Genomic DNA, 57,347 nt, shown 5'->3' with positions numbered 1-57,347 from the left:
AACCGGGATTGACGAATTCATGCGTGAGCTGCACGTCGCGGATGCCGATGTCGTAGGCGATCGCATCGATCAGATCGTCCGGTTCGGCGAAACGATTGACCAGCGGGTTGGTGTTGAGGGACAGCGTAAAGGCCATCAGCCTGCCTTCGCCAGCCGGCTCGAGCACCAGTCTTCGAAGGCGGTTCTTTCTGCGGCGGACAGATGCAGTCCGTGTTTGGTGCGCCGTTCGAGAATATCGGCGGCCGTCTCGGCCCATTCATGCTCGAACAGGTAATTGGCTTCGCGCTCGAACAAATCCTTGCCGAAGCGCCGCCCCAGTTCAGCGAGCGAACCGGCCGCGCCGACCAGATCACGCGTCCTTGTGCCGTAGAGCCGGCCATAATGCTTGACCAGCGAGGCCGGCATCCAGGGATATTCGTGGCCGAGGTCACCGAGGAACTGCTCGAAATCGGCATTGGCGATATCGCCGCCTGGCAGATGTCCTTTCGAGGTCCACGGCTTGCCCATCTTCGGGAAGAACGGGGCGATGCGGTCGAGCGCGTGCTCGGCCAGCTTGCGGAAGGTGGTGATCTTGCCACCGAAGACGGAAAGCAGCGGCGCCTGTCCCGCCGCCACGTCGAGCTCGAAAATATAGTCGCGGGTGACCGCGCTCGGATTGTCGGCATTGTCGTCATAAAGCGGCCTGACGCCGGAAAACGAGTAGACGACGTCGCTGCGCGCAAGCTGGCGCTTGAAGTAGCGGTTGACCACCTTAATCAGGTAGTCGACCTCGCTGGCGTCGGCGGTCACGTCTTCCGGCCGCCCGTCATAAGGAATGTCGGTGGTGCCGATCAGCGCCAGATCGTTCTGGTAGGGATTGATGAAGATCACGCGCTTGTCGCTGTTCTGGACGAGATAGGCTTGCCGGCCTTCCCAGAATTTCGGCACGACGATGTGGCTGCCCTTGACCAGGCGCACGTTGCGCCTGGAATTCTGGCCAGCGACGCGATTGATGATGTCATTGACCCAGGGGCCGGCGGCGTTGACCAGCGCCCGTGCCCGAACCGTGGTCCTGACGCCGGTTCGACCGTCGCGCATCTCCACCGACCACAGGCCGTTTTCGCGGCGGGCGGCGGTGCAGGCAGTGCGGGTGAATATCCTGGTCCCACGCTCCGCGGCGTCGAGCGCGTTGATGACGACCAGGCGGGCGTCGTCGACCCAGCAGTCGGAATATTCGAAGCCGCGTTTGAAGCTGTCCTTGATCGGCGCGCCCTCGGGTGCGGTGCGCAGGTCAAGCGTGCGAGTGGCCGGCAGCCGCTTGCGGCCGCCAAGATGGTCGTAGAGGAACAGGCCGAGCCGGACCAGCCAGGCCGGCCGATCATCCGGGCTGTGCGGCAGCACGAAGCGCATCGGCCAGATGATGTGCGGCGCGGATTCCAGCAGCACCTCGCGCTCGATAAGCGCCTCCCGCACTAGGCGGAACTCGTAGTATTCGAGATAGCGCAAACCGCCATGGACGAGCTTTCCCGATCGCGAACTGGTGCCTTCGGCGAGATCGTCTTTTTCGCAGAGGATGACCGACAGCCCCCGGCCTGCTGCATCGCGCGCAATGCCGGCGCCATTGACGCCGCCGCCAATGACGAAGAGATCGACGATTTCGCTGTCACCGCTCATCTCGCTCTATGCCCTGTCGTCAGCATGGATTGACCGGCGGCAGGCCGGCGATGAAGCGGCGCACTTCCTCGGCCGCCTGCTCGGCAGCATAAGTCACCGTGCGTACCGACGCGCCGGCGATATGCGGCGTCAGCGTCACATTCGGCAGCTGCAGCAGCGGCCAGTCGGCCGGCACCGGCTCGACGGCGAACGTCTCCAGCATGGCACTGCCGATCTGCCCCGAGACGAGCCCCTCGTAGAGCGCATCGTAGTCGACCAGCGGTCCGCGCGCGGTATTGACGAAGATCACGCCGGGCTTCATCCGGGCAATGGCGTCCTTGCCGATCAGGCCGCGCGTCTCCTCGGTGACCCGGGAATGCAGCGTGACCACATCGGAGCGCGACAGGAGATCGTCCAGCGCAACCAGCTCGACGCCGGCATTGCGGTCCTCGACGCTCAATTGCACATAGGGATCGGAGACCAGGATGCGGCAGCCGAATGCGCGCAGCAGCCGAACCAGCCTGGTGCCGATATTGCCATAGCCGATGACGCCAACGGTCATTTCGTTGAGCTCGCGGCCGGTGCGGTCGGCGCGGTAGAGATCGCCGCGCCACTCGCCCTTGCGCAAGGCTTCGTGGCCGACGCGGATCAGCCGCGTCTCGGCGAGAATGGCGCCGATGGTGAACTCGGCCACCGCGCTGGCGTTGCGGCCGGGCACATTGACCACGGTGATGCCATGGGCGTTGGCGGCAGCCATGTCGATGTTGATCGGCCCGCCGCGCGACACCGCAACCAGCCTGAGCGCCGGCAAGCGCTGCATCATGGTTTCGGAAAGCGGCGCAAGCTGGGTGACGAAGATTTCGGCATCGCCGATAAAATCGACCACCTCGTCCGGATCACCGAAATATTCCTTGACCTTGTCGAGGCCGAGCGCCGCATTGCCGAATTCCATCGGCTCGTCGGGCCATGCGGTCTCAATGGTGCGGATGTCGAGATTATCGCCGCAGGCCGCTTCGATTTTCTCGCGAAACACTTCCGGAAGCATGAAGCGGTCGCCGATGATCGCAATTTTGTTGGGCATGCTCTTCTCAATTCACGTCAGTTTGTCTGGATGCGGCCAGCGAACGCCAGACCGGCCGCAGCGCCTCATGCGCCAATGTGTAGGACGGAACAATCGCCTCGTAGGCAGCGGCAAGTTTTCGGTCGCTAGGTTCGGCCGCACGGAGCAAAGGCGTGACCCATTCACTGACGCAATCGTCCATTGATGCGTACTGGCCGACGCAGACCGCAGCAATCATCGCAGCGCCCGCAGCACCGGCCTCCTCGCGCTCGCTGGTGCGAATGTCGGCGCCGACCGCAGCACCCAGGATCTTGCGCAGAGCCGGGCTCCTGGCCGCTCCACCAGTCAGGCGGATTTCCTCGGGCAGCGGCCCCATGGCGGCGTAGCAATCGCGTGCCGCGAAAGCCAGCCCTTCGAACACCGCACGAACCATGTCGGCATAGCCGTGCCTGGACGAAATGCCGACGAAACCGGCCCTGGCATTGGCATCGACGAACGGGCCGCGCTCGCCCGCCTCGGAGACATAGGGCTGGTAGAGCAGCGAGCCTGGCTCGGACGACGATATCCACTGGTCGACCAGCGCGATCATCTCGCCATTGGTCCGCGTGATACCTTGCGAGGCGAGAATGCCGGACGCGAGGCCGAGGACCCAGTCGATGTTGAGCGTTGCCGCCATGTTCGACTGCATCTGCGCAAAGACGCCCGGTGCCGGCATGGTCATCGTGTAGCCGGTTGCAGCTTCGTTGAGCAGAACCTCGTCCGGCGTCTCGGCAAGCCGCATATGCATTCCGGTGGAGCCGATTATCGAGCATCCCGGCTTGCGCTCGCGATCGAACAGGCCGGCGCCGAGCGCCGTGCAGGCGACATCGACATAGGCCAGAACGACCGGCGTGCCGGCAAGCAGGCCGGTCGCATCGGCTGCTGTCGCCGACAGTGCGGTGCTTTGCCTGGTGCCATCGACGATGGGCGGCAGCAGATGCCTGAGATCGGTGACGCCGAGCACCTCAAGAACATCGTCGCAATAGCTGCGCGTGCGGAAGTCGCCGAAGGTGAAGGTGCCTTCGGACGGGTCGGTGGCGCGTTGGCCGGTCAACTTGAAATAAAGCCAGTCCTTGCAGTGGAACGCCGTCGCTGCATTGGCAAGCATCGCGGGCATGTGCCGCTTCATGAAGACGAATTGCGACCCCTGCTGGCAGGCAGCGAGCCCGCTGCCGGTCTTTTCGAAGCGCAGCCGGTCTTCGGGCCGCGCGCGGATCTCCTCGACGACGGCGGCAGCGCGCGCGTCGAGCCACAGCCAGCCCTTGGCCACCGGCTCGCCATCCTTGTCGATCAGCCAGGTGCCGTCGCCCTGCCCGGTCACGGCGATGGCAATGGTCCGGCTGGCGAGATCCGGCACCTTGTCGGCCAGTTGGCGCAAGGTCGTCGCGGTATCGGCCCAGGTGCGGACTAGGTCCTGCTCGGCGCCGCCACCCGGCAGTGTCTCGTATCTGTTCGGCAGCGCGGCTGCCGCGATCTGCCTGCCCGCCGTGTCGAAGGCGACGGATTTGATAACAGACGTGCCGGCGTCGATGCCGATCAGCACATCCCGCATCAGGCAAGCTCCGTGCCGTGCGAAATGGCGTCGCCGCTCGCCTGATCGAAGACGTGCAGGTTTTTTGGATCGATGCTGACCTTGATAGGCGCCCCGAGTTCCAGGCGAGTCCGGTCATGTTCGACCAGAACCAGCGAGCCGCCGGCGAAGTCGGCGGCGATATGGGTCTGGTCGCCGAGCCATTGATTGGCCGAAACCGTGGCCGGCACACCGTCCTTGGAGCGGCGGACGGCATAGGGCCTGACACCGATGACGACGCGTTGCCGGTTGAGCAATTCATCGCGAACTGGGCCGCTGAACGCGTCCTTGTCGTAGTCGAGCGAAAGCCCGTCGGGCAGCTTGAGACTGATCTTGTCGGCAGCCGTGCCGACATAGGCCTCGAAGACATTCATCGGCGGCTCGCCGACGAAGGTGCCGGTGAACAGGTTTGCCGGCCGTTCCTTGAGCCTGTCAGGCGTATCGAACTGCTGCAGCACGCCGCCCTCCATGACGGCGATGCGATCGGCCAGCGCATTGGCCTCGGTCTGGTCGTGCGTGACCAGGATCGCGGTCAGGCCACGCTCCTTGATGAAATGCTTGATGCGGCCGCGCAGCACGGCGCGAAGCTGCGGCTCGAGCTGGCCCATCGGCTCGTCCAGCAGATGCAGGTCGGCCTCGCGGATCAGCGCCCGGCCGAGGCTGGCGCGCTGCTGCTGGCCACCGGAGATCGAGCTCGGATAGCGCTCGAGAATGTCCTCGATCTCGAGCAGCTTGGCGATGTTGGCAACCTTTGCATCGACCGCACTCTTCGCCAGCCTGGCCGCCTTGAGGGCGAAGGCCATGTTCTCGCGCACGGTCAGGGGCGGATAGAGCGAATAGCCCTCGAAGGCCATTGCGACGTTGCGCCTGACCGGCGGCAACGTGTGCACCTTGCGGCCGGCAACCGCGATGGTGCCACGCGAGACCTCTTCGAAGCCTGCGATCATACGCAATGTCGAGGTCTTGCCGCAACCGGACGAGCCGAGCAGCGCCACGATCTCGCCCTTGGCGATTTCCATCGTCAGGTTCTTGACCGCATGCACACCGCGGTCGATCGGACCGTAGAACTTGTCGACGCCTGAGAGGGTGATTGCGCTTGGGCTCATGCCGCTTCTCCACTGCGCAAATTGACGACGTTTTTCGAGCCAATGCGCTCGCCGCTCGCGCGATCGAACAGCAGGGCGCTTTTGCTGTCGACGGCTATATGCGCCCTGCCCTCGGATTGGCCAGGTGTCCCGGACGGACGCGAGACCAAGATTTCACGGCCGCGCACGGTTCGCGCCAGGGTGACGATCTTCTCGTTGAGCGGCGTCTCAGCCTCGACCGTCACCGGGATGGCGCCGGGCGTGCCTTCATCAACAAACGCCAGAGCCTCCGGCCGCAGGCCGATCACGCAATCACGGCCGACCGCCGCCTCATGCGCGCCGGCAAGATGGACCTGGACGTTGGACAGGCCGACATAGATGCCCTTGGCGTCCCGCGACGGCTTGACGTCCAGAAGGTTGATGGTCGGGTCGCCGAACAGCCGGGCAATCTCGACATTGGCCGGCTCGCGATAGATCTGCTCGGGCGTGCCGAGCTGTTTGACGACGCCTTGCGACATCACCGCGATGCGGTCGCCGAGCGCCATCGCTTCCTTGTAGTCTTGGGTGACGTAGATGACGGTCGCGCCACGATCGGCGAGCAGCCTTGGCAGCTCGAGGCGCATTTCGAAGCGCAATTTGGCATCGACGTTGCGCAAGGGATCATCGAGCAGCAGCAGCGGCGGCGAGCCGACCAACGCGCGGGCAAGCGCGGTGCGTTGCTTCTGGCCGTTGGACAGCGCCCGCGGCTTGTGGCTGAGCACATGGCCGATTTTCAACAGCTTAGCGACGCTCTCGACGCCGGTCTTTATCGTGCCCTGCGATGAGTGCTTCGCCTGCAGAGGCGTGGCTATGTTGTCGAACGCCGTCATATGCGGGAACAGCGCGAAGTTCTGGAATGCCATGCCGACGCCGCGGAACTCGGCGTCGAGATCGGTCATGTCCTCGCCGCCGATGAGGATCTTTCCCTCGTCGGGGTCGATGACCCCGGCCACCAGCCGCAACAGCACCGTCTTGCCGGCGCCGGACGGTCCGAACAGGACCAGCGTTTCGCCGTCGGCGACGGTCAGCGACAGATTGTCGAGAACGGTCTGGCTTTTATAGCGCTTGACGATGTTTCGCAGTTCGAGGCTTGCCATCGGACTATCCTTTCACCGCGCCAAGCGACAGGCCTTCGACCAGATAGCGTTGCGCATAGAGAGCGAGCGCCAGGGTCGGCGTGATCGACAGCACGATCGCCGCCGAAATCTGGCCATACTGGATGCCGGAGGACGTGATGAAGGCGAGCGCGCCGACCGTCACCGGCTGCTTGTCGGCCGAGGCGAGCACCAGCGCAAAAACGAAATTGTTCCAGGCAAAGATAAAGGCGAGCAGGCCGGCAGCGGCAATGCCTGGGCCGGCGAGCGGCAGCGCGATCTTGCGGAAGGTAGCAAACCAGGAATGTCCGGCAATGCGGTAGGCGTATTCGATGTCGGCCGGTATATCCTCGAAATAGCCGCGCACGATCCACAGGATCAGCGGCAGGCAGATCAGCTGGTAGACCCAGATCAGCCCGATATAGGTATTGGCCAGCCCGAGCTTCTGGAAATAGAGGGTGAGCGGCAAAAGCACCAGCAGCGCCGGCGCGAAACGGAACGACAGCAGCGTGAAGGCAATGTCCTCCGAGCCGCGAAACTTATGCCGCGCAAACGCATAGGCGGCCGGCACGCCGAGCAGCAACGCGACGGCAACCGAGGTGACCGACAGGAAGACGGAATTGCAGAGATTGCGCATGAAGGCGATGTCGAGCGTGCCGGCCGCCGTCATCAGCTTGCCGGTGATCAAGGCGGTGTAGTTGGCGAGCGTCGGCTCGAAGACAAGCTGTGGCGGAATCCGCAGGATTGTCTCGTTGGTCTGGAATGACATCATCAGGATCCAGACGATCGGGAACATGAAGAAGATCACGACCAGCGCCAGGGCTATGCCGCGCAGGATGCGTTCGAGAAGGGAGGTATGTTCCATGCCAGCCTCCTATGCCTGGCCGCGGGCGCGTTCGCGCAGCCGCAGCCAGTTCTTGATGAAGATGTTCGAGAGGAAATAGGTGATCGCCCACAGGATGATCATCAGCGCCGCCGAGCGGCCGACATTGGTCGACTGGAAGAAGTTGAGATAGGCCTCGACCTGGAACACGGTCAGCGTGTCGCCCGGACCACCCTGGGTCATGGCGTAGATGATGTCGAACTGCTGGATGGAATCGAGCAGGCGGAACAATGTCGCCGTCAGGATATAGGGGGTTAGCATCGGCAGGGTGATGCGGAAGAACACGAAGCTGCGCGGCACGCCGTCAAGTGCTGCCGCCTCGAAGGGCTGCGTCGGCAGGCTGCGCAGACCGGCAAGCAGCAGGATCATGATGAAGGGCGTGTAGACCCAGATGTCGACAAGCACGACGGTGAGCAGTGCCGTCGAGGGCGACGAGGCCCAGCGGAAATCCTGCAGCCCGATCAGGCTGGCGAGATAGCTGAGCACGCCAAAGCCGGGATTGGTCATCAGCTTCCACATCAGCGCGGCGAGCGCTGGCGCCGTCATCAGCGGCATCAACAGCATGATCGAGATGAAGTTGTTCAGCGTCGAGCGCTTTTGCAGCAGCATGGCGATGCCGAGACCGAGAAGCAACTCGAGCACGACGGTGATGCCGGCGTAGAGCAGCGACACCTGCAGCGTGTTCCAGAACTTCGGGTCGGTGAAGAACGAGATATAGTTGTCGCCCCAGTTGAATTGCCGCGCCCAAGGCTGGCTCAATCGGTAGCGCTGGAAAGAATAGACCACCGATGTGAAGAACGGGATCAGGATGCCGATGCAGACCAGCAAGGCCGGCAAGCTAAGGAGATAGGGCAGCACCCGCTTGCTGATCCTGAAGCCCGACGGCCTGTTTCTTTGTATTGTCGCCGCAGTCATCTGCTGCTCCGTCATTCTGTTGCTTCGCCGTCCCGGCCGCCCAAGGGAGCAAGGCGGCCGGTCGGGCGAGCAGGCGGTACCGCTCGGCACCGCGTCGCAAACGTATCACATCTCAAAGGCTGACCCGCGGACGGGCCAGCCTTGGCCGCGGCTTTAGCCGAGCCCGGCTTCCTTGAGCTGGCTGTTGATGCTCTCGGCCAACTTGTCGAGGCCTTCGTCGACCGGCACTTCCTTGGCCACCATCTTCTGCAGCGTCGCCGCCCATTCGGTGGTGAGATCGAAGAACAGCGGCTGCGGTGTGAACTTGATGCTGGCGCCCGGCGCCGAGACGTCGAACATCTCGACGTAGCCCGGATAGCTCTTGTTCAGCTTCTCGCGGAACATCTCGTCGTTCCAGACCGACTGACGAACCGGATTGACGAAGTCCATCTTGGTCGCACCGAACAATGCATGCTCGGGTCCGGATGCCCATTGCATGAAGTACCAAGTGGCGTCCTTGTCCTTCGAGAAGTTGGACATCGACAGCGACCAGATCCAGATATTGGGCGTCGGCGCCTTGGCGGCCGGGTTGGCCTTGAACGCGGAAAAGGCGAGCTTGCCGGCCATCTTGTTGTCGCCGCCATTCATGAAATAGCCGAGGATATCGGCGTCGAAAATCATCGCCGACGCACCTGCACCGAGATCGGTGCCGACCTGATACCAGGTGTAGGTCGACCAGTCCTTGGGGCCGCTCTCCTGGATCATCTGCACCCACTGCTTGTGGAAAGCCTTGGATTCGGCGGTGCTCATCGCGGCCGACAGCTTGCCGTCAGCCGAGACGTTCAGGTCCTTCTGGTCGAAATTAGCGTAAGCCGACAGGAAGCCCGGGTGGATCGTTGCCCAGGAGCGCGAGCCGCGCACGCCGATGCCGTAGACGCCGCCACCAACATCCTTGGTAAGCTTCGCCGCCGTAGCGACCATTTCATCCATATTGCCGGGAACGCTGACGCCGACCTTGTCGAACATGCCCTTGTTGTAGGTGATGTTGTTCTGCTCGAAGCCCCACGGAATGCACCATTGCTTGGCGTCTTCCGAACCGAGCGCGCCGCCCGGCTGGCCGTTCCAGGCGCAAGAATTCTTGACGCCGGGCAGGAAGTCGTCCCAGGCATATTTCGGGTTGGTCTTGGCCGGATCCTTGATCCATTCGTTGAGATCGGTGATCCAGCCGGCCGGGCCGTAGGTCCAGGTCATGTAGGCGCCGGTCATGAAGGCATCGTATTCGGGCGAGCTGGCCGACAGCGCGGCGGTAACCTTGTCGAAATAGACGTCTTCGGGGAACACGTCATAGACGACTTCCATGCCGGTCAGCTTCTTGAAGTTGTCGAGGTTGGCAATCATCGCATCGGCGTACGGATGCTTGTTGAGCAGCAGCTTGATGGTCTTGCCCTTATGCGCCTGCCAGTCGAAATCAGCTGCCAGGGCGCGGGTCTGCCCGAAATTGAGCAGTGTACCGGCGGTGCTGGCGGCAAGGCCCATTGCACCGAGGCCCTTGATCAGCCCACGGCGGCCGACTTGTCCACGCAGGAACGCGTCGATGAGGTCTTTCTCTTTCTCATGCATTTCTCTTCTCCTCCACAGGGTAGTTTCAACGAAATGGTTGCCGGCTACCCGACCGGCGTCTGTTCCACGAGCGATCGCGCCGTCCGCTCGTCGGTTATCAGGCCTTTGAGATAGCGGCCCTCCAGCACTGACTTGATGGCGCGAACCTTCACCTTGCCGCCGGCGACGGCGACAATCCTGCGGTTGCTGATGTCTTCGCGCGCCAGTGCCAGCGCCCGGTCGGAAAGCGTCGTCGCGACGGCCTTTCCGGCATCGTCGAAGAAATGGCCGAGCAGTTCGCCGACGCCGCCGTTGCGGCGGATCTCCTCCATCTCGCCCTTTTCGATCATGCCGGTGGCGACAAGCGAGGCCTCACGCTCGGCGGTGCCAATGCCGGCAATGAGCAAGTCGGCGGTCTTGGCGAGGTCGAAGACATCGCTGACGCCCTTCTGCCCGAGCAGCACCGTTCGATCCTCGACCGTGTTGGCGAACATCGGCACCGGCATCACATAGGCCTCCGCGCCGGTCCGTTCGGCGACGCGGTGGATGACGTCATGCGGATTGGCGGAGAACTTGCGCGTCAGGCCGCCAAGCAGCGAAACGAAACGGATCCTGCCGGCCGATATGCGCGGCAGATATTCGACGCAGGCGGCAAGCGTGCGGCCGTGGCCGACGCCTATCAGCGCCTCCTCGCCGCGTTCGATCTCGCGCTTGAGAAACTGCGCGCCGGCAATGCCGAGCGCCTTGAGCGGCAGGTCTTCGGCATCGAAGTCCGGGACCACCTCGCAATAGTCGAGGCCGTAACGGCCGGATAACTCGTCCTCGAGTTCCACGCATTCTGAGACTTCGCCATCGATATAGACTTTGACCAGGCCCTCCTGATTGGCCTTGGTGATGAGGCGGTGCGCCTTGAGGCTGGTCAGGCCGAGCCGCTTGGCGACTTCCGACTGGGTCAGGCCGCCGGCATAGTGAAGCCAGGCAGCGCGGGCTGCCATCCCGGTCTCATCGTCGCGCAGCAGGCCGTTGCCAAAACCAACCATTTCCGCCCTTTGATATTTTTATCAGTTGCTGTAAAATTTTTCACAAGGCGCCGTCCGAGTCAAGCAACCGCTGCGTTTAAATCTCCGTCCGGAAGCTTGCCGGCCCGGGGCCGAACAGGGCCGCGCGAACCAACGGGCAAGAAGCAACACCGATCGCTCGCATTTAAAACGTTTGCAATTTCGCTTGGACTGATTACAAACGTTTCAAACTTCGTTCGAGAGGAACGATGCCGGGCCGCGTTACCACCCTCAAGGAACTAGCCGCACAGCTCGGCCTGTCGATCACCACCGTTTCGCGCGCCCTTGCCGGCCACGAGCAGATCGCATTGAAAACGCGCCAACGTGTCACCGAGGCCGCGCGCCAGGCCGGCTATGTGCCGAACACGGCAGCCCGCACGCTAGTCTCCGGCCGCAGCGGTTTTGTCGGCATGGTGCTGCCGATCCGTGGCCCCAATCTGGTCGATTCCTTCCTCGGCGAATTCGTCACCGGGCTCGGCGAAGGGTTGGTTTCGCACGGCTCCGACCTGATCCTGGCCGCAGCGGCGCAGGGCCAGTCGGAACTTTCCGTGCTTCGCCATGTTGTCGAATCCGGACGCGCCGATGGGGTCGTCGTCACCCGCATCGCCGAGGTCGACGAGCGGCTTGCCTACCTGCGTCAACGCAATTTTCCGTTCGTCGCGCATGGCCGGCTGCTCGACGGTGACTTTGCCTATCATTGGCTCGATACCGATGGCGCGCACGCATTCGGCGAGGCCTTCGACATGCTCTACGATCTCGGACACCGCCATTTCGGCCTGGTGACGATTTCCGAGCCGATGACGTTTCGCCATCTCAGGCAGGATGGGCTCGCTGCCGCGATCGCCCGCCGAGGCGATCCGTCGGTCAGGCTCGATGTGGCGACGGCACCGCGGTTCGATCGCGGTGCCCGCATCCAGGCAATCAACCGGCTGCTGCACGCCACCGAGCGGCCGACAGCCATTGTCGCGCTGTTCGACGAGCTGGCGCTGACGGTGATGGAAGAGGCTGCCCGAGCCGGCCTTGCCATTCCTCGCGACCTTTCGGTGATCGGCTTCGACAACATAGCCGCCTCAGCCTATGCGCCGCCGGGGCTAACCACTTTCGACGCCTCGATCCGCCAGTGCGCGCGCGAGATCGGCGAGATGCTGCTGACCGTCATCGGCAACAGGCCGGACGCGCCACTGACGCGGCTGGTCCGGCCGACACTTGTCTCGCGGGCAAGCCATGGCCCGGCACCCACAAGACAGAACTGACGCCCGCTTCGCGGCGCAACCCAGGGAGGAAGATGACGATGAATGCTTTGCGGATATTGGCCGGCGCCGTGCTGGCGCTGTCGCTCGCTGCCGGTGCAGCGCAAGCCCAGCAGGTGTTGTTCTGGTCGACACAGGCGCGACCTGTGGAAGAGACGCAAAAAATGCGCGGCGAGGTGCTGAAGGGGTTTGATGGCCAGGTCGACTATCAGGTCGCCGAGGACGGGCCTTGGCTCACCCGCCTTCAGGCCGAACTGCAGGCCGGCTCCGGCACCATAGGCGTGCTCGGCGGCCTGCACGGAGACTTCTCCACCGTCGGCGCGGACCTTGTCGATCTCTCTGGCGTCGATCTCGGTGGCGTCAAGGTCAACGAGACCTATAAGAAGCTCGGCATGCTCGGCACCGGCGAGCAGAAGTACCTGCCATGGATGCAGGCCACCTTTCTGATGGCGGCCAGCAAGCAGGCGCTGCAATATCTGCCGGCCGGCACCGATCTCAACACCATCACTTATGACCAACTGATCGAGTGGGCGAAAAACATCGCTGAAAAGACCGGTTCGCCCAAATTCGGTTTTCCGGCCGGCCCGAAAGGGCTGAAGCACCGTTTCTTCGAGGGTTTTCTCCTTCCATCGTATACCGGCTCGATGGTGACCAAGTTCCGCTCGGCGGAGGCCGAGACGGCGTGGAACAAGTTCAAGGAATTGTGGCAATACACCAACCCGAATTCGACCAACTATGCCTTCATGCAGGAGCCGCTGTTGACCGGCGAAGTCTGGGTGGCATTCGATCACGTGGCGCGCCTCGCCGACGCCTTCAACCAGAAACCCGATGACTTCGTCGCCTTCCCGGCGCCGGCCGGCCCGGCAGGCCGCGGCTACATGCCGGTGGTCGCCGGCGTCGCTATCCCGAAGACCTCGCCCGACATGGACAAGGCCAAGGCACTGGTCGCCTATATGCTGAAACCGGAAACCCAGATCGCGACGCTCAAGGCGACAAACTTCTTCCCCATCGTCGACGTCAAGCTGCCCGACGACATGCCGGCCTCGGTGAAGGCCTTCAGCCCAGTGATCGCCACCATGACCGGAGCCCCGGATGCGCTGCCGGCGCTGCTGCCGATGGGACTTGGCGGCCTCGGCGGCAAGTTCAATCAGATCTACACCGACAGCTTCGAGCGCATCGTGCTCGGCGGCGAGGATGTGCACGGCGTGCTCGACGAACAGGCGACGGCGCTGAAGGCGATCATCGACCAGGCGAAAGCGCCGTGCTGGGCGCCCGACAAACCATCGCAAGGCGCCTGTCCCGTCGATTAAGAATCCTCCCCGGGCGTCCGGATTTCCAGCGCGCCGGGCGCCCACCCCTTTTGAAGCTTCGAATAGAGAGAGCTCCATGCACGGCAAGGCCCTGCCCTATCTGCTGCTGACGCCGGCGACGCTGTTCCTTTGCGTCTTCTTCCTCTATCCGTTTGCGCTGGTCGCCTTCGAGGCGTTCACCCGCGACGGCGGCTTTACGCTCGACAATTTCCGCACCATGACCAGCAGCTGGAAATTTCCGGTCACGGTTCGCAACACGCTGCTTCTCAGCGCCGTCGTCGTGCCCATCCAGCTGGTCATGGCGCTGCTGATGGCAACGATGGTGTCGCGACTTGCGGCCGGGCGCAGCGCCGCGCTTTATATCTTCGCTATTCCGCTCGGCATCTCCGATCTCGCCGCTGGGCTGATCTGGCTCGCCATCTTCGACCAGTCCGGCTTCCTAAACACCTTGCTCTCCAATCTCGGCGTCATCGACAGGCCGGTCATGTTCCTCGGCTACCAGAGCAAGCTGACGATCTTCATCGCCGTGGCGCTGGCCGAGATCTGGCGTGCGACCGCCATCATGATGGTCATTCTGGTCGCCGGCATGGGGCTCATCCCCCGGGAATATTACGAGGCGGCGGAGGTTTTTGGCGCTAGTCCGTGGAAGCGCTTCATCAAGATCACGCTGCCTCTGCTGCGCCCCAGCCTGCAGACGGCGATCATCCTGCGCGTCATCCTTGCCTTTGAGGTCTTTGCGGTGGTTGCAGCACTCGGCGGCACCAATCTGCCGGTGCTGATGGGCGAGACCTACAATTGGCAGTTCACGCTGCAGGACCGCAATGTCGCCGCCGCCATGGCGCTGTTCATCCTCGCCATATCGATCGGTTTCACGCTGTTCTTCCTGCGGGTGCTGCGTGTGCCGAAGGAGGCGCGGATATGAGCACGGTGGAGCTGTCGATCGCCGCGCCTGAGGCCCGCAAAGCCGGCAACTGGTTGCTGGTCGCCACCGTCATCCTGCTTTGCATCTGGGTGCTGCTGCCGATCTATCTGTTGATCGTCAACGCGCTGTCGTCGCCGGAAGAGGTGACCGCCTTTCCCAAGCGCTTCTTCCCGTCATTCGATTTCGGCAGCCTTTCTTTCTTCATCAATTTCGCCGGCGTCGCCAGGGCGCTGTGGAACTCCGTTCTCGTCGCCACGCTGACGATGCTCCTCTCGATCGGCTTCGGCGCACCCGCGGGCTACGCGCTGTCGCGCTTCGAATTCCCGGGCAAGGAAACGTTCCGTTTCCTCGTGCTGATGACCCGCGCCTTCCCACTGCCGCTGCTGGCGCTACCGCTGGCGGTGATGTTCATCCGCACCGGCCTCGACGACACCGCGATCGGGCTGGCGCTGGTCCACACCACGCTGGCGCTGCCATTCGCGGTGCTGATCACGTTCTCGCTCTTCTCCGGCATTCCAGTCGAGCTGGAGGAAGCGGCCTGGACGCTCGGCTGCACGAGATTGCAGGCATTCCGAAAAATCATTCTACCGCTGGCGCTGCCGGGCATCGCGGCGTCGGCGGTATTTGCCTTCACCATCTCCTGGAACGAAGTGTTTGCCGCCGCCGTGCTCACCATCGAGAACCGGACGCTGACCGCCTTCCTGCTGCAGAGCCTTGGCGAATCGCCGCTCTACCTCAAATTCGCCGGTGGCGCGGCACTGGTCATCCCGGCGCTGATCTTCATCTTCACCGTTCGCAAATATCTGTTCGCCATGTGGGGGATCGCCAACCGATGACGCGCACAAAAGAGAACGCCGATGGCTGAGATCGCCATCAAGCAGGTCGCAAAACGTTTCGGTGGCTTCACCGCGCTGCATTCGATCGACCTGACCATCGCCGACCAGGAATTCATGGTGCTGCTTGGCGCCTCGGGTTGCGGCAAGACCACGCTGCTGAGGATCGTCGCCGGGCTGGAAACGCCAAGCCAGGGCGAGGTCTGGATCGGCGGCCGTCGCGTCGACCATCTGCCGCCGCGCGAACGCGGCATCGCCATGGTGTTCCAGAATTACGCCGTGTTTCCGCACCTGACCGTGTTCGAGAACATCGCCTTCGGCCTGCGCATGAAGAAGCTGCCGCAGCAGGAGGTCGAGGGGCGCGTCAACCGCACCGCGGAGCTCATGCACATCGAGCAGCTTTTGAAGCGCTATTCGGGCCAGCTTTCCGGCGGCCAGCGCCAGCGCGTGGCAGTCGCTCGGGCACTTGCGATGGAGCCGGACGTGATCCTGATGGACGAGCCGCTGTCGAACCTCGATGCGCTGCTGCGGCTCGAAATGCGCGCCGAGCTCAAGGGCGTGCTCGCCGCGTCCAAGACCACCACCATCTATGTCACTCACGATCAGGTCGAGGCGATGAGCCTCGCCGACCGCATCGCCGTCATGCATCAGGGCCATATCGTCCAGGCCGCCTCGCCGGTAGAGGTCTATCGCAATCCGGCCGCACGCTTCGTCGGCTCCTTCATCGGCAACCCGCCGATGAATTTCATCCTGGCGACGAAGGCGGCAGACGGCAGCTGGACCGTCGCCGGGCTGACGCTGCCCGGCCCCAAATCGGACAAGCAGACGATAGAATTCGCCATTCGCCCCGAGGATGTCGACACCGGCACCGAAGGGCTGCACGCCACCGTGCGCGTTGTCGAGCCGCTCGGACCGCACACGCTGGTCACCTGCGATGTCGAGGGCGGCCTGTTCCGCGCCATCCTCGAATCGAATGCCACGGTCGCCGTCGGCGATCACCTGCGGCTCTTGCCCAAACCCGACCGCATCCGCTGGTTCGACCCCGAAACCACCAACGCGCTTTGATCCAAACGCCCTTCGATCCTGAAAGTACGACCGCCCCATGATATCTCTTGCTGTCGACGAAACCATCGCCCGCGCCGTAGAGGTGCTCAGGGAAAACGACCAAGGCACCTACACCATACCGACCAAGGGCCTCTACCCGTTCCAGTGGAACTGGGATTCCTGCCTGACCGCGCTCGGTCTTGCCCACTACGATGAGGCTCGAGCCTGGACCGAGATCGACACGCTGTTCGCCCACCAGTGGCCGGACGGCATGGTACCGCACATCGTCTTCCATGTCTGGAGCGACGGCTATTTCCCGGGACCGGAGGTCTGGCGGACGGACCGCCCGACCGCCACCTCGGGCATCACCCAGCCGGCGGTCGCCGGCTTTGCCGTGCGCCGCTTGTTTGACCAGGCCAAGGACAAGACGCTGGCGGCCGAGCGTGCCCGGGTGTTGCTGCCGAAAATCGATGCCTGGCACCGCTGGTTCTACGAAAACCGCGACCCGAACGGCGAAGGGCTGGTCGCCATAATCCACCCATGGGAGTCCGGTCGCGACAACTCGATCGACTGGGACGAGGCGTTTGAGCACGTGCCGACCGAAGGCGTCGAGCCCTACACCCGCCGCGACATCCTGCACGCCGATCCGGCGCATCGTCCAACCAAGGCACAGTATGACCGCTATATCTGGCTGCTGCAGCATTTCCGCGGGCTTGGCTGGGATAATGCCAGGCTGCACGATGCCTCGCCGTTCCAGGTCGTCGATCCCGGCTTCAATGCCATTCTGATCCGTTCCGCCGCCGATCTTGCCGATCTCGCCGAGGCACTTGGCGAAACCGAAATCGCAAAAGCCAACCGCGCCCGTGCCGAAAACGGGCTTTCGACGATGGAACGGCTGTGGAGCGACACACATAGCCAGTACATTTGTTTCGACCGAGTGGCCGGAAAGCACGTTGACAGCGCGTCGGTCGGCGGCATTCTGCCGGTGTTTTCGGCTATTCCGGAAAGCCGGGCAGCGGCCATCGCCGCAACGATCGAGCGCATCGCCGGCAAAGCGCGTTACATCGTCCCCTCGCACGATCCTGGCGATGCGCGCTTCGACGCCAAGCGCTACTGGCGCGGCCCGGTCTGGCTGGTGGTCAACTACATGATCGCTAATGGCCTTGCCGCCGCCGGCCACAGCCAAATCGCACAACGGATCACCCAGTCCAGTCTCGACCTGATCGCCGAGAGCGGCTTTGCCGAATATTACGATCCCCTCAGCGGCGAGCCGCTCGGCGGTAACCGTTTCACCTGGACCGCGGCAATGGTGATCGAGTTTTTGAAGGGTCGAGGCTGAAGGCCGGCCACGACTGGCAGTCCCGCGTGGGTTTGACAAACAGCAGTCCGTGTCTATCGTCCTGCCTGTTACAGGAGCGGCGCATGACGACACCATCCGTGAGCGCTCTGTCCCCACTGACCGGCGAACTCCTGTCGCGGCTGGAGAAGCGGCTGGACCGGTCGGCGATCGTTTCGGCCGATGAGGCCGGGCCGCGTTACAGGGAAGACCCCGACGGCAAAGCCGGCGTATCGCCGGAGTTCGTGCTGCGTCCACGTAGGGCCGGCGAGGTGTCGGACATACTTCGCCTGTGCAACGAGGCCGGACAGAGGCTTGTCATCCAGGGTGGCCGGACCGGGCTCGCCGGCGGCGCTCGCGTCCAACCCGGCGAAGCGGTGCTGTCGCTGGAGTGTATGACTTCCGTTGAAGCCCTCGACCGTGAAGCGGCAACCATCATCGCCGAGGCCGGCGCGCCGCTGCAAACGGTGCAGGAAGCCGCCGATGCGGCCGGCTTACTGTTCGGCGTCGACATCGGAGCGCGCGGCGCGGCGACCGTCGGCGGTAATGTCGCCACCAATGCCGGCGGCATCCGCGTGCTGCGCTACGGCATGTACCGGGCGCAGGTGCTTGGCCTGGAAGCGGTGCTTGCCGACGGCGGCATCCTGACCTCGCTCAAGGGTTTGGCGAAGGACAATTCCGGCTATGACCTCAGCCAATTGTTCATCGGCAGTGAGGGCACGCTCGGCGTGGTCACCCGCGCATGCCTGCGGCTGCACCCGAAGCCGGCCACCGAGATCAACGCCTTCTGCGCGCTTGCTTCGCTCGACGCTGCAATCGCGCTGCTGGCGCTGCTCAGGCAGAAACTCGGGCCCTCGCTCTCGGCCTATGAGGTGAATTTCGCCCCGCTCTATGGCGCCATGATCGCCGGCATGGACGCGCCGGCGCCGCTGCCCGCGGGCTCGCCCGTCTATGTGCTTGCCGAGATACAGGGCAGCGAGCCCGACCGCGACGGCGAACGCTTTGCCGCGACGCTGATGCAGGCGGTCGAGGAGGGCGTGATCGACGACGTGGTCGTCTTGCAATCGCCGCGCGAATTCCGGGCGCTCTGGGCGGTGCGGGAGGAGGCCAACCGTTTCCTGTTTTCGATGGCAGGCCTGATTGGCGTCGATATCAGCATCCCACTGGCGAGAATGGCGACTTTCCTGGACGAAACAGAAGCAGCCATCAAGGCCGTCGACCCCGGCGCCGACATCTACGTCTTCGGCCATCTCGGCGATGGCAATCTGCATTACCAGATCCGCACGGTGGATCCGGCAGCCGCATACGGCACCGTCTACCGCGGTGTGGCCGCCGCCGGCGGCGGCGTTTCGGCCGAACATGGCATTGGCCTTGACAAGAAGGAGTGGCTGCATCTGGTGCGCAGCGATGCAGAGATTGCGGCCATGCGGCGCCTGAAAGCAGCCTTCGACCCGAACAACATCCTCAATGCCGGGCGCATCTTCGACCTTGCGACGGGCTGAAATCGAAGGCCGGTAGCGCTGGCCGGGTGCTGCCTCTATCTGGTCACGCCCTTCAATTTCGCATGCACCACCGCGATGCGGGCGGCGAGCGCGGCGTTGTTGCGGACCAGCGCGATGTTGGCCTTCAGGCTGCGGCCTTGCGAAAGCTCGTTGATGCGGGCGAGCAGAAACGGCGTCAGTTCCTTGCGCCCGATGCCGCGCTGCTCCGCTTCGGCTACCGCCGCTGCGATCGTGCCGTCGATGAATGCCGGATCGAGCGCGTCCGCTTCGGGGATAGGGTTGGCGACGAGAATGCCGGTGCCGGATTCCATCTCGTCATGCAGCAGCATGGCTCGCGCGATCTCGTCGGGGGTATCGAGGCGATGATCGGCCTTGAGCCCGCTGGAGCGGGTGTAGAAAGCCGGAAAATCATCACTCCCATAGGCGATCACCGGCACACGCTGGGTTTCCAGATATTCCAGCGTCTTCGCAATATCGAGGATCGACTTGACTCCGGCGCAGACGACAGTCGTGCCGGTTTGGCCGAGTTCGGTCAGGTCGGCCGAGATGTCGAAAGTCGCTTCGGCGCCGCGATGCACGCCGCCGACGCCGCCGGTCGCAAAAATGCCGATGCCGGCGAGTGCCGCGATCCGCATCGTCGCCGAGACGGTGGTTCCGGCCGAGCCGCCGTGCACCATGATGGCGGCGAGATCGCGCCCGGAAGCCTTGACCACGCCCTTTGCCGCTGCCAGCTCTTCCAGTTCACGGTCGTCGAGGCCAACCTTGATCTTGCCGGCGACCACCGCGATCGTGGCGGGCACAGCGCCGTTTTCACGCACCACGGTCTCGACACCACGAGCAGTCTCCAGATTGGCCGGATAGGGCATGCCGTGGGTGATGATCGTCGATTCCAGCGCCACCACCGCGCGGCCTTCATCAAGCGCAGCAGCGACTTCATCGTTCAAGTGGACAAGGGAAGGTTTCATATCATCTCGCTTTCAGGCAGGAATGCGGTACGTGCCGGCGGCAAGGAAGCGCGGCGACAGATCGGGGTGGACGCTCGATTCGCTCTCGGTGGTCAGCGTGGCGAGCAGCGCGCCGGTGCGCGCGGCATGAGCGACCGGATCACCCGAAAGCACCTTGTACAGAGTGCCGGCGATCATCGCGTCACCGGCGCCGGTGATGTCGACGGGCTGGGCCGGGACGGAGTGCATGGTCGTCACACCGCTCTCAGTCGCAACGGCAAATCCATGCGCGCCTGCGGTTACGATCACCGCGCTGGCGCCGGCCGCGCGCAGCGCTGCTGCTGCTTCCTCCGGCGTCAGCCGCTTGTCGGCATCCGTTATGCCGAGCATCGTATTGGCCTCGTCATGGTTGGTGAAAAGAAGGTCGATGCCGGTCAGGTCCTTCGGCGGCCGCGCTGATTTCGGCGACGAGACCGTGTCGACGGCGAGCTTGAAGCGCGCGCCCTGCTTGCGCGAGATCAGTGCTGCGATGGTCGAAGCCGGCAGATTGCAGTCGATGAACACCCATGTCGCCGAAGCCAGATGCGGCCAGAAGCGGTCGAGATAGGACGACGAAAACAGATCGAAGATCTCCATGTCGGCAATGCCGAGCACGAGATCATTGTTGCGGTCGAGGATCGCCGCATATTCGGCCGTCGGCCGTTCCGTGGTGGTGATGACCTGGCTGACATCAGCGCCAAGATCGCGCAGGTGCCGCACCAGCGAGCGGCCGGTTTCATCGTCGCCGACGATCGAGACGAAGCTTATGTCGACGCCGAGGCGGGCAAGGTTTTCGGCGACGTTGCGGGCGACCCCGCCGAAGCTGCGATAGCCGTCGACCGGGTTCGACGTCTCGAAAATCAGATCCTTCTTGGCGTGGTATTTGCGGTCGAGCACCGCGCCGCCGACGCAGACCATGCGCTTGGACGTCGGCAAGACGTAACCACGGCCGAGAATATAGCCCTTGTTGACGAGTTGCACGATGTGGGCCGCGACCGTCGAGCGGGCGATGCCGAGCGCCGTTGCTATGTCCTGCTGGCCGGCGAATGGGTTCGCCGCAATGAGGTCGAGAACCGCTTGTTCCTGTGCTCCAAGGTCGTCCATTGTCCCACCCGGCCGTCAAATTCGAGGCTGAACGCCTTCGCAACAACAGATGACATTGTCAACATCTGTTTTCGACCGAGTGTCGGCTACGGCACCAGCACCAATGCGCCTGTTGTCCGCCTGGCCTCAAGGTCGCGGTGAGCCTCGCCGGCGTCGGATAGGTTATAGCGCTTGGGCGCTTCGATCCTGACGACGCCCTGTCGCAGCGCGGCAAAGAAACGCTCGACGTGCGGGGCTAGTTTTTCCGGCGTGTCGGTGTAATGCGCATAGTTGGGACGCGATACGGTGATCGACTTCGATGCAAAGCGGCCGATGTCCCAATTGCCGATCGGCCCTGACGCCTGACCGAAACTGACGAGGTGACCGCGAATGCGGAGCGCCGCCAGCGAGCCGCCGAACGTATCCTGGCCGACCGCATCGTAGACCACATCGGCGCCGACGCCTCCCGTCAGCCGCATGACGGCCTCAGTGAAATTCTCACGCGAGTAGACGATGACATGATGGGCACCGAGGCGTTCGACGATGCGCGCCTTGTCGTCGCTCGACACCGTTGCAATGACCGTTGCGCCGAGATGGCGTGCCCATTGCACCAGAAGCTGGCCGATGCCGCCGGCGCCGGCATGGACGAGAACGACGGAGCCCGGCTGCACCGCATGGATATCATGCAGCAAAAAACTCGCACTGATGCCCTTGAGCAGCCCCGCGGCCGCAATCTCGTCGGGAATATCGTCGGACAGGCGAACCAGCAGATCGGGCACCATGTTGCGCCGCTCGGTATAAGCGCCGACCGGCGGGCAGGCATAGGCGATGCGGTCGCCGACCGAGAAACCGGCAATCTCCGAACCGACCGCTTCGACGACGCCGGCCGCCTCCATGCCAGGCACGCCCGGTGGTTGCAAAAGGTCGAAATAGCCGGTGCGGCAATAGACATCGATGAAGTTGACGCCGATCACAGTATGGCGGATCCGCACCTCGTTCGGCGCCGGCGGCGGCAAGCCGATCTCCTTGAGTTGCAGCACCTCCGGACCGCCATAGCGCTCGACCACAATAGCCCTGGTTGTTGCTGACTGGCCGAACGATGTTGTTGCGGAAGAGACCGGCGAAGGGATCAGCGGCGGGGCTGACGGAGGTGCCGGCGTCGGCGCTCTTGCCTTGGCAGTCAGAACCCTTCCTCGCAAAAGGCTACGGATCGCCGCGAAGCCGGCCTGATAAATGCCTTCGGAGACGAGCTTGACCAGTTCGTCGCGGCGGTGCGTAGGTGGATGGAATTCGGAACGCCATTCCCAGAAGGTCGCGTTGCCGTCGGTCACCGGCTTCAGCTGGATCGATGCGACATAACCCATCAGCGGCAGCGGCGCTTCGAGCAGGCAATAGGCGAGCCGAAAGTCCTTGTCGGACAGCGCCAGCAGCTGTTCGCGCAACTCGCCGCCATCGGCCAGGCGGAAACGACGAACCGAACCGACCGCGTCGACCGGGTCGCCACCTTCGATTTCGCTGAACGAGATCGCCGGGTGCCAGCGTTCATGGCCGTTGAAATCGCGCAGAATCGACCAGACATCATCGATCGGCGCATCGATGATGGTGCTCTGGCGGACTTGAACCATCGCGGGAATGTCAGCGCCCGAAGCGCTGCTTGAGTGCGCTCAACGCCGCCTGGAAGACGCCGGTGCCGATCTGATGCATAAGTGCTGCTTCGCGCTCAGGCGCACAGTCGAACTCCGCCTCCCATTCGGCCAGAGTGAGATTGCCGTCGGTGATCGGCGTCAGCGACAGCGTGGCGATATAATTCTCCACCGCCATCGGGCTTTCCAGGATAGCGTAACTGCACGACAGATCGTAGTCGGACAGTGCCAGCAATTTTTCGCGAATCCGCCCGCCATCCCTGAGCACAAAGTTGCGGATGCAGCCGATCTGGTCGGCCGGTGCGTTCTGTTCGACGCGGCTCTCCGCAACGAATGGCGCCCAGGCGGGAAGGCCGTTGAAGTTGCGCACGAGCTTCCAGACTTCCGCAGCCGGCGCAGGGATGACCGAGGACACATAGACCTTGGTCATGCCCCACCGCCCGCATCGAACGAGCGGCCGGTGCCGAGGCATCGCCACTCATTCGCACAGCACACCGCCCACCGGACCTGGTCAGCGGTCGCGGTCGTCATCGTCGTCCTTGCTGACCTTGCCTTTGCCTTTCTTGTCGCGGGTCAGGCTCGATATGTCCTTGGCATCGCGCAGCACGTCGGTCATGCGGCCGAGCGAGCCGCCCTCGATGCCGATCTCCTTCATCAGATTATCGATCATCGGCGCCTGGACCCGGTAGCGCAGCGCCGAATCGATCACCTCGTCGGTGACGTTGCGGTTGCCGCCCTGCCCGCCATTGATGCCGTCGACGTGCAGGATCTTGATGCCGTCGATTTTCTCCATCGGCTTGACGCTTTCGCGGATGATGCCTTCCATGTGGTCGAGCAACTTGCCGCGCAGGCGACCGGCACGAGCCTCGTTGGAGAGCAGATTGTCGGCCTCGTTGAGCTGACGATGGCCGGCGGCATCAACCTCGTAGCGCTGGGCCGCCGCAAGGGCGTGGATCTTCTCCGCCTCGGCCGCGGCAACAGCGGCGATCTTCTGCGCTTCGGCCAGGCTCTTGGCCGCCTTCATCTCGGCATCTGCGGCCGCGGTTATGCGCAAGGCCTCGCGCTCGGCCTCGCGAGCCGCACCGATCAAGTCGGTCAGCTTGCGGCGCTCGGCGATCTCGCGCTCGCGCGCCGTGAAGGCCTGCTCCTCAGCCTGGATGGCCTTGGCGCGCACCGCCTCGGATGCCGCGATAGCGGAGGAACGCTCCTGCGTCTTTTTGGCGATGTCGATGGCCTTCTGGATTTCGGCTATCTCGATCTTCTGGTCGCGCTCGACGCCGAGCTGGCGGATGTCGCGGTCCTTGATCAGCCGCGCCTCCTCGATGCCGCGCTCGGTGGTGATGCGAGCGCGCTCGACCTCTTCGCCGGCCGATATTTCGGCTTCCTCGAAAGCCTGGCGCTTGGCGATCTGCAGCGCCTCGAGGTGACGCTCGCGTGCAATCCTGACCTCGTCGATGGCACGCTCCTGCCCGATCCGCGCTGTTTCGGTCGCCTGGTTCTCGACAATTTCGGCGCGGCGCTTTTCCGCCTCGGCCCTGGTAACCTCCAATGCCTTTTCCGCCAGCGCGATCTGGCGTTCGAGCTCGGCGATTTCGAGGGCTTTCCTGCGCTCGATCTCGAGCTCGCTCTGCGTGCCTTCGCGTTCGATCCTGGCCTTTTCCAGGGCGAGCTCTAGCGCGATCTGCTCGCGCTCGGTCAGTTCGCGCATTTTCATTTCCGTCTCATCGAGGGCGCGGCGGCGCGCAATCTCGCGGCGCTGCGTGTCTTCCTCGCTCTTGATGCGCTCCTCGGTAATGTTGCGCTCCTGGTTGAGGCGCGATTTCTCGACGGCCTCGCGCGCCGACAGTTGCGCCTGCTCGGCCTCCTGGTCGCGGATCGCCCGCTCCCTGGCGAGTTCGGAGCGCTGCGAGGCGCGACGTATCTCGACCTCGCGCTCCTGCTCGAGGCGGGCGTATTCGGTGTCGCGGTCGATCTCCAGCACCTTGCGCTGGGTGTCGAGGTTCTGGTTGCGGATGTCGACCAGCGTGCGCTGCTCGATCTCGTTGCGCATCCTGCGGCGCGTCTCGATCGATTCCGTCAGTTGGGTGAGGCCTTCGGCGTCGAAGGCATTGGACGGATCGAAATATTCGAGGCTGGTCTGGTCGAGGTCGACGATGGCGACGCTCTCCAGCTCCAGCCCGTTGGCGGCGAGCGATTCCGAGGCAAGCTGCCGGACCCTGGCCGCATAGTCGCCGCGCAGCTCGTGCATCTCTTCCAGCGTCATCTGGGCGGCAACGGTGCGCATGGCACCGGCGAATTTGCCCTCCAGCAATTCGCGCAGGCTGTCGGGCTGCAGCGTGCGGCGGCCGAGCGTCTGGGCGGCGGCTGCGACCAGCTCGCGGCCGGCGCCGACACGGACGAAGAACTCTGCGACCAGATCAACGCGCATGCGGTTCTTGGTGATCAGCGCAAAGGCATCCTCGCGGCGCACTTCGATGCGCAGGACGTTCATGTTGACCGGCGTGATCTCGTGCAGCACCGGAATGACGAAAGCGCCGCCGTTTACCACCACCTTCTCGCCCATGAAGCCGGTGCGCACGAACGCCGTCTCTTTGGTCGACCGGCGATAAAGCCATCGCAGTATGTAGACGGCGATCACCACCACGATCGCGGCAATGATCAGCCACAAAAGGAAAGCACCCAAGGTCTGCGCGGCCATCTTTTCTACCCTCCCAAATAGAATGCGGTCAGCCACAGGCTACCGGCACCGATTTTACAAATGCGCCTGCTCGAAGCCATTATGCTCGCCTCTGCAGTTTCGGTGTGATCGCGCGGAACGCATTGACCGCTGCATCGACGAAGAGCGCGTCATTGATGTTCGCACCCACACGCTCGAGATGGCGCTGCGGCGTCTGGCGAACGGTCTTCTCGATCGCCTCGAACAGGGCGCTGTCGGCTTCCGGATCATGAAATGGTTGGCCCGATGCATCGAGCATCGAGACACCGCCCTCCGGCAACAGGAACCGCACCGGGCCATTCATGGCATTGAGCCGCGCACCGATCCATTCGCCGAAGGCGCGGTTCTCGTCGCGGGTTGTCCGCATCAGCGTGACGTTCGGATTGTGGATGACGAATTTGCGGCTTCGAAATTTCTCCGGCACGCTGTCGCGCGGGCCGAAATTGACCATGTCCAGCGCGCCGGTTGAGCCGACATAGGGCAAGCCGGTGCGGATTGCGGCGCCAAAGCGATCTTCAGTCGCCGGGAACACACCGCCGACGATCATGTCGGCCACCTCCGTGGTAGTCAGATCAAGGAAAGCCGAGAGCAGCCGCGAATCGCCGAGGTTCTCCATTGCCCGTCCGCCGATGCCGGTCGCGTGGAACACGAGACAGTCGTAGTCGGCTTCGAGCCGCCTGGTTACCGCCTGCACCGCCGGCGTCGTGACACCGAACATGGTGATGCCGACAGCCGGGCGCGCCAGCTTGCGCCTGGCTTCCCAGGCTTCGGCATTGGGCAGCTGCGCGACCATGCCCGCCATCGCATGCGCCGCATTTGACAGCACCTGTTCGGTGATCGAGTTCAGCCCCTGAACGTCGGCAACCGAATGGAACATCATGATGTCCGCGCCGCCGACATATTTGGCGACATCGCCGGCTGCCACGGTCGACACCATCAGTTTGGGGATACCGACGGGCAGCACGCGCATGCCTGCTGTTGCCAGCGTGGTGCCGCCGGAGCCGCCGGCCGAGATGACGCCGCCAATGCGCGGCTCGCGCTCGATCCAGCGCGCGAAGGCTTCCGCCATAGCGCTCACCGAGCCGCCGCGATCATTGGTGAAAACGGCCGCCGATCCCCGCATATGCATTCCGGCCACCTGCATGGCGGGAACGTCGGCGCTCGACGGTTTTCCGGAGGTGGAGAGGTCGACGGTGCGAACCGGAATGCCGAGGGACTTCAGCCGGTCGGCGACGAACCGCAACTCCTTGCCCTTGGTATCGAAAGTGCCCGCGACGAGCACTGTTCTTCCAATGCGTTCGGCGAAAGGAATTGCAAAGACCTTCTTCAAATCGTCCTGTGGCGCGGCCTTCTCGATAGCCGCTTGCCGCATGGCCGTGACCGGCACGTTCCAGCGGTTGGGCAGTTCGGTGACCGGAAGGTAGGTTCCATTCTGGGTCATCGGTTCGGAACCGGTAGCCGTCCGGTCGATGCGGTAGACTTCAGCCAACTGGTCCTTCGCCTGTGCCGCGGCTGCCGGCGTGACGGACGTCTCGTCGGCATGGCGTCCGACACCAAGCAGCCGTTGCTGCAATTCCCGGTCTGCCGCGAGCGCTGCCGCGTCCATCAGCCGATTGATGCGGCCGTTGACCATGATGGCGACCTGGTTGGAAACAGCGGTCGCCACGCCGATATTCTGCTCGATGACGAGGATCGCCATCTCACCTTCCTCGGCCAGGGTGACGAGCATCCGCTCAACCTGGTCGACAATGATCGGCGCAAGGCCTTCGGTCGGCTCGTCCATGACCAGCAGCTTCGGGTCGCTGAGCAGGGCACGCGAGATAGCAAGCATCTGCTGTTCGCCGCCGGAGAGCTGCGAGCCGCCATTGGTGCGGCGCTCGGCGAGGCGCGGAAATGTCTGGTAGATGCGTTCGACGGTCCAACTCGCATCGCGCCGATTGCCGGCAGCGAGACGGAGATGCTCATCAACGCTCAGGCTTGGCCAGACGCGCCGCCCTTGCGGCACATAACCGACGCCGAGGCGATGGATCTCGTGCGGTTCGAGCGCAGTGATCTCGCGGCCGTCGACGCGGATCGAGCCGGAGCGCGCGCGCTTCAGGCCGACGATGGTGTTGCAGAGCGTCGACTTGCCCATGCCGTTGCGGCCGACCACCGACAGCACGCCGCTTTCCAGCGCCAGCGAGACGCCCTGAAGGGCATGGCTTTCGCCGTAATAGACCTGCAGATCCTCTATTTTGAGGATCGCCTTGCCTATTTTGCCGGAAGAGGCTGGGCCAGAAGGGAGCGTTCGGCCGAGGGGAACGGGGCGCTCAGCCATGCTTGCCCCCGAGATAGATCTCCTGGACCTCCGGGTCGGCCTCGATCTCTTGCGGCGTGCCTTCCTTGAACAGACGGCCGTTGTGCATCATCGACACATATTCCGAAACGCGCAGCGCGACATCCAGATCGTGCTCGATGATAATATAGCCGATATGCTTGGGCAGCGCATTGAGGATCGCCACCAAGTCGCGGCGCTCGGTCGGCGACAGGCCGGCCGCCGGCTCGTCGAACAGGATGAAGCGTGGCGCGCCGGCCAGCGCCAGCGCGATCTCCAACTGCCGCTGCTGGCCATGGCTGAGTGTCGCCACCAGCAGGTCGCGATAGGCCTCGAGATGCACGGCATTGAGGATCGATTCCGCCTGCACCATGTTGACGTCGGTGGCCTTTGGGCGGAGCAGCGAGAACCGTCGGCGTGAGACGCCGCGGCAAGCGAGAAAGATCGAGTCGAGAACCGACAAGCCTTTGAACAGCTGCGAGATCTGGTAGGTCCGCCGCAAGCCCCGCCGGATGCGTTCATGCGGCGGCAAGTCGGTGATGTCCTCACCGAAGAAGCGGATGCGGCCAGCCGTCGGCAGGAAATCGCCGGTCACTGCATTGAACAGCGTGGTCTTGCCGGCGCCGTTAGAGCCGAGAACCGCGCGCCGCTCGCCAGCCGCGATCCTCATATCAATGCCGGAGAGCGCCACCAAAGCGCCGAAATGCCGCGCAACGCCATCGAGTTCCAGCGCAAAGGCGCCGGAGCCTTGGAGACGGTTCGCGGCAAGAGTTTCGGTCACGGGCGGATATACTCGCAAGCCACGCGGTTACGGGCAGCTCGGATTGTCGCGGCTGACAGCCCCAAGCTTGGTGAACTCGTCTTCGGGAATGCCCAGCGTCTGGTTGACCTGCGACACGACTTTGACGAGCTTGTTCAAAAGATTGCCGTCCGGCCCCTCGGTCACCTCGGTCAGGTAGATGTCGGCAATCGCGTTGCGGTTCTTGTCCAGTGACACCTTGCCGGTCGGCGTGTCGAAAGACAGTTTCGAGAGTGCGTCACGCAGTTTGGCGCCGCCATCGGCGACATCGCCGCCGACCTGTTCGAGACCGAGCAATGTCGCCTTCATGTTGACGTAATAGCCGTGGGCGAAGAGCGACGGCGAGGGAAAGGCACCTGGCTGCTTCTTGTAGGCTTCGACGAAAGTTTTCCAACTAGGCGCGTCGTTGGTGTCGGCGGTTGGTCCGGCGGAAGGCGTGCCGACCAGCACGTCGCGCAGCTTGCCCTTCGAGGTCAGCACCGTCTGGTCGACGGTGATCGAGCCACCAATCAAGGGGGCCGCGCCGCCGCCCTGCTGATACTGGGTCAGGAAGTTCACGGCGTCGGCGCCGCCAAGCGCGACGTAGATTGCATCGACGTCATCGGGAATGGCCGCGATAACCGACGAAAAATCCTTGTTGCCGATCGGCACCCAGGATTTGGACGGCACCTTGCCGCCTGCCTTGCAGAACTCGGCCATGAAGCCGAAGACCTGCGTATACGGGAAAGAATAGTCCTCGGCGACCGTAGCGACCCGCTTGTAGCCTTTGTCGTTGAAGGCATAAGTGCCGAGACCGGCCATCCACTGCGCGCCGTCGGTCGAGAAGCGGAAGAAGTTTTCCGCCGGATTGCGCAGCGTCGTGTCCTGCGCCGCCGAGGTGCCATTGATGAAGGTCACGGTCGGCTGGGTCTTGGCATAGTCCTTGACGGCGAGGCCCTCATCGCCCGAAAGCGGGCCGACCAAAACCTTGACACCATCCTGCTCGACCAGCTTGCGCGCAGCGCGCACGGCGCTATCAGGTGAAGCGTCGGACGAGCCTTTGACGATTTCGATCTTCTTGCCGGCAACCATGCCGCTGACCTCGTCGAGCGCCGTCTTCGCGCCGCGCTCGCCGTCTTCGCCGAGCACCGTGAACGGTCCCTCGAAAGTGGCGAGCAGGCCGATCTTGATCGTGTCGTCGGCGGCTAGCGCCAGAGACGGAGCTGTCAGCCCGGTGGCAAGCGCCAGCGCAAGCAGTGTGCGTCGATGTATTCTCATTTTTTCCTCCCTTTGATTGATTGATGCAGTTCATTCCGCTCCGGCGTCACGGACCGGAACGCAAGGACTCCTGAGCTAGCTGCGGTCTGATCCTCCCCCACAACCCAAGAATTCCATCCGGCGAGATGAAGACGATCACCAGGAACACCAGCCCGATCAGCGCGTTGAAACGCTCGGCTCCGACAAGGTCGATGGCAAAGGTCTGCATCAGGACAACGACGAGCGCGCCGAGAAAAGGCCCGATCGGGTGGCGCAAACCGCCGATGACGGCGATGATCAGCACGTCGATGGCTGCATCGACGCCGATCGTGCCGGGTGAAACGCGCCCATTGAACCAGACCAAAAGCACGCCTGCGACACCGGCAATGATTCCAGCCAGGAACCATGCGAAGACCTTGTGTGCGGTGACGTGATAGCCGAGCGCGCGCATGCGACGCGGATTGTCGCGGATTGCCTGCACGGTCATGCCGAAGGTCGAGCGGGCGCCGTAGAGTATCCCCGCGTAGGACAGCACCGCCGAACCCAGGCAGAGATAATAGAAGGCCTTCGGGTCGCGCCAGTTGACGCCCCAGAACACCGGCGCGCGAATGCCGGCATAGCCGGAATGGCCGTTGAAGATCGCGTAGTTTTGCTGGGCGAAATAGAAGGTCGCGGTGGCGATCGCCAACGTGATCATGATGGTGTAGATGCCTTCGGTGCGCACCGAGATCCAGCCGATCAGCGCCGATGCCACCGCAGCTGCCAGAATGGCGAAGGGTGCTGCGATCCACCACGGCCAGCCGAGGCCGAGCACGTTCGAATTGTTCTCGCCGAGGATGGCGATGGCATAGGCGGCGATGCCGGCGACAGTGATCTGGGCAAGGCTGACCATACCGCCATAGCCGGCCAGCATCATCAGCGACAGTGCGAGCATGCCGAAGATCAGCGAATAACCGCCGATCTGCGTCAGGAAGAAATCGGATGCCACCAGCGGGTAGAGAACCAATGCTACGGCAAGGATGATGTGACCGGCGCCGAGCTTCTCCAGCCAGTTCTGTCGAGGCGCGGCGCCTACGGCGACGGTCAGGCTCATCGCGCTTTCCCCATGATGCCTTGCGGCCGCACCGACAGCACTACCACCATGATGACGAAGGTGAGCACGATGCCGTAGGTCGGGAAATAGACGAGGCCGATCTGTTCGGCGAGGCCGATCAGCAGCGCGCCGATTGCAGCACCGGTAATCGAACCCATGCCGCCGACGATGACGACGACGAGCGAGGCCAGGAGATAGCGGACGTCCTCGCCGGGCGCAACCGACAATGCCGAGCCGCCGACGACGCCGGCAAAGCCGGCAAGCCCGGCGCCGACGGCAAAGACGATAGCAAAGACCGCGTGTACGTTGACGCCCGAGGCCGACAGCATGGCGCGGTCGTCGACGCCGGCGCGGACCATCATGCCGACGCGCGTCTTGTGCAGCATCAGCCAAAGGCCGATGCCGATAACGATCGCAGCCGCCAGCACGACGACGCGATAAAGCGGGTAGGTGAGAAACACCGAGACGCCGTTAGACCGCACGGCCGTGACCACCGGTAAGGTCAGTGCACCGTCGAGCCATTCCGGCACCGGGATCTGATAGGTGCCGCCGGCCCAGACCGCCAGCATCAGGTCGGCGGCGACGATCGAGATACCGATGCTGACCAGGGTCTGGCGAAGGTCGTCGCCTTCCAGTCGCCGGAAGACGAAGATCTGCATGACGACGCCGACAAGGGCCAGAACGATGAAGCCCGCGGCGACACCCAGCAGCCAGTAGCCGGTGCGGTTCGCCACCTCATAGCCGATATAGGCGCCAAGCAGATAGAGCGAGCCATGCGCCAGGTTGACGTTGCGCATCAGGCCGAAGATCAGGGTAAAGCCGCTGGCGACCAGGAAATAAAGGCCAGCCAGGGTGATGCCGTTGAGGATGGCGCTGACGAATGCCTTCTTGGAAATCAGGATGGCGTTCAGCCAGTCCGGCCAGACGGCAAAGACCAGCCATGCAATGACGGCAGCTGCGAGGAGCCAGAAAAGACCCCACGCCTGTCTGCGCGTCATGCCGCCGCCAGAAATCTCGAGCCCCGAAGTCTTAGGCCGCGAAATGTCGGGCGAAGATGGCCGGTCCAGAATGCTCATGCGGTCAGCCGGCGGCGCTGCTCATTCAAGCGCGGCGCCTTGTGGAACTTGCCGTCCTTCATGATGGCGAGGATGCGGTTCTTGTCCTGCAGGATGCGCACGTCCGATATCGGGTCGCCGTCGATCAACAGCAGATCGGCGAGATAACCTTCCTTGATCATGCCGAGCTCGTCGGCCATCCCCATGATCTGTCCGCCATATTTGGTCCCGGCCTGGATTGCCTCCATCGGCGAGAAGCCAAGCATCTCGACGAAGGTCTGGATGTCCTTGGCGTTGGTGCCTTGCGGCGTCCAGGCAAAACCGTAGTCGCCGCCGATGCAGACGCGGATGCCGCGTCGATGCATCTTTTTCATCGTCTCGATGCACATTTCGAGCTCGCGCTCATATTCGAGCGAGAGCGGCGAGCCGGGCTTGATGCCCCATTGCTCGGCATGGCGCGCGGTGTTGATCAGCCAGGCGATGCCGGGGGCCACGAAATGCTTGTCCTTGGCCGCCTCGAGCATGTCGAGCGCTTCCTCGTCGGCAAACGAAGCGTGGTAGATGTTCTGGATGCCGTGGCGGACACATTGCTTGACCGAGCCGGATGAGCGCGCATGCGCCGACAGCACCTTGTTGCGGCAGCGCGCCTCGGAGGCGGCCATGGCGACCTCTTCCTCCGACATCGGCGTTTCTTCGGCGCCCATGCCGGTGATGCTTTCGCCGGACAGATTGAGCTTGATGGAATCGACACCGTATTTGATCAGCTGGCGCACCGTGCGGCGGATTTCCTCGGGACCGGAGACAACGATGCCGAGATTGAGGCCTTCATGCGGAATGTGCGAAGGCGCGGAATCGCCGAGGCCGCCGACCGTCGTGATCTCGGGACCGGCGGCGAGGTAACGCGGCCCGGGAAAACGCCCCTGATTGATGAATTTCTTGCACACCACGTCGAGCCGCGGCTTGGCGGCTGCGGCGCCGCGGCCGGCAGTGAAGCCGGCGTCGAGTACCAGCTTGGCCATCTCCATGGTGACCAGCATGTGCTCTTCCACCTCCATCATCTGGATCGGGTCGATGCCGGGCGCGTTGTTCCAGGAGAGATGCAGATGCGCGTCGATCATGCCCGGCATCAGCGTCGCGCCCATGCCGTCGATCGTTGTGACACCGCCTGACAAGCCGCTGTAGGAGGACGACACAGCCGGCGAGCCGAAACGCGACGAGCCCTTGGTGATCTGCTTGATACGGTTGCCCTGAACCAGCACTTCGCCGGTGTAGGGGTATTCGCCGGTCGCATCGAGCACGCGCACATTGGTAAAGAGCGTGCTGCCCGAACCGTTTCCGTTCCAGCCGTCGTCTGCCATCAGAAAACCTCCCAAACTGTCGGGCGCACTGTTTTTACGCCCGAATTCCGATCCTCACCTATCAACGCGTCTCAAAAAATCGGCGAGCCTTTGGCTGCTTTCGCGGGGGCACTCCACCGTGGCCCAATGTCCGCACCGATCGAGGGACAAGAATATCGCTCCCTTTATCCTGTCGGCAAGCGCCTGGCCGACGCTCATCGGATTGATCGTATCGGCGTCGCCGGTAACCAAAAGGGTCGGCGCTGAAATCCGGCGCGTATCCACAGCCGTGGCCTTGGCCAGGGCTTCGCAGGTGCGGGCATAGGCTTCCGGGTCCTGCCTGGTGATGGATTCGCGCACGAAGGCGACGGCGGCCGGCGAGGTCTCCCTGGTATGGGCCGACAGTGCATTGGCAACGATCTGGTCGGCGATGTCGGCGATACCGCCCGATCGCGCCAATCGCGCCCGGTTGGCAAGGCCTTGCCGCGTCGCCTCAGCTGGCTCGGCGAGAGCACCGAACAAAACCAGCGACCTGACCAGCGACGGCTGCATCGCTGCGACCAACTGACAGACGATCGTGCCCATGGAGTGGCCGACGAAATGCGCCCGGGTGACGCCCATGCCCGCCATGGCGCGGATGACGGCGTCGCTCATGACCTCGATCGTCAATGGATCGAGCGGCCGCGGCGAGCGGCCGGATCCAGGCAGGTCGAGGCGGATGACACGGTAGGCCGAGAGCGCCTCCAGCTGCGGCTGGAACATGTTCGAGGTTCCGCCGAGACCGTGGATCATCACCACCGGCTCGCCCTCGCCGGCGACTTCCGCGACAATCGGACCGACGGTGACAGTCGTCATTGCACCCGCTCCACGATCCGGTTCTCCAGCGTCCCGATGCCGTCGATCTCGACCCGCACAATGTCGCCGGCTTTGAGATATTTCGGCGGATCAAAGCCGATGCCGACACCGACCGGCGTGCCGGTGGCGATGATGTCGCCCGGCTTCAAGGTGATGCCTTGCGAAAGCGTCGATATGATCGTCGGAATATCGAAGATGAGCAGCGATATTTTGGAATTCTGGCGGAGGTCGTCATTGACGAAACAACGTACCGAAGCGTTTTCCAGGTCGAGCTCATCCTTGGTGATCGCCCATGGCCCCATCGGGCAAAACGTATCCTGCGACTTACCGATTAGCCATTGGCTATATTTTCCCTGCAGGTCGCGGGCAGTGACGTCGTTGACAATCGTATAACCCCAGACGTGATCGTAAGCCTCGGCTTTCGAAATGCCGCGTCCGCCCTTGCCGATAATGACCGCCAGTTCCGCCTCATAATCGATCGCAATCGATATGGAAGGGTCGATCAGCACGTTCGAATGTGTTGCAACGACCGATTCGGGGACCTTCGAGAAAATGATCGGATGTTGCGGAATGGCGCCGGCACCGGCGCTCGAATCGAAGCCGCTGCGGGCAAACTCGTGGGCGTGTTCATAATAATTCTTGCCGACGCAAAAGATGTTGCGGGCAGGCAAAGGTATCGGCGCCTCGAGCTCGACCTGCGCCAGCGGAACCGGCGACAGCGTGCGCGGCATCCCGGCGCCGTTGCGCCGCAACAGCGCCAGCACGCCAGACAGCGCCTGGTCAACAGGGATATCGAAGGGGGCGACCGACTGATTGTCGACATCGACAACGCCGACGCGACGTTCGCCTGCAATCGAAAACGTCGCGACCTTCATTCGTTCCTCCCTGAACCTTTTATGAGCCAATATAAGCTCTTTCGTTACACGCTATCGCCGATTGGTTTAGGCTGCAAGAGGGTTTTCGTCACTTGTCGCGGTAAATCGGGCCTTGACCTCATCAGGTACTGGACCGGCAGGGCGCCGGCTGATAGTATTGGTTCAACATTGGATCAGATTAAAAGCTCTCAACAAATGCCCAAGCTCGTCGCCAACGACATCGCCACTGTGCTGAAAAAACGGATTTCGGCCGGCGAGTGGCTTCAGGACGGGCGGATGCCGCCCGAGCGCGACCTTGCGGCCGAGTTTGGCGTGGCGCGCAATACGGTGCGTCGTGCCGTCGGCTTCCTGGAGGAGGACGGAACGGTTGTCCGGCATGTCGGGCGCGGCACTTTTCTGACTGCGACCAATCCCGATTCCATCGCGGCGACGGTCACGCGGATGGAAGGCACCAGCCCCGCCGACATGATGGAGATCAGGCAGTTGCTGGAGCCAGCGGCGGCGGCCTTCGCCGCCACAAATGCCAGCATGGCGGAACTAAACGCGGTTCGCGAAGCGCATCAGACCGCATGCGCTGCCGAGGACATGCCGGACTTCGAGCATTGGGACGCCGAGTTCCATCACTGCGTCTTCGCCTGCTGCCGCAATGACTTCCTGAAAGAGATTCACAATCTCATGCGCACGATCCGCAACCAATCGCCGTGGTTCGAAATGAAAAAGCGCTCATTCTCGGAGGAGCGCAGGCGCGTTTATTGCGACGAGCATCAGACAATATTGGACGCATTGCTGCGCCGCGACCCGGAAAGCGCCAACCAGGCGATGCTCGCCCATCTCAAGACAGTCGAGCGCAACCTTCTGGGCCGCTAATAGACGCGCGGCTCAAGGAGAGCGGGTGAGATGCGTCCAACGACTAAGCCTTCAGTACCGAGACGGCCAGTTCGCTGTTGTGGACGTATTCGTTGGCGTCAGGCTGCTTCTGCACGAGCAGGATGAACAGCAGGTCGGTGAGCGTCAGTTGTGCGTCGCGCGCGGTTATCGACGAAGAGCGCGCGCGCTCTTCATCGGCGATCGTGTGGAGGCGAATGTCGGCAACGCGGCTCAGCGGATTGTCGCGAAGTCCAGTGACGGCGATCACGGTGGTGCCACGTTTGCGAGCCAGTTCGGCTATCCGCAGGGTTTCGATGCTCGCCCCGGAATAGGAGAGCGCGAACAGCACGTCGCCTCGTCCAAGCGTCGAGACATTGGCCATTTGCACATGGCTGTCGCTGTCGTGCAGCACGTTGCGGCCGAGCTTCATCAGCTTGTAGGAGAAATCGCGCGCCACGAGCGAGGATGCGCCGACGCCGGCCAGATGAATGCGGCGCGCCCCGTTCAACGCTTCGAGGGCTTTGCCGATTTCCTGCTCGGTGTTGGCTGCGACGGTCTGTTGCATCGACAAGAGCTTGCTGCCGATCAGCTTGCGCAAGATGACCAGATAGCTGTCGCCGACCTCGATCGAACCGTGGATCATGCCGGCCGGCACGTGCCATTCCTGCGACTTGGCCTCGCTGACGGCGAGCTTGAGCTCCTGATAGCTGGCATAGCCGAGCTTCTGGCTGAACTTGACGACGCTCGACTGACTGCGGCCGATTTCGGCGGCGAGCGCCGCCGTCGACAGGCGCAGCATCTGGTCGGGATTGTCGACGATGTACCGCCCGATCTCGCGATCGCCGGGCGCCATGATCTCGAGCTTGGCCTCGATCTTCTTCAGGACGGACATGCGTTCCCCTGTTGCCAGTCATCGACAATGCCAAGCCAAGGAATAAATTATTCCGTTCCTGATTGACAGCCAAGAATGATCTATCAAATCTCGACCCGTGCGGTTTCGGCCTAGCCTTTCGCCCACACCAACGATCGGACATGCACGGGAATTCGGACATGAAAGATCGCCTGCAAGCGCGTAGACTCGCCGACACCTTGGATTAGGTCAGAGCCATGGATAGATTGCGGATCGTCGGCGGGCACAGGCTTGAGGGCGCGGTGACGATCTCCGGCGCCAAGAACGCGGCCTTGCCGCAAATAGCGGCAGCTTTGCTCAGCCCCCACCCGCTGGAGCTGACCAACCTGCCTGAGGTGACCGATGTCGACAACATGCTTGGCGTCGTCGGGCTTCATGGGGCTGAAGTCACCAGATCGGCGCATGCCGCCACAATCGATGCCAGTGCTGCCGTCTCCAGGGAGACAAGCTACGACACAGTCAGGCGCATGCGCGCGACGGTGCTGGTTCTCGGTCCGCTGCTTGCCCGCTTCGGCCATGCCCGGGTCTCGCTGCCTGGCGGATGCGCGATCGGCGCACGGCCGGTCGACATGCATGTCGCCGCGCTTGCGGCACTTGGCGCCGACATTGCCATCGAAAACGGGCTGATCGTCGCGTCTGCGCCGGGCGGGCTGAAAGGCGCGCGCATCGTTTTGAGCTCGCCGTCGGTCGGCGCGACCGAAACTGCAATGATGGCGGCGACGACTGCAAACGGCGAGACCGAGATCCTCAACGCGGCCCGTGAGCCGGAGGTGGCCGATCTTGCCGCCTGCCTGAACGCCATGGGCGCGCGGATCGAGGGCGCCGGCACGCACCGCATCCTGATCGCGGGCAGCACAGACTGGCGCGCCGCCACGCACGACATCATCCCGGACCGGATAGAGGCCGGCACCTATGCTGTCGCAGCGGCCATCACGGGCGGCCAGCTCGAGCTGACCCATGCCCGGCTCGAGCACATGGCATCCGTCGTCCAGCTGCTCGAAGCCAGCGGCGCGAAAATCTGGCCGGGCGATCGCGGGCTGATCGTATCGAGAGATGGGCCACTCGAGGCGGTCGACGTGACGACGGAGCCCTATCCGGGCTTTCCGACCGATCTTCAGGCGCAGTTCATGGCGTTGATGTGCTGTGCCGAGGGCGCTTCGCTGTTGCGCGAGACGATCTTCGAGAACCGTTTCATGCATGTGCCCGAACTGATGCGGCTCGGCGCCAATATCAAGCTGCAAGGCACCATGGCGCTGGTGCGCGGAGGCGAGAAGCTGAGGGGCGCGCAAGTGATGGCGACCGACCTGCGCGCCTCCGTCTCGCTGGTGCTGGCGGCGCTGGTGTCCGAAGGCGAGACGACGATCAACCGGGTGTACCACCTCGACCGTGGCTATGAGCAGCTGGACCGCAAGCTCCGCCTGTGTGGCGCCCAGATCGAGCGGATAAGTGGATGAGTGCCGGCGCGGCGTCTCCGCATTATTTCCTGGGCGTCGATGGCGGCGGAACCGGCTGCCGGGCGCGTATCGAAGACGAGGCAGGAACTGTGCTCGGGCAAGGCCTGTCGGGCCCGGCGACAACGCGGCTCGGTATAGAGGCGGCCTGGGCCTCGATTGCCAAAGCCTTTGGCGCGGCGATCGAAGAGGCAGGGTTCGCGGCGGCGGAAATCGCCAGGATCCGCGCCGGCATCGGTCTTGCCGGCATCGGCCGCAAGGGTGCGCTCGAGGCGTTTCGTGGCATCGAACATCGCTTTGCGAGCATCGACTTCGTCAGCGACGGCGTCGCGGCTTGCCTGGGCGCTCATTCGGGTCAAGACGGCGCCATCGTCATAGCCGGAACCGGTTCGATCGGGCTCGGCTTTGTCGAAGGGCGCGACATGCGCGTCGGCGGCTACGGTTTTCCGATTTCCGACGAGGGCAGCGGCGCCGATCTCGGACTAAAGGCAGTGCAGCTTGCCTTGCGTGCCCATGACGGCCGGCATGAGCGGACGGCGCTGCTGACCGAGGTGATGCAGCGCTTCAGGGACGATCCGTTCGAGTCGGTGGCCTGGATGGACCGCGCCACCGCGACCGACTATGCCGCCTTGGCGCCGATGGTGATCCGCCACGCCGACCAGGGCGATCCGGCCGGACGGCGCATCGTGCAAGGTGCTGCCGAGCAGGTCGACACGTTCGTGCGGGTGCTGTTCGAAAAGGGCGCGCCGCGGGTTACGCTGCTCGGCGGTCTGTCCAGCCCGCTAGAGCCATGGCTCGCTCCCGACGTCCGCCGACGTCTGAAGCCGGCCGATGGCGATGCGGTTTCGGGAGCCATAATCCTGGCTAGGAAATCCCTGTGTCAGCGATAGTGCTCCTGCCTGAAGGAATATTATATTCCTAGTATCCGTTGACACGAGGAATATCGAATTCTAAAAAGTTAACCAAGCAGAAGCAAGTTGCCGGTCGCCGGCTGCGGGCACTGGTCGTCGGCTGGCACCGCATCACATTCCTGCTCACAGCAGATTGAAAGCAAGCAAGTGGTCGAACACGGGTTGATGTCGGAGCTGGAGCGATTGGTTTCCGAGGACCGGAATCCGAAGACGATGGACATCGATCTGTTGCCGACCCTCGAGGTGCTGCGCAAGATCAATGACGAGGACAAAGGCGTTGCGGCAGCCGTCGAGAAGGTCATCCCCGACATTGCTGCGGCCGTGGACCGGATCGTGAGCGCGTTCCAGAAAGGTGCACGCCTTGTCTATATGGGCGCGGGCACGAGCGGCCGGCTTGGCGTCCTCGACGCCTCGGAATGTCCGCCGACCTTCGGCGTGCCCGAGGACATGGTGATGGGCCTGATCGCCGGCGGCGTCGACGCGCTGGTGCACTCCGCGGAAGGCGCGGAGGACGATCCGAAGCAGGGAATAAAGGCGCTGCAGGACATCAAGCTGACCGCCGGCGACGTGGTGGTCGGCATCGCTGTCAGCGGACGCACACCCTATGTCATCGGCGGCTTAACCTATGCCAAGCAGGTGGGAGCCACCACCGTGGCGCTGTCCTGCAATCCGCGATCGACCATTGCCGGAATTGCCGATATTGCCATCTCTCCGGTGGTTGGACCGGAGGTCCTCACCGGCTCGACCCGACTGAAATCGGGAACCGCGCAAAAGCTGGTGCTCAACATGCTGTCGACCGCCAGCATGATCCGCATCGGCAAGAGCTATCAGAACCTGATGGTTGACCTCAATCCAAGCAACAAGAAGCTGATCGCCAGGGCGGTCAGGATCGTGATGCAGACGACCGGCTGCGCGGCGCAGCAGGCACGACAGGCACTCGACCAGACCGGCAATGACGTAAAACTGGCAATCCTGGTGACGATCACCGGCATGGGCGTCGAAGAAGCACGTAAGGCGCTTGCCAATGCGGGAGGTTTCCTGCGCAAGGCGATAGGCGAAAAGACGGTGTAAGACCGCATGGATGCTGGGCCGATGTTCCGGGGCGTGTGTCCCTTTGAACCGGTCCGGGGAACTGCAAGGCATCAGGTTTAACAATAATGGGAGACGACAATGGTACGGCACATTGGCAAGAAACTGCTTTCCGGGATGACGCTTGCGGCAATGCTGGCCATTGCCGCGGCACCGGTGCAGGCGAGTGCGGCGACGCTGCACATGGCCTGGTCGCAGGACGCCACCGGTCTTGATCCGCACAAGCAGACGGCATTCTCCTCGCTGCGGTTGCTGGAGCTGATCTATGAACCGCTGGTACGGCTCGACGCCAATCTGCAGATCACGCCCGCGATTGCCGACTCCTGGCAGTTCTCGGCGGACGGCAAGGAGCTGAGCTTCAGGCTCAATCCGAAAGCAAAATTCCAGAACGGCGCCGCCGTGACCTCGGCCGACGTCAAGGCATCCTTCGAGCGCATACTCGACGAGAAGACCGGTGCGGCCGCCCGCGCCAACTTTCTCTCGATCGCCAGCATCGACACGCCCGATCCAGCCACCGTCGTGTTCCACCTCTCGCAGCCGGATGTGCCGATCCTGACCGCGATGAGCGACGTCAATGCCGCGATCGTCCCGGCAAGCGAAATCACGGCCGGCTCGATCGGCACGACGACGGTCGGCTCGGGTCCGTTCAAGCTCGAAAAGTGGGATCCTAATTCCAAGGAAGTGCTTGTCGCCAACAAGGATTGGGCGGGCGGCGCGACCGGTGTCGACGGCATCGAGATCAGCGTGCTGCCGGACGAAACGGCGATCCTGGCGGCGATGCGCACCAAGCAGATCGACTTCGCCCTGCTCAACGATCCACTTGTCGCCACGCTGGTGCCCAAGGAAGCCAGCCTGCAGTTGAACCGCGTGCCGGTGCTTGCCTACCACGTGCTGCAGCTCAATCCGTCCCGCAAGCCGATGACCGAACTCAAGGTGCGTCAGGCGATATCCTGCGCCATCGACCGGCAGGAAGTGCTGGACACCGCCTCGCTCGGCGAAGGCAAGGTCACCGGCCCGCTGACCATCCCGGCGCTGGCGACCGATCCGAACCAGTTGTTCTGCTATAAGCGCGACATTGACAAGGCCAAGCAGTTGATGGCCGAGGCCGGCTATGCCGACGGCTTTTCGGCGACCGTGATCGGCGCCACCGGCGAGCCGCCGACAGCAGCGGCGGAAGCCCAGGTGATCCAGTCGCAACTCGCCGAAATCGGCGTCAAGCTCGATATCAAGATGATGGAGCTCAACGTCTATGTCGATGCCTGGCTGAAGGGCGATTTCGACATGGCCGTCGCGCTGAACGGCGGCAGGGCCGATCCCTACACTATGTACAACCGCTACTGGACCAAGACCGGCAATCTGCAGAAGGTGGCGAACTATATCGACGATACGCTGGACAGCCTTATGCAGAAGGGCCGCACCGAGACCGACCCGGCGGCGCGCAAAGCGATCTTCGCCGACTTCGAGAAGCACATCACTGAGATGTCGCCCTGGATCTGGCTCTACACGTCCTACAGCTACACGGCCCAGCAGAAGAATATCGCAGGATTCGAACCGGTGCCGACAGGTTCGCTGTTCAGCCTCGCCAAGGTGACGATCCAGTAGCTGCTTCGATGCCGGACGAGAGGATATTATTCGCGTGAACTATCTGATGCGGCGACTGGCGACCTTCCCTCTCGTCCTGCTTGGCGTGTCCATCGTGGTGTTCCTGGCGATCCGGATGGTTCCGGGCGATTCGATCACGGCAATGCTGGGAACCGAAGCCGGCCTGCTGACGCCTCCTCAGCGCGACGCGCTTGCGGCCTATTTCGGCATCGACCAGCCCTGGTTCATCCAGTACTGGCGCTGGCTGCTTGGTCTTTTCCAAGGCAATCTCGGCATTTCGTCCACCTATGGCAGGCCGGTGCTCGGCGTCATCCTCGAACGCTTCCCGCTGACGCTGGAGCTTGCGCTGCTGTCGATGATCATCGCCCTTGTCGTCGGCATGCCGGCCGGGATCTTTGCCGCCACCCACAATGAGAAGCTTTCCGATCTCGGCGTGCGCGTTGTCGCAATGATCGGACAATCGACGCCGAACTTCGTCCTTGCACTGCTGATCATCTACACGCTGTCGGCGGGGTTTGGCGTTTTGCCGGCGATGGGCGAGTTTTCGCCGCTGTGGCGGGATCCGCTGCGCAATATCGGCCAGCTGTTGCTGCCGGCCGTCACGCTCGGTTTCGCCTTCGCGGCGTCGGTCACCCGTATATCGCGTTCGGCGATGCTCGACGTGCTGAGCGACGATTACGTCAGGACCGCGCGCAGCAAGGGCGTCTCGGCGCGCGGCGTCATCTGGCGGCATGCTTTGCCCAATGCGCTCATCCCGGTCGTGACGCTGAGCGGCATAGAGTTCGGCTATCTCCTGGGCGGGGCAGTCATCGTCGAGCAGATCTATGCGCTGCCCGGTCTCGGCCGCATGGTGCTGGACGCCATCCTGCAGCGCGACTATGCGCTGGTGCAGGGAAGCGTGCTGTTCATCGCCTTCAACTTCATGATCGTCAATCTCCTCGTCGACCTCGCCTATGTCGCGCTCGACCCGCGTATTCGGCTAAGCGAGCACTGATGGCGACATTGCGGGCCATACTTGCGCACACCAGCGGCCGCATCGGCGGTGCCATCGTTGCGCTTTATCTGCTGCTTGCCGTACTTGGCATGCTGGGGCTGACGCCGGACAATCCGCTGACGCAGCACCGGGTCGAGCGGCTGCATGCGCCTGACAGCACGTACTGGATGGGCACGGATCTGTTCGGCCGCGATGTCGCAAGCCGGCTGATGACCGGGATCGGCCAGTCCTTCCTCGTGGCCTTCTTTTCGGTCGCCTTCGCGACGCTGGCCGGCACCGTGCTCGGGCTGGCGGCAGCCTGGTTCGGGCGCCGCTGGGACGGCCTGGTGATGCGCATCATGGATGTGCTGCTGGCATTCCCGGCGATCCTGCTGGCGCTGCTGATCGTCGCGGTTGCGGGACCGGGAACCTGGACCAGTGTCGTCGCCATTGCCATCGTCTACACGCCGATCTTCACGCGCGTGGTGCGCGGCCCGGCTCTGTCGCTGAAAGCGCGTGAGTTCGTCGACGCGGCCCGCACGTTCGGCAGCAGCTCGAGCTACATCGTGACACGGCATCTGCTGCTCAATCTGGTCGCGCCGTTGACCGTTCAGGTGACGCTGGCGCTGGCCTGGGCACTGCTCACCGAAGCCGGCTTGAGCTTCCTCGGGCTCGGCACGCAGCCGCCCGCCGCGTCGCTCGGCCTGATGCTGAGCGACAGCCGCAACCTGATGGAGACGGCTCCCTGGTTGATGATCTTCCCGGGGGTGGCGATCATGATCAGCATCCTCGGTTTCAACCTGCTCGGCGATGCGTTGCGCGATGTGCTCGACCCGAAGACGCGGAGATCGATCGCATGATCCCGCTGCTGTCCGTCAGCGGTTTGCGCGTCGGCTTCGGCCGAAAGCCGTCAGCCAATGAGGTCGTGCGCGGCGTCAGCTTCGATCTCGCTGACGGCGAAACGCTGGCCATCGTCGGCGAAAGCGGCTCGGGCAAATCGGTGACGGCGCTCTCGATCAATCGCCTTGTCGATTATGGCGGCGGCCGCATCACCGCGGGCTCGATCAAGCTGAAGCGGGCCGACGGCAGCATGTTCGACCTGACCGCCGCGGCCGAGCCGCAGCTGACGAAGATCCGCGGCGGCGAAATCGGCATGATCTTCCAGGAGCCGATGACCTCGCTCAATCCGGTGCTGACCATCGGCAGGCAGATCGAGGAGTCGTTTCGCCTGCATCGCGGCCTGACCGGCCGGCAAGCGACGGCGGCGGCCAAGGACGCGCTCGACCGTGTGCGCATTCCCGACGCAGCACGGCGGCTGAAATACACGCCCAACCAGCTTTCGGGCGGCATGCTGCAGCGGGTGATGATCGCCATGGCGCTCGCCTGCAACCCGCGCCTGCTCATTGCCGACGAGCCAACGACGGCGCTGGATGTTACGGTGCAGGCGCAGATCATGGCGTTGCTCGCCGAGTTGAAGCAGGAAACCGGGATGTCGATGATCTTCATCACCCACGATATCGGCTTGGTTGCAGGTATCGCCGACAAGGTGATGGTGATGCAAAGCGGAGAAGCTGTCGAGCAAGGCGCGCTGAACCAGATATTGGACGATCCGCAGCATCCCTATACGCGGCATCTGCTTCATGCGGTGCCGCATTTCGCCGGCGGCAGTGCGACACGCAAAGACATGCAACGCGAAAAGCAAAAAGCTACCGAGCCGGCGCTGAAGGTCGATGGCCTCGTGGTGCGATTTCCCGTCAAGGGTGGCTTTTTGAGCCGCGCCAGCGGTGCCGTGCATGCGGTGGACGGTGTGGATTTCGACTTGATGCCGGGCGAAACATTGGCCGTCGTCGGCGAGAGCGGTTCCGGAAAATCCACCGCCGCCCGTGCGATTCTGGGGCTGGTGCGCTCGACGCGCGGCACAATCTTGGCCAGCACGCGCAAGGCCGCCGCCGGGCAGAGCGCCCTTCCCGTGCAGATGGTGTTCCAGAATCCCTATGGCTCGCTTAATCCCAGGCTCGCCATCGAAAGCATTCTTGCGGAACCGGTGATCGCCACGGGCGGGCGGATAACTGCTGAGACGCGAGCGAAAATGGCCGCGCTGCTGAACCGCGTCGGCCTGCCGGAAAACAGCCTGCAGCGTTATCCGCACGAATTCTCCGGCGGCCAACGCCAACGGCTGTGCATTGCCCGTGCGCTGATGCTCAATCCCTCCGTTGTCGTCCTCGACGAAGCGGTTTCGGCGCTCGACGTATCGGTGCAGGCCAGAGTGCTGGAGCTTTTGATCGAGCTGCAGAGTGAATTCGGGCTGGCCTATCTGTTCATCTCGCATGACATGGCTGTGGTCGAGCGGATCGCCCATCGCATCGCGGTCATCTATGCCGGCCAGATCGTCGAGATCGGCGATGCCAGATTGGTGCTCTCGGAGCCGAAGCACTCCTATACCAAACAGCTTATCGCGGCCGTTCCCACCATAGACCGGCGGCATGAACGTTTCGAGCTGGACACGCGCCAGGTTCCCTCGCTCGTGCGTCCGCTGGGATTTGAGCCGGGCCCGGCCAAATGGCAGCAGTTCGGGCCGGATCATAGAGTACGGGTGGAAGTGTGATGATTGTCGCCCAGACGGATGCAAGGCCAGAGGGAGTGGGACGGATCGCTGCTTTTCAGACGGAGGCCGCAATTGATCGACCATGATCTTTTCGACCGGGCGTTTGCCCCACTCGAAGCGGCGGTGGCTGCGTCGCGCATTCCCGGCGGGGTGCTCGGCATGGTCGACCGGGACGGCCAACGCGTCGTCCGGGCAATCGGCTCGGCCCAGCGGGTGCCGAAGGTGCGGCCGATGCATGCCGAAACCTGGTTCGATCTGGCATCCCTGACAAAAATCATCTTCAGCACGCCGCGTATATTGGCACTGGCGGAAGAAGGCGTCATCGACCTCGAGGCGCCGCTGATTTCGGTCCTGCCCGACCTTCGCCAATATGACGAAAAAGCCTGGGAGCGGACGGTGACGTTTCGCCAGTGTCTCGGCCATCAGACACCGTTTCCCGCCGTCGCGCCGATCTACACCTATGGGCGTGACCCCGAGCTGTTGCGCGCCTTTGTCTTGCAGCGCGAGTGGCAGGTCGGGGAGCCGGTCTATTCCGATATCAACTTCATTCTGCTCGGCTTCGTCCTGGAGCGCCTGTCCGGCAAGACCATTCGCGACATGGATCCCGGTCCGGGCTTCGCGTTCTCCGCCGAACCGGGTCAAGCGGCGGCCACAGAAGATTGCACATGGCGCTATCGCGTGCTGTCAGGCGAGGTCCACGACGACAATTGCTCGGCATTGCAAGGGGCCGGTCACGCCGGGCTGTTCGGAACGGCAGCTTCGGTCCTCGACTTTGCGCGAGGGCTGCTGGACGGGACCGGCGCGTCGCAGCGCTCGATAGCGCTGATGCGCACGCCCTTGTCGGCAACCCGCACCCATGGCTGGGAGCGACCCTACGAAGGCTGGTCCGGCGGCCGGCTGTGCAGCCCCGAAACCATCGGGCATACCGGCTTCACCGGCACCGGGCTTTGGGTCGACTTCGACAAAAGCAGAGCGTGGACCTTGCTCACCAACCGGATCCATCCGACACGTCATTTCAACAGCGGGATCGCAGCGCTTCGCCAAGCGGTCGGCGATCTCGTCAACGGAGCCTGACAATCATGAAAAATGGCGAACCAATGTGGGCCGTCGGCTTGATGACCGGCACCGTGCTGGACGGCAATATCGACGTCGCGCTGATCAAGACCGACGGCGAGCGGATCGCGGATTTCGGCACCTACACGCTGGCCCCCTACCCGCAGTCGATCCGGACCTTGCTGGAAGAGACGCTTAGGCAGGCAAGGAACTGGAATTTCACCGGGCCGGAACCGGCAATCTTCCACGAGGCAGAGGAAGCGCTGACGCGCGCCCAGTCTGCGGCGGTCAAGGATCTTGTCGAAAGCCACGGCCTGACCATGGCCGACATCGGCGTCGTCGGCTTTCATGGCCAGACCGTGCTGCACCGTGCCCCGCAAGTAGGCCGACTGGGCCAGAGTCGCCAGCTCGGTGATGGCGAGCTGATGCATGCCATCCTGGGCACCAAGGTCGCCTATGACTTCCGCTCGGCCGACATGCGCGCCGGCGGCCAGGGCGCGCCGCTGTCGGCGGCCTATCACGCCGCGCTGCTGCGCGAAGCCGACGCCAGCGGCGACACGGCGGTGCTCAATCTCGGCGGCGTCGCCAACATCACCTGGTGGGACGGCAAGGACAATGTCATCGCTTTCGATACCGGACCCGCCAACGCGCCGCTGAACGACTTCATCAAGTCGAAGGGGCTTGGCGAAATGGACCGCGACGGCGCGCTGGCTCGCGTCGGGACGGTCGATGAGGCACGGTTGGCCAAGCTCCTGCAGCACCCGTACTTGACCAAGCCATACCCGAAATCGCTGGACCGTTTCGATTTCGGCGCCTCGATGGCGGACGGGATGAATGNGTCCCGCGAGCGCAGGCCCTGAACGCGCCGGCCGAAGCGGCTGGTGGTCAGCGGTGGCGGTCGCCACAACCCAACGATCATGGCCATGCTTGCCAGCCGCGCCGGCGTCGAAGCCGTGCCGGCGGAGGCGCTTGGCTGGAAGGGCGACGCGGTGGAGGCGGAGTGTTTTGCCTTCCTGGCTGTGCGCGTGCTTAGGGGCTTGCCGATCAGCTTCCCCAGCACGACCGGCGTGCCACAGCCGATGTGCGGCGGACGCCTTGCCGGCTAGTTAAGCCACCAATTTCTTCTGCAGGAAGATACGGCTTCGGCCAATGGGAAAGTCGGCGAGCACACCGAACGGTCGATAACCTTGGCGCTCATAGGCCTTGGCGGCCTTGGGATTGAACGTGTCGATCCAGGCGCCGTGACAGCCGCGCGCCATCGCCTCCCTCTCGGCTGCCTCGAGCATCCGGCCGGCCATGCGCTGGCCGCGCAGCTTTTCATCGACCCAGAGCCATTGCACATAGAGCCAGCCCCAGGCGGTGTATCCCGAGATGCCGGCGACAATCGCGCCGTGCTCATCGCGCACGAACACGGCCAATGTCTTCCTGCCGGAGGCGCCGACATCGCTGTCGTTGAACGCCGCAAGCCGCTCTCCAAGAAAAGCCAGCTCGTGCGGCAAGGGATTGGCGGTTGTCTCAAGCGTTGTATTGTCCATCCAACGAGCATCTATCGAAGGACCGGGCCGAGACGCAAGCCTTGCTGCGCTATAGCTTCGGCGAACGCCACGCCGCTGCCGCAGCAGCGATCAGCATGAGCAAGGCTGCAACCACCGCCGATGCCGCAAACCCGAACGTGGAATAAAGCGGTCCGAACGCCGTGGTGCCGACGAACACCGCGAGATAGGTCACCGCGCTGTTCAAACCCATGATCGTGCCGCGGCGCGCAGGGTCGAGCGCCGATAGGCGCATCACCAGGACGTTCAGCCCGAAATGATTGGCAAGGCCCCAGACGGCTATCATCGCTATGGTCAGGCCGAAGCTGCCACTTGCCGCAGCAATCGCGACATAGACGAGCGCGACGAGCAGATAGGCAAACGGCATGACCCGCCGCGCGCCCAGACGATCGATGACGCCGTCAAGAAGTGCCGCCGTGCCAAAGCCGGCGCCATAGGCGAGCGCGGCCAGCCCGTTGGCACTGACCGGCCGTCCTAGGCCGTTGTGAAGGTGATCGCCGAGATAGCCATAGACGCCATAAAACGCCGTCATGAAGGCGGCGCAGGCGACCAGAAGCGGCACTATGCCGGGAACACCCAAGGCGCCCAGCGGCGTCGGTGCCGGACCGCTCTTCCTGACGTCGCTGAGCAACGTCAACGTGAGGCTGGCCAATGCGAGTGTTGCGAGCACCGCGACCGCCGCGAACACGGCGCGCCAATGCACCAGGTCGGCAAGTACGGCCGACAGCGAAACGCCGGCGACCATGCTCAGCGTCCAGCCGGTCAGCACGACGCCGATGGTCCCGCTTTCACGACCGGGCGGCGCAATCGCGGCGGAGCTGGCATAGATTGCCGGCATGGCGACACCCGCAGCAATGCCGGCGAGAAGCTGGGCCGCGACCAGCGCCGTCACCGTCGGCGCCGCAGCGCTGGCGACGAGCGCTATTGCCAGCAGCAGCAACGCTCCCTGCAGCATGCGGCGGGCGCCGAGCCGGTCGATGTAGCGCGCCAGGAACAAGGCGCTTGCCGACGTACCGAGCCCGAACGCGGCGGACGCGATCATGACCGCCGGCACGCTTGTGCCGAACGACGCGGCCACCGCCGGTGCAATCGGACCGAGCACAAGCGAGTTCGAGCCGATCACGGCAATGCACCCGGTCAGCAGGTAAGCGAGTGCCGGGATTGGCGGCTTGGGGGCCGCTGCGAATGTGGCGACTTGATCACTGTTCGACATATGGCAATAATGGCCGTATTAAATTCTGCATCAATCGGGAATTTTAATATGGATGAAGAAACAGATGGCGTTCCGCAGAACAGGCCTGCCGCCCGCGATATCGATGCAATCGACCGAAAAATATTAGGCGTCCTGGTCGACGACGCGACGATCAGCTATGCCGAGCTCGGCGACCGCGTCGGCCTTTCGCCGCCGGCAGTCCATGAACGCGTCAAGCGCCTGCGGCGGAGTGGCGCCATCCGCAACACCGCGGCCATCATCGATCCCAAGGCGGTACACAAGCCGCTGCTCGCCTTCGTCCATATCGATACCAAGGGGTGGGGAAAGACGCCGGAGCTGATGGCGATTTCCGAACATCCCGAAGTCGAGGAGATCCATTCGGTGGCCGGCGACACATGCATGCTGATCAAGGTCCGCACCGAGGACACGCGGGCGCTCGAAGGCCTGCTGTCGCGCCTCTACGAAACACCCGGCGTCACCTCGACGCGAAGTTACGTGGTGCTATCGACCTATCTGGAGCGGCCAGTGCAGCCGGGGATTACGACGGAGTGGCCGACGCCCCGGCACATGGCCAAGCCGCTCTATTAACTCAAACGATCCTCACGCGTATCCAAAGTCGAACCGGGAACGTCCTAGAGACTGCATCCTGTGGTTATCCATCGGGCCGTTTCGTTTTCGCCGGTTCTTGGGTCTCACGGGACGCCTGTGCGCAACCGGAGATATGCGATGAGAAAATTGATCGTGGGCAGCTTCATTTCGCTGGACGGCGTCATCGAAGCGCCAATGGAATGGGCCTCGCCCTTCTTCGACGAGGAGATGAAGGAGCACTCCTATGAAAAGGCCGGCGAGGCCGATTTTTTCCTGCTCGGCCGCATCACCTATGAAATGTTTTCGGCGCGCTGGCCGCAGGTCAAAGGCAGCAAGTACATGGACCGCATGAACGGACTGAAGAAGCTCGTTGCGTCGCGCAGCCTCAAGGAGGTGAGCTGGAACGCATCGCTGATCGAAGGCGACGTCGCTGCCGAAATTGCCCGGATCAAGCAACAGGCCGGCGGCAACATACTGAAGTATGGAGTGAGCAATCTCGACCAGACGCTGCTCGCCAACAGGCTTGTCGACGAGTATCAACTCTCGATCGTGCCGACCCGCGTCGGGCATGGCAAACGCGCTTTCCAGGATGTCGACCCATCCCTGGTCAAGCTGGAGCTTATAGATACGCACCGTTTCAAGAACGGCGTCATTACGCTGACCTATGTCCCGCTGTGATCCGCCGCCGAATTGAATGCCCATGAAGATGCAGCCAAGACTTGACCCGACCGGGCTTTTCGACGTCCGCTACGCCGGCTTCCTGGAGACAGTCGCGCATTTGCGTGGGCGGCTGCACCGCTACTGTGCACGCATGACCGGTTCGACGCTCGACGCCGAAGACGTGATGCAAGAGGCGCTGTTCGAGGCCTATCGGAAGATCGAGAAGCTGGACGATGCGAGTGCTCTTCGCCCCTGGCTGTTTCGCAACACATAATCGCTGCATCGATTTCCTGCGAAGCCGGCAGGTGCGTCAGCATGCGGAGGCCAATTTCGTCGAAGACGAGATCATCCTGCCGGTCGAGCCGGTGGGCAACGGCGCGGATCGCGCGATCGAACGGCTGGTTATCCACCTGCCGCCCAAGGAACGCGCCTGCGTCCTGCTCAAGGATGTCTTCGACTATTCGCTGGAAGAGATCGCCGATCTCGTCGGCTCGACCGTGGGTGGCGTCAAGGCCGCGTTGAGCCGTGGCCGCTCCAAATTGGCCGCCTTGTCAGGCGAGCCAATCGTCCGTTCGGAGCCCCAGCGCGATCCGGAACTTCTGGAATTGCTCAGCCGCTATGTCGAACTGTTCAATCGCCGCGACTGGGACGGGGTACGGGCGCTGACCAGCGCGGATGCCCAATTGCAAGTCGCGGATTGCTTCAAGGGAAGGCTATCGGAATCACCTTACTTCGTTGAATACGAAAGAGCCTCGACGACCTGGAAAATGGCGATTGGCATAATCGATAGCGAGGCGGTGCTGCTCGTGCTTCACCATGGCGAAGACGGTTGGAAGCCGGCCCATCCGGTTCGGATCGAAGCCGCTGGCGGGATCATAAATCGCGTCACCGATTACTATGCCTGCCCCTGGATCATGCCGGCCGCTGGTGCGGTGGTCGTTTCCGGGCCGGCCTAACCGGCAGCAGGACCTGCAAGTGTCCGGCATCGACCTCAATGAAATGGGATCGATGCCGGACGGGGCATAGGCGCTTACTGAAGTTTCGCCTGCAAGGCGTTGACGTCATCCGTCGTCATTTCGCCGTCGGTCGTCACCTTGCCGTCGACGATCTTCCAGAGCCGGAACGGGCCGGTGATGTCGCCATACTTATCGAAGGCGACCGGACCGATGACGCCTTCGTAGCGGATCGGCTTGCCCTCCTTGATCAGGCCGAGCGCCTTGGCGAACTCGTCCTTGCCGGCATAGATCGGCGTGCCGGCCGGGTCGACCGCCTTGTACATCGCGTCCTTGATCTTGGCCGGATCCTCAGAGCCGGCAATGGCGATGGCCAAGCCGACGATGGCGCCGGCATCATAGGATCGATCGGCCGCCGGGTTCGAGGGTTCGATGCCCGAAAATTCCTTGTAGTTTTTGGTGAAATACTCGGTCGATGCGGTCGGGCTGGTGCCGGAGGAAGTGCCGTACGCATCCTTCAGGTAATCCGCGCCAACGGATTCGATGAAGTCCGGGCTGTTCATGCCGTCATTGAGCAGGAACTTCTGGACACCGCCCTGCGAAATCCAGGTGCGGGCGATGGTCGCGCCGTCGACAGGCGTGCTGACGAGATAAAGCCCGTCCGGTTCGCCGGCCATCGCCGCGGTCACTTCCGAGGCATAGCTCGACTGCTTTTCATTGTAGGGCGTGTCGGAGACGATGGTGCCGCCGAGCGCCTTATAGGCGCGTGAGAATTCCGCCACCATGTTAACGCCGAAGTCGTTGTTGACGTGGATGACCGACAGCTTCTTGAAACCCTTGTCGATGGCGTATTTGGCGGCAGCGACACCCTGCAGCGCATCAGATGTGATGGTGCGGAAGAAGATGCCGTTGGTCTTGCCGTCGCGCCCAAGCGCCGTCAGCGTCGGCGACGAGGAAGCAGGCGACACCTGGACGATCTTGGCCGGAGCGGTGACCGAGGTCAGGATCGGGATCGACACCGAGGAAATGATGCCGCCGATGATCACCGGCACCTTCTTGACCTGCACGAGTTGTGTCGCGGCATCGACCGCGATGTTGCCTTGGCTCTGGCTGTCGCGGGTGTCGGTTGCTAGGTCGCAGCCGCGCACGCCGCCCGCCTCGTTGATATCGCGGAAGGCCATTTCGACCGATTTTGCGCCGGCCTGGCCGTATTCGCCGGCGGGACCGGTCAGTTCCATGACGAGGCCGACCGTGATCTTGCAATCCGCGGCCTGCGCTGCACCGGCCGCTGTCACCAGAGCCAGCGCAGTGGTGATCTGAAGTATGGTCTTTTTCATTGTTGTTCCCCTTTCGTTACACGACTCTCATTGACGCCTTGAGCCTGTTCAGTCTTCCGGCATCTGCAGCCAGGTTTCATGCAGATGTCGCCATTCGACGCCGTTGGGCGCCGATGAGCTGGTGGTGAAGACCGCACTCGAGCGGCGGCGGCTGTGCTTGCCGCCGCGCTGCTGTGCTTCGATGTAACAGACGACGATCGTGTCGTCTGACTGCCAGCCGGCCCGGATATCCTCGATCGAGATACTGAAATCGCCATCAGAGGTGGCGCGGCTTGCCCTGACATGGTCGAGCACCGCGTCACGATCGAGGACCTGACCGTCCGGCGCAACCATGCAGAAGCCTTCGCCCATGACGCGTTCGAAGCGGCTGAAATCTGCATTGTCCGCACTCGCCGCATTGAACCAGTCGACGAAGAAGCGGTGGAGATCGACCACTTCGGCACTGGCGCGGGAAAGCAAGGAGGGCTTCTCGTCCATGGCCGCGCTCATTTCCTGCCTGCATTCAAATTGTAATGCATGATCGAGCCGTGGCGGCCGTGACGGTCGCGTTCCAATGTGTAGACGTCGCCCAGCGGCCCACGGCTTTGCGCGATCACGGCAGCGATCCTCGCCCGGTCGTCGGCATCGAGCGCGATGTCCATGATTCTGGCATTGGCAAGGGCGTGCGCCTGGTTGCGGGCGCCGACGATGACGGCCGCCACTTGCGGCTGCTCCAGCACCCAGGCGCTGGCGATGGTGGCGATGTCGACGCCGTGGTGGTCGGCGACGGCCTTCAGTGTGCGAAGCAACTCCTGGAAAAGCTCCCAACCGCCAAAGTCGTCGATGATCAGCTTGTATTTGACCAGCGACCGGTTTTCGAGTGGCGTTTGTGGCTCGGCAACGCCTAGCCATTTTTCGCTGAGGAAGCCGCCCGCCACCGAACCGTAGCAGAGGAAACTGACGCCGTGCTGGCTGGCGAGCGCCGCAGGGCTGTTGGCCGGCCGCTGGTCGAGTACCGAGTATTGCAGCTGTTGGCTGACCAGCGGCACGCCGGCGGCCAGGATCTCGGCCAGCCGCGGCGTGTCGAAATTGGTGGTGCCGATGTTGCGCACCTTGCCTCGGAGCCGCAGGTCGTTGAGCCAGCCCATCGCATCGACGTAGCCCGGCAGCGCATAGTCCCACCAATGGAACTGAACGAGATCGAGCCGCTCGGTCTTCAGCCGCCGCAGCGACTGGTCGACGATGCTGCTGATGTAGTCGCGGCTGATGCTGGAAAGCCTTTCGAGGTCAGGCACCAGCTTGGTGTGCACCTTCATCTTGGCGGCGGCGTCGAGGCCGCGCTCATTGGCAAGCCGCAGGCGCGCGGCACCGATCAGTTCCTCGACGCCGGTATAGATGTCGGCACAGTCATAGGTCCCGATGCCGGCGTCGAACGTGGCGATCAGGTCGGTTACCGCCTGTTGGCGGTCGATCGCGCCGTGCCCGCCGGCAAGCTGCCAGCCGCCACGAATGACGCGCGAGATCGTGTAGCCGGGGCTGAGCTCGAACGCCTTGGCGGTCATCTCTGGTCAGTCTCCTTGGGCAGTGGCACAGCCGTGGTTTCTGAATGACTGAACCGCCGCTTGCCGGTCCTGACGATCCTGAGCCGGCTGGCGCAATTGGGATCTGGACAGGCGATCTCGGCATCCGAAGTCATCCAGTCGTTCCTGTGGGTCGGGCGTTGCTTTGCGGCCAGAAGCGGCAACACTGCCGCAATGGAATAGATCGAGAAGCCCTGCCCCGTCGGCATCGACAGCATCTCGCCCTTCAACTCGAAATAGTCGCCGGCCTTGGCACCGCAATAGATCGGCTTGCCCTCGGGGACGACCGCCTCGACGCGAAGGTCGAAGAGTTCGAAACTGTCGTCGGCCATTCAGATCTCCACCCGGGTGAAGGTGATGTCACAGGCACCGTTGCGGCGGATCGCGCCACAGGCGGCAGCGAATTGATCGCGCTCTTCGGGACGCACCTGCGCGACGACGCTTTCGGCAAGCCAGCCGATCGGGAACAGCAAGCGCGCGCCCGGTCCATAAAACAAGCCGATGTCGAAGATGGCATTCGGGTTGCCGCCCCACATGCGCGGCGGCACGTAGGACAACACGATGTCACCCGGCTGCGGCGTTAGCGTTGCGTTCTCCGCCGGCAAGGGCCTGGCATAGGTTTGGCCCTCAAGTTCGGCTGATGGAACCGGGCAGGAGATTTCCGGCCCGGTCCACATCGCATGGATGCCGGCAACGACGCGCGGCTGCTCGAGATAGGCCAGCAGGAAGGCGGCGTTGTCGGGCGCCTTTTCAGGCAACAGCAGCGCGGTCACGGAAAGCTTCGAGCGTGGCTCGGTGATCCTGATGCCAGGCGTCGTCATGCTCTCAATCCTTCTTTGCTTGCGGATTGGAGCTTGTCGCGCAGGAAGGCGAAGGGCCGGCTGATGTCCGCCACCAGCGCCTCGCGCGCTGCCTGGGCATCCTGCCTGGAAAGCGCTGCGACGATACTACGATGGTAGTGGGCGGTATCGACTTCACCGGCATCGGAAAATGCGTAAATGGCCACGCGAATGCACGGCCCGGATTGCAGCCACAGGCTCTCGATCATCGGGATCAGCACGGCGGAGCCACAGCATCGGTAGATCTCGAAGTGGAAGCTCTGGTTGAGCGTCGCCTCGCGGTCGATATCCTTCTTGTGCTTCAGCGCCCGCATCTCGTCCCATTGGCCCAGCATGGCTTCGACCGTGGCTATCTGGCGCGAATTCATGCGCGTAGCGGCAAGTGCTATCGCTTCGCCCTCTATGAGGGAGCGGGCGCGCAAGAGGTCGTCGATACGCTCCAGCGTGATAGGCGGCACGCGCACCGAGCGGTTGGGAAGCGCCTCCAGCGCCTTCTCCGTGATCAACCGCCCGAGCGCCTCACGCACCGGCATGGTACTGGTGATCAGCGCGTCGGCGAGGCCACGGATGGTCAGCACCTGACTCGGCTCAAAAAGGCCGCCGATCAAGGCACGGCGCAGCTCCGAATAGACGCGATCCTGCACGGTTTCGCGGCCGACCGGCGTAAGCTGGGCTGCGATCGTTTCGTTATTCCGTTCGATGGCGGCCTTCTGCATGGCGTTCCCGGTGGCCATTCGGCCCGTTTTCGGCTTGCGGAAGAAATTAAAGCCGAATAGCGTGATCAAAGCAAGTGTGATCACAAATCATAGGCGGCGAAGATCGCTTTCGGCCAGAGGGATTGATGGGCGACACGACAGAACGGCAGGAGGAGATCCGCACGCCGGTTCTGACGGCCAGGAACGTCGTCAGACGCTTCGGCGGCCTTGTCGCGGTCAACAATGTCTCGTTTGACGTCCAGCCAGGCGAAATACTCGGCCTTATCGGCCCGAACGGCGCCGGCAAGACGACGATGTTCGACCTGCTGGCCGGCAGCATCCTGCCGACCAGCGGCGAAATCCTTCTCAACGGCGTATCGGTGTCGGGGGAAGCTGCCCATCGCCGCATTGGCCGCGGCCTTGGCCGCACGTTCCAGATCCCCCGGCCCTTGCCTAACCTGACGCTGATCGAAAACGTTATGCTGGCCGCGCAAGGGCAGGCCGGAGAAAAACTGCTCGCCAATTTCCTGACGCCCCGGCGGGTCGCTGCCGAAGAAAGGGCTGCCGAGACAAGAGCCGTCGAACTGCTTGAGCTCGTCACGATCGCTCACCTCGCGCACGAACCTGCGCGCGTGCTTTCAGGCGGCCAGCGCAAGCTGCTCGAACTGGCCCGCGTGATGATGGCCGACCCGGCGATCATCCTGCTCGACGAGCCGGCGGCCGGGGTCAACGCAACCCTGCTCGAGATCATTATCGACCGCATCCGCGACATCAATGCGCGCGGCATCACCTTCCTGCTGATCGAGCACAATATCGACATGGTGACGCGGCTCTGCCACCGGGTGCTGGTCATGGCAAGCGGCCAGCTGCTGTGCGAGGGCACTCCGGACGAGGTTGCGCGCGACCCGCGCGTCATCGAGGCCTATCTCGGAGGCGCTGCATGAGCCAAACGGTACTCGACGTCCGCGGTCTCGAAGCCGGCTATGAGCCCGGCGTGCCGATCGTGCGCGGCGCTTCGATCACCGTCGACCAGGGCGAGATCGTCGTCGTCCTCGGTCCCAACGGCGCCGGCAAGTCGAGCCTTATCAAGGCCATCGCCGGCCTTGTCCCGATCACCGGCGGCACCGTGCTGCTGGACGGCAAGGACATCACGGCGGCGCCCGCCCACACCATGGTCCGCCTTGGCCTTGCGTTCGTGCCGCAGACCGAAAACATCTTCCCGCTGATGTCGGTCGAGGACAATTTGAAGGTCGCCTGCGGCATCCTGAGGCCGCGCGAGATCCCTGCCCGCATCGAGGAAATGTATGCGGCCTTTCCCGATCTCGCCCGTCAGCGCAGAACGGCCGCGGG

At 63.3% G+C, this 57,347-nt stretch carries 54 protein-coding genes and 1 pseudogene (2 of these 55 only partly in view); 23 read left to right on the top strand and 32 right to left on the bottom strand.

What is annotated here, in order from left to right:
* The 10 genes from X760_RS42110 to X760_RS42065 all read right to left on the bottom strand — a co-directional run.
* Positions 1-136, bottom strand: the beginning of a protein-coding gene (locus tag X760_RS42110; RefSeq protein ID WP_023716731.1) for a TIM barrel protein. 803 nt of this gene lie to the left of the window's left edge; 136 of the gene's 939 nt are visible here — the first part of the coding sequence; its start codon is at positions 134-136; its stop codon lies beyond the left edge, outside the window.
* Positions 136-1,653 (bottom strand): glycerol-3-phosphate dehydrogenase, encoded by a 1,518-nt coding sequence (locus tag X760_RS42105; RefSeq protein WP_023716730.1) that lies wholly within the window; start codon positions 1,651-1,653, stop codon positions 136-138. Before X760_RS42105 ends, X760_RS42110 begins: the two co-directional genes overlap by 1 nt.
* A 19-nt stretch (positions 1,654-1,672) precedes the next feature.
* On the bottom strand, positions 1,673-2,713 hold the full coding sequence (locus X760_RS42100; RefSeq protein WP_023716729.1) for a 2-hydroxyacid dehydrogenase: 1,041 nt from the start codon (positions 2,711-2,713) through the stop codon (positions 1,673-1,675).
* Between the two features lie 7 nt (positions 2,714-2,720).
* Positions 2,721-4,283, bottom strand: a complete 1,563-nt coding sequence (locus tag X760_RS42095) for an FGGY-family carbohydrate kinase (protein ID WP_023716728.1) — start codon at positions 4,281-4,283, stop codon at positions 2,721-2,723.
* Positions 4,283-5,407, bottom strand: a complete 1,125-nt coding sequence (locus X760_RS42090) for an ABC transporter ATP-binding protein (protein WP_023716727.1) — start codon at positions 5,405-5,407, stop codon at positions 4,283-4,285. Before X760_RS42090 ends, X760_RS42095 begins: the two co-directional genes overlap by 1 nt.
* Positions 5,404-6,522 carry an ABC transporter ATP-binding protein gene (locus X760_RS42085; protein WP_023716726.1) on the bottom strand — a complete coding sequence of 373 codons (1,119 nt, stop codon included), beginning with the start codon at positions 6,520-6,522 and terminating at the stop codon, positions 5,404-5,406. Before X760_RS42085 ends, X760_RS42090 begins: the two co-directional genes overlap by 4 nt.
* Positions 6,523-6,526: 4 nt before the next feature.
* On the bottom strand, positions 6,527-7,384 hold the full coding sequence (locus tag X760_RS42080; RefSeq protein WP_023716725.1) for a carbohydrate ABC transporter permease: 858 nt from the start codon (positions 7,382-7,384) through the stop codon (positions 6,527-6,529).
* A gap of 9 nt (positions 7,385-7,393) precedes the next feature.
* Positions 7,394-8,317: a sugar ABC transporter permease gene (locus X760_RS42075; RefSeq protein ID WP_023716724.1), complete on the bottom strand. Its 924-nt coding sequence runs from the start codon at positions 8,315-8,317 to the stop codon at positions 7,394-7,396.
* Between the two features lie 153 nt (positions 8,318-8,470).
* A complete protein-coding gene (locus X760_RS42070) occupies positions 8,471-9,916 on the bottom strand; it encodes an extracellular solute-binding protein (RefSeq protein WP_023716723.1) in 1,446 nt (481 codons plus the stop codon).
* A gap of 44 nt (positions 9,917-9,960) precedes the next feature.
* A complete protein-coding gene (locus tag X760_RS42065) occupies positions 9,961-10,935 on the bottom strand; it encodes a sugar-binding transcriptional regulator (protein ID WP_023716722.1) in 975 nt (324 codons plus the stop codon).
* A gap of 227 nt (positions 10,936-11,162) precedes the next feature.
* Between X760_RS42065 and X760_RS42060 the strand changes: the two genes are divergently transcribed.
* From X760_RS42060 to X760_RS42030, 7 genes are all read left to right on the top strand, one after another.
* A complete protein-coding gene (locus X760_RS42060) occupies positions 11,163-12,206 on the top strand; it encodes a substrate-binding domain-containing protein (protein ID WP_023716721.1) in 1,044 nt (347 codons plus the stop codon).
* Positions 12,207-12,244: 38 nt separating this feature from the next.
* Complete coding sequence (locus X760_RS42055) at positions 12,245-13,513, top strand: ABC transporter substrate-binding protein (RefSeq protein WP_031193325.1); 1,269 nt, start codon at positions 12,245-12,247, stop codon at positions 13,511-13,513.
* 76 nt (positions 13,514-13,589) lie between these two features.
* Positions 13,590-14,435 carry a sugar ABC transporter permease gene (locus X760_RS42050; protein WP_023716719.1) on the top strand — a complete coding sequence of 282 codons (846 nt, stop codon included), beginning with the start codon at positions 13,590-13,592 and terminating at the stop codon, positions 14,433-14,435.
* Entirely contained in the window at positions 14,432-15,271 is an 840-nt protein-coding gene (locus X760_RS42045) for a carbohydrate ABC transporter permease (protein WP_023716718.1), read from the top strand. Before X760_RS42050 ends, X760_RS42045 begins: the two co-directional genes overlap by 4 nt.
* Positions 15,272-15,292: 21 nt before the next feature.
* Entirely contained in the window at positions 15,293-16,333 is a 1,041-nt protein-coding gene (locus tag X760_RS42040; RefSeq protein ID WP_023716717.1) for an ABC transporter ATP-binding protein, read from the top strand.
* A 37-nt stretch (positions 16,334-16,370) separates the two neighbouring features.
* Positions 16,371-17,651: a trehalase family glycosidase gene (locus tag X760_RS42035; protein WP_023716716.1), complete on the top strand. Its 1,281-nt coding sequence runs from the start codon at positions 16,371-16,373 to the stop codon at positions 17,649-17,651.
* Positions 17,652-17,734: 83 nt separating this feature from the next.
* Positions 17,735-19,150 (top strand): FAD-binding oxidoreductase, encoded by a 1,416-nt coding sequence (locus X760_RS42030; RefSeq protein WP_036244134.1) that lies wholly within the window; start codon positions 17,735-17,737, stop codon positions 19,148-19,150.
* A 35-nt stretch (positions 19,151-19,185) separates the two neighbouring features.
* On the opposite strand, the gene X760_RS42025 is transcribed toward X760_RS42030, so the two are convergent.
* The 13 genes from X760_RS42025 to X760_RS41970 all read right to left on the bottom strand — a co-directional run bounded on the left by X760_RS42025 (position 19,186) and on the right by X760_RS41970 (position 35,139).
* Positions 19,186-20,115, bottom strand: a complete 930-nt coding sequence (locus X760_RS42025; RefSeq protein WP_023716714.1) for a pseudouridine-5'-phosphate glycosidase — start codon at positions 20,113-20,115, stop codon at positions 19,186-19,188.
* Positions 20,116-20,127: 12 nt separating this feature from the next.
* A complete protein-coding gene (locus X760_RS42020) occupies positions 20,128-21,237 on the bottom strand; it encodes a carbohydrate kinase (protein WP_023716713.1) in 1,110 nt (369 codons plus the stop codon).
* 86 nt (positions 21,238-21,323) lie between these two features.
* Entirely contained in the window at positions 21,324-22,841 is a 1,518-nt protein-coding gene (locus X760_RS0136875) for a zinc-binding dehydrogenase (protein ID WP_023716712.1), read from the bottom strand.
* Positions 22,842-22,851: 10 nt separating this feature from the next.
* On the bottom strand, positions 22,852-23,289 hold the full coding sequence (locus tag X760_RS42015; protein WP_023716711.1) for an SRPBCC family protein: 438 nt from the start codon (positions 23,287-23,289) through the stop codon (positions 22,852-22,854).
* A gap of 81 nt (positions 23,290-23,370) precedes the next feature.
* Positions 23,371-25,557, bottom strand: a complete 2,187-nt coding sequence (locus X760_RS42010) for a flotillin family protein (RefSeq protein WP_031193323.1) — start codon at positions 25,555-25,557, stop codon at positions 23,371-23,373.
* A gap of 79 nt (positions 25,558-25,636) precedes the next feature.
* Positions 25,637-27,892 carry an ABC transporter permease gene (locus tag X760_RS42005; protein ID WP_023716709.1) on the bottom strand — a complete coding sequence of 752 codons (2,256 nt, stop codon included), beginning with the start codon at positions 27,890-27,892 and terminating at the stop codon, positions 25,637-25,639.
* Complete coding sequence (locus X760_RS42000; protein WP_023716708.1) at positions 27,885-28,670, bottom strand: ABC transporter ATP-binding protein; 786 nt, start codon at positions 28,668-28,670, stop codon at positions 27,885-27,887. The genes X760_RS42005 and X760_RS42000 overlap by 8 nt, the downstream gene beginning before the upstream one ends.
* Positions 28,671-28,697: 27 nt before the next feature.
* Complete coding sequence (locus tag X760_RS41995) at positions 28,698-29,945, bottom strand: ABC transporter substrate-binding protein (protein ID WP_023716707.1); 1,248 nt, start codon at positions 29,943-29,945, stop codon at positions 28,698-28,700.
* 46 nt (positions 29,946-29,991) lie between these two features.
* Positions 29,992-31,017: a branched-chain amino acid ABC transporter permease gene (locus tag X760_RS41990; protein ID WP_023716706.1), complete on the bottom strand. Its 1,026-nt coding sequence runs from the start codon at positions 31,015-31,017 to the stop codon at positions 29,992-29,994.
* Complete coding sequence (locus X760_RS41985; RefSeq protein WP_023716705.1) at positions 31,014-32,015, bottom strand: branched-chain amino acid ABC transporter permease; 1,002 nt, start codon at positions 32,013-32,015, stop codon at positions 31,014-31,016. Before X760_RS41985 ends, X760_RS41990 begins: the two co-directional genes overlap by 4 nt.
* 74 nt (positions 32,016-32,089) lie before the next feature.
* The gene (locus X760_RS41980; RefSeq protein ID WP_023716704.1) at positions 32,090-33,430 is read right to left on the bottom strand and encodes an amidohydrolase family protein; all 1,341 of its coding nucleotides are present in this window, start codon (positions 33,428-33,430) and stop codon (positions 32,090-32,092) included.
* A gap of 54 nt (positions 33,431-33,484) precedes the next feature.
* Complete coding sequence (locus X760_RS41975; protein WP_023716703.1) at positions 33,485-34,264, bottom strand: alpha/beta fold hydrolase; 780 nt, start codon at positions 34,262-34,264, stop codon at positions 33,485-33,487.
* Positions 34,261-35,139 (bottom strand): fumarylacetoacetate hydrolase family protein, encoded by an 879-nt coding sequence (locus tag X760_RS41970; RefSeq protein WP_023716702.1) that lies wholly within the window; start codon positions 35,137-35,139, stop codon positions 34,261-34,263. Before X760_RS41970 ends, X760_RS41975 begins: the two co-directional genes overlap by 4 nt.
* 21 nt (positions 35,140-35,160) lie before the next feature.
* Between X760_RS41970 and X760_RS41965 the strand changes: the two genes are divergently transcribed.
* Positions 35,161-36,006, top strand: a complete 846-nt coding sequence (locus tag X760_RS41965) for an FCD domain-containing protein (protein ID WP_245278491.1) — start codon at positions 35,161-35,163, stop codon at positions 36,004-36,006.
* Between the two features lie 43 nt (positions 36,007-36,049).
* Here X760_RS41965 and X760_RS41960 read toward each other — a convergent pair whose 3' ends face one another.
* Complete coding sequence (locus tag X760_RS41960; RefSeq protein ID WP_023716700.1) at positions 36,050-36,898, bottom strand: MurR/RpiR family transcriptional regulator; 849 nt, start codon at positions 36,896-36,898, stop codon at positions 36,050-36,052.
* A gap of 215 nt (positions 36,899-37,113) precedes the next feature.
* Between X760_RS41960 and murA the strand changes: the two genes are divergently transcribed.
* The 9 genes and pseudogenes from murA (at position 37,114) to X760_RS41915 (ending at position 47,706) form a co-directional block, all read left to right on the top strand.
* Positions 37,114-38,370: a UDP-N-acetylglucosamine 1-carboxyvinyltransferase gene (gene murA / locus X760_RS41955; RefSeq protein WP_023716699.1), complete on the top strand. Its 1,257-nt coding sequence runs from the start codon at positions 37,114-37,116 to the stop codon at positions 38,368-38,370.
* Positions 38,367-39,257 (top strand): N-acetylglucosamine kinase, encoded by an 891-nt coding sequence (locus tag X760_RS41950; protein WP_023716698.1) that lies wholly within the window; start codon positions 38,367-38,369, stop codon positions 39,255-39,257. The genes murA and X760_RS41950 overlap by 4 nt, the downstream gene beginning before the upstream one ends.
* Before the next feature lie 168 nt (positions 39,258-39,425).
* Complete coding sequence (gene murQ / locus X760_RS41945; protein ID WP_023716697.1) at positions 39,426-40,349, top strand: N-acetylmuramic acid 6-phosphate etherase; 924 nt, start codon at positions 39,426-39,428, stop codon at positions 40,347-40,349.
* 99 nt (positions 40,350-40,448) lie between these two features.
* Entirely contained in the window at positions 40,449-41,969 is a 1,521-nt protein-coding gene (locus X760_RS41940; protein ID WP_023716696.1) for an ABC transporter substrate-binding protein, read from the top strand.
* A 34-nt stretch (positions 41,970-42,003) separates the two neighbouring features.
* Positions 42,004-42,963 carry an ABC transporter permease gene (locus X760_RS41935; protein ID WP_023716695.1) on the top strand — a complete coding sequence of 320 codons (960 nt, stop codon included), beginning with the start codon at positions 42,004-42,006 and terminating at the stop codon, positions 42,961-42,963.
* Positions 42,963-43,802, top strand: coding sequence for an ABC transporter permease (locus tag X760_RS41930; RefSeq protein ID WP_023716694.1), 840 nt, complete (start codon positions 42,963-42,965; stop codon positions 43,800-43,802). The genes X760_RS41935 and X760_RS41930 overlap by 1 nt, the downstream gene beginning before the upstream one ends.
* Positions 43,799-45,547, top strand: coding sequence for an ABC transporter ATP-binding protein (locus X760_RS41925; protein ID WP_023716693.1), 1,749 nt, complete (start codon positions 43,799-43,801; stop codon positions 45,545-45,547). The genes X760_RS41930 and X760_RS41925 overlap by 4 nt, the downstream gene beginning before the upstream one ends.
* Positions 45,548-45,619: 72 nt before the next feature.
* Positions 45,620-46,621: a serine hydrolase gene (locus tag X760_RS41920; RefSeq protein ID WP_031193321.1), complete on the top strand. Its 1,002-nt coding sequence runs from the start codon at positions 45,620-45,622 to the stop codon at positions 46,619-46,621.
* A 5-nt stretch (positions 46,622-46,626) separates the two neighbouring features.
* Positions 46,627-47,706, top strand: a pseudogene (locus tag X760_RS41915) (anhydro-N-acetylmuramic acid kinase).
* Here the strand turns inward: X760_RS41915 and X760_RS41910 are convergent.
* Both X760_RS41910 and X760_RS41905 read right to left on the bottom strand, forming a co-directional pair.
* On the bottom strand, positions 47,707-48,135 hold the full coding sequence (locus tag X760_RS41910) for a GNAT family N-acetyltransferase (protein ID WP_023716691.1): 429 nt from the start codon (positions 48,133-48,135) through the stop codon (positions 47,707-47,709). It abuts the pseudogene before it with no gap.
* A 49-nt stretch (positions 48,136-48,184) separates the two neighbouring features.
* Positions 48,185-49,366 carry an MFS transporter gene (locus tag X760_RS41905; RefSeq protein ID WP_023716690.1) on the bottom strand — a complete coding sequence of 394 codons (1,182 nt, stop codon included), beginning with the start codon at positions 49,364-49,366 and terminating at the stop codon, positions 48,185-48,187.
* Between the two features lie 48 nt (positions 49,367-49,414).
* Here X760_RS41905 and X760_RS41900 point away from each other — a divergent pair, with 48 nt between their 5' ends.
* The 4 genes from X760_RS41900 (at position 49,415) to X760_RS41890 (ending at position 51,570) form a co-directional block, all read left to right on the top strand.
* Positions 49,415-49,954, top strand: coding sequence for an Lrp/AsnC family transcriptional regulator (locus X760_RS41900; RefSeq protein WP_023716689.1), 540 nt, complete (start codon positions 49,415-49,417; stop codon positions 49,952-49,954).
* 138 nt (positions 49,955-50,092) lie between these two features.
* Positions 50,093-50,632: a dihydrofolate reductase family protein gene (locus X760_RS41895; RefSeq protein WP_023716688.1), complete on the top strand. Its 540-nt coding sequence runs from the start codon at positions 50,093-50,095 to the stop codon at positions 50,630-50,632.
* Positions 50,633-50,654: 22 nt separating this feature from the next.
* Positions 50,655-50,888 carry a sigma factor gene (locus tag X760_RS77730; protein WP_245278490.1) on the top strand — a complete coding sequence of 78 codons (234 nt, stop codon included), beginning with the start codon at positions 50,655-50,657 and terminating at the stop codon, positions 50,886-50,888.
* A 31-nt stretch (positions 50,889-50,919) separates the two neighbouring features.
* Positions 50,920-51,570: a sigma factor-like helix-turn-helix DNA-binding protein gene (locus X760_RS41890; RefSeq protein ID WP_245278489.1), complete on the top strand. Its 651-nt coding sequence runs from the start codon at positions 50,920-50,922 to the stop codon at positions 51,568-51,570.
* Positions 51,571-51,644: 74 nt separating this feature from the next.
* Here the strand turns inward: X760_RS41890 and X760_RS41885 are convergent, their stop codons facing one another.
* The 6 genes from X760_RS41885 to X760_RS41860 are packed head-to-tail and all read right to left on the bottom strand — an operon-like array spanning position 51,645 to position 56,018.
* Positions 51,645-52,904, bottom strand: coding sequence for an ABC transporter substrate-binding protein (locus X760_RS41885; protein ID WP_023716687.1), 1,260 nt, complete (start codon positions 52,902-52,904; stop codon positions 51,645-51,647).
* A 48-nt stretch (positions 52,905-52,952) separates the two neighbouring features.
* A complete protein-coding gene (locus X760_RS73580) occupies positions 52,953-53,381 on the bottom strand; it encodes a DUF4440 domain-containing protein (protein WP_023716686.1) in 429 nt (142 codons plus the stop codon).
* Between the two features lie 8 nt (positions 53,382-53,389).
* Positions 53,390-54,445, bottom strand: coding sequence for an aldo/keto reductase (locus tag X760_RS41875; RefSeq protein ID WP_023716685.1), 1,056 nt, complete (start codon positions 54,443-54,445; stop codon positions 53,390-53,392).
* Positions 54,442-54,795, bottom strand: coding sequence for a TIGR04076 family protein (locus X760_RS41870; protein WP_023716684.1), 354 nt, complete (start codon positions 54,793-54,795; stop codon positions 54,442-54,444). Before X760_RS41870 ends, X760_RS41875 begins: the two co-directional genes overlap by 4 nt.
* Complete coding sequence (locus X760_RS41865; protein WP_023716683.1) at positions 54,796-55,284, bottom strand: DUF3830 family protein; 489 nt, start codon at positions 55,282-55,284, stop codon at positions 54,796-54,798.
* The gene (locus tag X760_RS41860; RefSeq protein ID WP_084642406.1) at positions 55,281-56,018 is read right to left on the bottom strand and encodes a GntR family transcriptional regulator; all 738 of its coding nucleotides are present in this window, start codon (positions 56,016-56,018) and stop codon (positions 55,281-55,283) included. Before X760_RS41860 ends, X760_RS41865 begins: the two co-directional genes overlap by 4 nt.
* Before the next feature lie 125 nt (positions 56,019-56,143).
* On the opposite strand from X760_RS41860, the gene X760_RS41855 reads away from it, so the two are divergent.
* Together X760_RS41855 and X760_RS41850 are read left to right on the top strand one after the other, a co-directional pair.
* Positions 56,144-56,941 (top strand): ABC transporter ATP-binding protein, encoded by a 798-nt coding sequence (locus tag X760_RS41855; RefSeq protein WP_023716681.1) that lies wholly within the window; start codon positions 56,144-56,146, stop codon positions 56,939-56,941.
* Positions 56,938-57,347, top strand: the 5' portion of a protein-coding gene (locus X760_RS41850) for an ABC transporter ATP-binding protein (RefSeq protein WP_023716680.1). The gene runs 340 nt beyond the window's last position; 410 of the gene's 750 nt are visible here — the first part of the coding sequence; its start codon is at positions 56,938-56,940; its stop codon lies off the right edge, out of view. Before X760_RS41855 ends, X760_RS41850 begins: the two co-directional genes overlap by 4 nt.

Source organism: Mesorhizobium sp. LSHC420B00, assembly GCF_000503055.1.
Classification (GTDB): domain Bacteria; phylum Pseudomonadota; class Alphaproteobacteria; order Rhizobiales; family Rhizobiaceae; genus Mesorhizobium.
This window is presented reverse-complemented; position numbering and strand designations above follow the sequence as displayed.

Bases quoted from the DNA above. Each gene is read 5' to 3' on its own strand.
- X760_RS42040 (WP_023716717.1), top strand. From the start codon at position 15,293: ATGGCTGAGATCGCCATCAAGCAGGTCGCAAAACGTTTCGGTGGCTTC.
- X760_RS41975 (WP_023716703.1), bottom strand. From the start codon at position 34,264: ATGACGACTGTCACCGTCGGTCCGATTGTCGCGGAAGTCGCCGGCGAG.
- murA (WP_023716699.1), top strand. From the start codon at position 37,114: ATGGATAGATTGCGGATCGTCGGCGGGCACAGGCTTGAGGGCGCGGTG.
- X760_RS42100 (WP_023716729.1), bottom strand. From the start codon at position 2,713: ATGCCCAACAAAATTGCGATCATCGGCGACCGCTTCATGCTTCCGGAA.
- X760_RS41970 (WP_023716702.1), bottom strand. From the start codon at position 35,139: ATGAAGGTCGCGACGTTTTCGATTGCAGGCGAACGTCGCGTCGGCGTT.
- X760_RS42095 (WP_023716728.1), bottom strand. From the start codon at position 4,283: ATGCGGGATGTGCTGATCGGCATCGACGCCGGCACGTCTGTTATCAAA.
- X760_RS41990 (WP_023716706.1), bottom strand. From the start codon at position 31,017: ATGAGCCTGACCGTCGCCGTAGGCGCCGCGCCTCGACAGAACTGGCTG.
- X760_RS42075 (WP_023716724.1), bottom strand. From the start codon at position 8,317: ATGACTGCGGCGACAATACAAAGAAACAGGCCGTCGGGCTTCAGGATC.
- X760_RS41925 (WP_023716693.1), top strand. From the start codon at position 43,799: ATGATCCCGCTGCTGTCCGTCAGCGGTTTGCGCGTCGGCTTCGGCCGA.
- X760_RS42055 (WP_031193325.1), top strand. From the start codon at position 12,245: ATGAATGCTTTGCGGATATTGGCCGGCGCCGTGCTGGCGCTGTCGCTC.
- X760_RS42090 (WP_023716727.1), bottom strand. From the start codon at position 5,407: ATGAGCCCAAGCGCAATCACCCTCTCAGGCGTCGACAAGTTCTACGGT.
- X760_RS41940 (WP_023716696.1), top strand. From the start codon at position 40,449: ATGGTACGGCACATTGGCAAGAAACTGCTTTCCGGGATGACGCTTGCG.
- X760_RS41950 (WP_023716698.1), top strand. From the start codon at position 38,367: ATGAGTGCCGGCGCGGCGTCTCCGCATTATTTCCTGGGCGTCGATGGC.
- X760_RS41905 (WP_023716690.1), bottom strand. From the start codon at position 49,366: ATGTCGAACAGTGATCAAGTCGCCACATTCGCAGCGGCCCCCAAGCCG.
- X760_RS73580 (WP_023716686.1), bottom strand. From the start codon at position 53,381: ATGGACGAGAAGCCCTCCTTGCTTTCCCGCGCCAGTGCCGAAGTGGTC.
- X760_RS42050 (WP_023716719.1), top strand. From the start codon at position 13,590: ATGCACGGCAAGGCCCTGCCCTATCTGCTGCTGACGCCGGCGACGCTG.
- X760_RS42105 (WP_023716730.1), bottom strand. From the start codon at position 1,653: ATGAGCGGTGACAGCGAAATCGTCGATCTCTTCGTCATTGGCGGCGGC.
- X760_RS42065 (WP_023716722.1), bottom strand. From the start codon at position 10,935: ATGGTTGGTTTTGGCAACGGCCTGCTGCGCGACGATGAGACCGGGATG.
- X760_RS41980 (WP_023716704.1), bottom strand. From the start codon at position 33,430: ATGGCAGACGACGGCTGGAACGGAAACGGTTCGGGCAGCACGCTCTTT.
- X760_RS42060 (WP_023716721.1), top strand. From the start codon at position 11,163: ATGCCGGGCCGCGTTACCACCCTCAAGGAACTAGCCGCACAGCTCGGC.
- X760_RS41930 (WP_023716694.1), top strand. From the start codon at position 42,963: ATGGCGACATTGCGGGCCATACTTGCGCACACCAGCGGCCGCATCGGC.
- X760_RS41900 (WP_023716689.1), top strand. From the start codon at position 49,415: ATGGATGAAGAAACAGATGGCGTTCCGCAGAACAGGCCTGCCGCCCGC.
- X760_RS41855 (WP_023716681.1), top strand. From the start codon at position 56,144: ATGGGCGACACGACAGAACGGCAGGAGGAGATCCGCACGCCGGTTCTG.
- X760_RS42025 (WP_023716714.1), bottom strand. From the start codon at position 20,115: ATGAAACCTTCCCTTGTCCACTTGAACGATGAAGTCGCTGCTGCGCTT.
- X760_RS41875 (WP_023716685.1), bottom strand. From the start codon at position 54,445: ATGACCGCCAAGGCGTTCGAGCTCAGCCCCGGCTACACGATCTCGCGC.
- X760_RS42030 (WP_036244134.1), top strand. From the start codon at position 17,735: ATGACGACACCATCCGTGAGCGCTCTGTCCCCACTGACCGGCGAACTC.
- X760_RS42045 (WP_023716718.1), top strand. From the start codon at position 14,432: ATGAGCACGGTGGAGCTGTCGATCGCCGCGCCTGAGGCCCGCAAAGCC.
- X760_RS41965 (WP_245278491.1), top strand. From the start codon at position 35,161: ATGAGCCAATATAAGCTCTTTCGTTACACGCTATCGCCGATTGGTTTA.
- X760_RS41860 (WP_084642406.1), bottom strand. From the start codon at position 56,018: ATGCAGAAGGCCGCCATCGAACGGAATAACGAAACGATCGCAGCCCAG.
- X760_RS77730 (WP_245278490.1), top strand. From the start codon at position 50,655: ATGAAGATGCAGCCAAGACTTGACCCGACCGGGCTTTTCGACGTCCGC.
- X760_RS42070 (WP_023716723.1), bottom strand. From the start codon at position 9,916: ATGCATGAGAAAGAGAAAGACCTCATCGACGCGTTCCTGCGTGGACAA.
- X760_RS41870 (WP_023716684.1), bottom strand. From the start codon at position 54,795: ATGGCCGACGACAGTTTCGAACTCTTCGACCTTCGCGTCGAGGCGGTC.
- X760_RS41995 (WP_023716707.1), bottom strand. From the start codon at position 29,945: ATGAGAATACATCGACGCACACTGCTTGCGCTGGCGCTTGCCACCGGG.
- X760_RS42010 (WP_031193323.1), bottom strand. From the start codon at position 25,557: ATGGCCGCGCAGACCTTGGGTGCTTTCCTTTTGTGGCTGATCATTGCC.
- X760_RS41865 (WP_023716683.1), bottom strand. From the start codon at position 55,284: ATGACGACGCCTGGCATCAGGATCACCGAGCCACGCTCGAAGCTTTCC.
- X760_RS41910 (WP_023716691.1), bottom strand. From the start codon at position 48,135: ATGGACAATACAACGCTTGAGACAACCGCCAATCCCTTGCCGCACGAG.
- X760_RS41960 (WP_023716700.1), bottom strand. From the start codon at position 36,898: ATGTCCGTCCTGAAGAAGATCGAGGCCAAGCTCGAGATCATGGCGCCC.
- X760_RS42085 (WP_023716726.1), bottom strand. From the start codon at position 6,522: ATGGCAAGCCTCGAACTGCGAAACATCGTCAAGCGCTATAAAAGCCAG.
- X760_RS41885 (WP_023716687.1), bottom strand. From the start codon at position 52,904: ATGAAAAAGACCATACTTCAGATCACCACTGCGCTGGCTCTGGTGACA.
- X760_RS42020 (WP_023716713.1), bottom strand. From the start codon at position 21,237: ATGGACGACCTTGGAGCACAGGAACAAGCGGTTCTCGACCTCATTGCG.
- X760_RS41985 (WP_023716705.1), bottom strand. From the start codon at position 32,015: ATGACGCGCAGACAGGCGTGGGGTCTTTTCTGGCTCCTCGCAGCTGCC.
- X760_RS42005 (WP_023716709.1), bottom strand. From the start codon at position 27,892: ATGGCTGAGCGCCCCGTTCCCCTCGGCCGAACGCTCCCTTCTGGCCCA.
- X760_RS42080 (WP_023716725.1), bottom strand. From the start codon at position 7,384: ATGGAACATACCTCCCTTCTCGAACGCATCCTGCGCGGCATAGCCCTG.
- X760_RS42035 (WP_023716716.1), top strand. From the start codon at position 16,371: ATGATATCTCTTGCTGTCGACGAAACCATCGCCCGCGCCGTAGAGGTG.
- X760_RS42015 (WP_023716711.1), bottom strand. From the start codon at position 23,289: ATGACCAAGGTCTATGTGTCCTCGGTCATCCCTGCGCCGGCTGCGGAA.
- X760_RS0136875 (WP_023716712.1), bottom strand. From the start codon at position 22,841: ATGGTTCAAGTCCGCCAGAGCACCATCATCGATGCGCCGATCGATGAT.
- X760_RS41895 (WP_023716688.1), top strand. From the start codon at position 50,093: ATGAGAAAATTGATCGTGGGCAGCTTCATTTCGCTGGACGGCGTCATC.